Below are 57,671 nucleotides of genomic sequence, written 5' to 3'. Positions count from 1 at the left end.
GGATTTGACCGGCCAGACCTCGATCTCGGCGCAGGCGGCTGCGAGCTTCGACAAGGCGGCCTCGCGGTTCGGCCCATGCGCAATGATTTTGGCGATCATCGGATCGTAGAAGGCGGTGATCTCATCACCCTGTTCGACGCCGCTATCGACCCGGACGGACGTCGGGAGTTTGAGATGGTCGAGCCGGCCGGTCGAGGGCAGGTAGCCGGCGGCGGGATTTTCGGCATAGAGTCGGGCTTCGAAGGCCCAGCCGTTCATGGTGATCTCGCCCTGGCCTTTCGGCAGAGGTTCGCCGCTGGCGACCTTCAGCTGCCAAAGCACCAGATCCTCGCCTGATATGGCCTCGGTGACGGGATGCTCCACCTGCAGGCGCGTGTTCATCTCCATGAACCAGATGCGGTCGGGACTGAGGCCCGAGGAGGCGTCGGCGATGAATTCGATCGTACCGGCGCCGACATAGTTTACCGCTCTTGCGGCCTTGACCGCCGCATCGCAGATCGCCGCGCGGGTGGCGGCATCAAGACCGGGGGCGGGAGCCTCTTCGATGACCTTCTGGTGCCGGCGCTGCAGCGAGCAATCGCGTTCGAAGAGATGGACGCAATTTCCGAGCTTGTCGGCGAAGACCTGAACTTCGATATGGCGCGGATTGGCGATATAGCGCTCGATCAGAACGCGGTCGTCGCCGAAGGCGGCAGCCGCTTCGCGCTGGCAGGAGGCGAGACCCTCGGCAAAATCCTGCGGCCGGTCGATGCGACGCATGCCCTTGCCGCCGCCGCCGGCGACGGCCTTGATGAGCACGGGATAACCGATGGCATCGGCCTCGGTCGTCAGCCTTGCCTCGCTCTGGTCCGGCCCGAGATAGCCAGGGGTGACGGGCACGCCGGCCGCCTGCATCAATTGCTTGGCGGCGTCCTTCAGCCCCATGGCGCGGATTGCGGCCGGCGGCGCGCCGACCCAGATCATGCCGGCCTTTTCAACCGCTTCGGCAAAATCGGCGTTTTCCGACAGGAACCCGTAACCGGGATGGATCGCGGCAGCGCCGCTTTTTTGGGCGGCCTCCAGGATGCGTGCCTCGGAGAGATAGCTTTCGCGGGCCGGCGGGGGGCCGAGGGCAATCGCCTCGTCGGCTTCCCTGACGAAGGGCAGGCCGGCATCGGCCTCGGAATAGACGGCGATGGTGCGGATGCCGAGTATCTTCGCCGTGCAGATGATGCGGCGGGCGATTTCGCCTCTGTTGGCAATGAGAAGACTTTCCATCATGACCCGCCTCACATCCGGAACAGGCCGAAGCGCGGCCCTTCCGGGATTGGCGCATTCAGGCAGGCGGAAAAGGCAAGGCCCAGCACATCGCGCGTCTGGCGCGGGTCGATGATGCCGTCGTCCCAGAGGCGGGCGGTGGCATAATAGGGATTGCCCTCCGCCTCGTAGCCGGCGCGGATCGGCGCCTTGAAGGCCTCCTCCTCATCGGCCGGCCAATCCTCGCCGCGTGCCTCCATCGCGTCGCGGCGGATGGTGGCAAGCACCGAGGCCGCCTGTTCGCCGCCCATCACGCTGATGCGGCTGTTCGGCCAGGTAAACAGGAAGCGCGGGCGATAGGCGCGCCCGCACATGCCGTAATTGCCGGCGCCGAAGCTGCCGCCGATGATGACGGTGACTTTCGGCACGGTCGCGGTCGCAACTGCGGTCACCAGCTTCGCCCCATCCTTGGCGATGCCGCCGGCCTCGTAGCGGCCGCCGACCATGAAGCCGGAGATGTTCTGCAGGAAGAGCAGCGGCACGCGGCGCTGGCAGGCAAGCTCGATGAAATGTGTGCCCTTCAGCGCGCTTTCGGAAAAGAGCACGCCGTTATTGGCGATAACGGCGACAGGCATGCCCCAGATGCGGGCGAAGCCGCATATGAGCGTCGTGCCATAGAGCGGCTTGAACTCATGCAGTTGCGAGCCGTCGACAATCCGACCGATCACTTCACGCACGTCATAGGGCGAGCGCACGTCATCCGGAATGAGCCCGCAGAGATCTTCAGGATCAAGCTTCGGCGGCCGAGGAGGCTGAATGTCGATATCGACCGATTTGACGCTGTTGAGGCTGGCGACGATATCACGCACCAGAAGCAGCGCATGTTCGTCGTTTTCGGCGACATGGTCGACAACGCCGGAGCGGCGGCCATGGGTCTCGGCGCCGCCGAGCTCTTCGGCCGAAATGATTTCGCCGGTCGCGGCTTTGACGAGCGGCGGGCCGGCGAGGAAGATTGTGCCCTGATTGCGCACGATCACCGTTTCGTCGGACATGGCGGGAACATAGGCGCCGCCTGCGGTGCAGCTTCCCATGACGCAGGCGATCTGGGCAATGCCTTCGGCCGACATCTGCGCCTGGTTGTAGAAGATCGCGCCGAAATGATCGCGGTCGGGGAAGACCTCGGCCTGATGCGGCAGATTGGCGCCGCCGCTGTCGACCAGATAGAGGCAGGGCAGCCGGTTCTGCATGGCGATTTCCTGCGCCCTGAGATGTTTCTTGACGGTCATCGGGAAATAGGCGCCGCCCTTTACCGTCGCGTCATTCGCCACGATCATCACCTCGCGGCCGCAAACGCGGCCGACGCCCGCGATGATGCCGGCACCCGGCGCCTCGCCACCATACATGCCGTTGGCCGCCAGCGTGCCGATCTCCAGGAAGGGACTGCCGGCATCGATGAGCAGCTGGATACGGTCGCGCGGCAGGAGCTTGCCCTTGGCCGTGTGACGCTCACGTGCCGATTGCGACCCGCCCTCGCGCGCCTTTGCCGAACGCTCGATGAGCTCGTCGATCAGCGCCTTGTTCTTGACGGCATTGGCTTTGAAGTCCTCGCTGTCGCGATCGATCGCAGTCGAAATCATCGTCATGATGCGATGAGCTCCCGGCCGATCAGGTAGCGGCGGATTTCGTTGGTGCCGGCGCCGATATCATAGAGCTTGGCGTCGCGCAGGAAACGCTCGACGGGCCATTCCGTGGTGTAACCGGCGCCGCCGAGCGCCTGGATCGCCTCCAGCGACACCTTCACGGCGTTCTCGCTGGCAAAGAGGATCGCGGCGGCCGCGTCGGTGCGGGTCGTGCGGCCGGCGTCGCAGGCGCGAGCGACGGAATAGACATAGGCGCGCGCCGAATTCAGCGCGACATACATGTCGGCAATCTTGGCCTGCATCAGCTGGAAATCGCCGATCGGTTTGCCGAACTGCTTGCGATCGCGCACATAGGGCAGCACGACATCAAGGCAGGCCTGCATGATGCCGAGCGGGCCGCCGGCAAGCACGGTGCGCTCGTAATCAAGGCCGGACATCAGGATCTTCACGCCTTCGCCTTCCCTGCCCATCAGTGCCTCGGCCGGCACCTCGCAATCTTCAAAGACCAGCTCGGCGGTATCGCTGCCGCGCATGCCAAGCTTGGAGAGCTTCTTGGAGACGCTGAAGCCGGGCATGTCCTTCTCGATGATGAGCGCAGAAATGCCTTTCGGGCCGGCGGCGGGATCGGTCTTGGCATAGACAACCAGCACCTCGGCATGCGGCGCATTGGTGATCCAGAACTTGGTGCCGTTGAGGATGTAGCGGTCGCCCTTTTTCTCGGCCCGCAACCGCATCGAGACGACATCGGAACCGGCGCCCGCCTCCGACATGGCGAGCGAGCCGACATGCTCGCCGGAGATCAGCTTCGGCAGATGGCGACGCTTCTGTTCCGGTGAGGCCCAACGGCGGATCTGGTTGACGCAGAGATTGGAATGGGCGCCGTAGCTCAAGCCTACCGAAGCCGAGGCGCGCGAAACCTCCTCCATCGCGACGACATGCTCGAGATAGCCGAGACCGGCGCCGCCGAATTCCTCCTCGACGGTGATCCCATGCAGGCCGAGCGCGCCCATCTGAGGCCAGAGCTGGCGCGGAAACGTATTGCTTTCGTCGATCTCCGCTGCCAGCGGAGCAATATGATCGGCGGCAAACCGCGCCGTCGTATCGCGGATCGCATCCGCGGTTTCGCCGAGCGAAAAATCAAACATGGCACTCCTCCCGCTAAAATATGTAGCGCGGGTTGCGAAAGGTTCAAAGTGCTCTTGATTTTGATGCGCGTAAGGCCTTTCCCTTCGAAAGCCAGAAGGTTTACCATGCGACGGTTCACGACAGGCGACCTCAAGCGGCAGGTCGGTGATGTCACCGATGCTGCGAGCCGGGAGCCGGTCGTTCTCACCCGCCATCACAAGCCATGTTTCGTGCTGATGAGCTATGAGCATTACCAGCGCATGCGTAGCGGCCTGGACCCACGTCGTGCCCATCACATCGCGGAGATGCCGGACGAACACGGCGAGTTCTTAGGTAAGGCGATCGAGCAGCTGGCGAAGGGCGAAGGGTACGACGACGAGCCATGAGTTTCGCTCTGCCGATCCTTGCAATGCGTGCCGGCCGAGAATCACGGGACGGGTAATCGGCAGTCGCCCCTATTCGTCCGCAAACAGCAATCGTTCATAGTCTACCGCGCCGTGGCGGACACGCAGCTTTTCGACGGCGTCGGCGATCGGTAGTCGCCGTAGGCGCGCGCGGGGATGCCGGGTTCTTCCCGGCCGGGCAGCAGGGGAAAGGGGCGGGGCATATGCCCCAGTGATTCGCACCGTTCGTAAAGCTCCCTCACGACCGTTTCGGCGCGAGCCGGACTGCGGTCCTTAGCGGCCAGCATGTTTTCCCATGCTGCATCGGTAATCCTGACCTTCATTTCCCGGCGCTTTGGTCCAAGAGGGTGCGCCCGGCTTCGGCGTCGGCGATGCCGCGTGCTGACAACATGAGCTGCCAAGGTTTGGGAGCGTTCATCAGCCGTTCGAAGCCTTCGCCGCTTGGCGGCTGGTCGAGCTCGGCCAGATAGTGTTTATAGCTGTCGGGTTCGGCCTGCACCAATGTCTGATCCAGAAGCGCGTCTTCGGCGGCACGCCGCGCCGCATCGATCATGAAATCCGACCGGGTTTTGCCGAGGGCCTTGGCGGCACGGTCGATCAGGACGCGAACGTCCTCACGAACCTTCAGCTCGACAGGGCGGTTATGGGTATTGGTTGCGTTTTTGCCGGCCATGGTATTTTCCTTCCAGGCGAACATACCGCATTTGCATACACAATCACCGATACTTCTCAGAGCACTTTGGCGGTCGCATTTGTGATGAAGATTGTCGTCATGTTCGCGAAAGCGCGTAGCCGGTCGGGTCGGGTCAAGCGGCTTGAGAGGCTTAGCTTCGATTTTCCACTTCCTCTCGCCGGAAAGCCTCTGGACTCTTGCCCATCCATTTCCGAAAGGCGCGGAAGAAGGCGCTCGGCTCGGAATAACCGAGCTGCACGGCGATTTCGCCGATTGTCTTTGTTGAGTTCAGCAGAAGCTCGACAGCCAGATCGCGGCGGATGTCGTCCTTGATGGCGGCATAGCTTTGCCCTTCGTCGTGCAGGCGGTGGCGGAGTGTGGAGGAGGGCATGCGCATATCGGAGGCGAGCTCGGCGAAGCTTCGCCAGGTTGCGGGTGTGGCCAGGCTCAAGCGCCGTCGGACAGCAGCGGCGATGCCGGCGTCGTAGCGGTAGCGCACCAGAATATTGGCCGGCGCACCGCGCAGATACTGCTTCAGCGCCTGTTCGCTGCGGGAGATCGGAAGGTCCAGCATGGCGCTGTCGAAGCCGAGGCGGCTCATTGGTTGGGAGAAGCGTACGGGCGCGCCGAAGAACAGCCGGTAGTCGGCCCCTTGCTTGGGTTCGGCGCAGCGGAAATCGACGAGGCGGATCGGAATGCGCCGGCCGACCAGCCAGCAGATGATGCCGTGCAGGATGATCCAGTAGGTTCGATAGGCGAAGGCCGAACGTGGGCCGCCGGCATCCCTGAGCTCGACTTCGGCGAGACCATCGCGGATGACGAGCTGCCCCCTGGGGTCGTCGAGCACGACATCGAGGAAGCGCAAGGCCCGGCGCAGCGCGTGACCGAGCGTCGGCGCATGCAGCACGCAATGGCAGAGCAGTGTGAAGCTGCCGCTGCGCATCGGGCGCGCGCCCATGCCGAAGAATTCGTCGTCGAGCTCGGCAGCGATTGCCAGCCACAGCGCGCCGTAAGTCTCCGCCGAAACCGGCTGGTCGACAGTCGATGTTAGGCCGACGCGAGCCAGGATCGGTTCAGTCGGCTTGCCGAGCCGCCGCAGGCTGTCGAGCGCCTCCTCAACGAAGCCGGGCGCGATCATGCGTCGTTCGATCTCGGCCATGCCAATCCTCGCTATGGCAAAACTGGCCGAAATTATGGAGCAGTTTTGTCATCGCTTGCAATAGGTGGAGCGAATAGAATCGCTTCTGCCGGTTGCGCCTGGAGGAGGGCGCGTGCCGGCAGGGAGGACTGGATCCATGCTGATCGTAGGAGCAAGTTTCATCGTCACCGGCGGCGGCTCCGGTCTCGGCGCCGCAACAGCGCGCATGCTCGTCGAAGCCGGCGGGCGCGTGACGATCGCCGATCTCAATGCGGAAGCAGGTGAAGCGATTGCCCGGGAGTTCGGCAGCGAGGCTCGCTTCGTCAAAGCCGATGTCAGTGATGGCGAGGACGGGGCGGCGGTGGTGGCCGCGGCCGTCGAAGCTTTCGGCGGCTTGCGCGGATTGGTGAATTGCGCCGGCGTCGCGCCGGCCGAGAAGGTGATCGGCCGCGACGGACCGCACCGGCTGGAGAGTTTCGCCCGAACCATCGGCATCAATCTCGTCGGCACGTTCAACATGATCCGGCTCGCCGCCGCCGCAATCGCGAACATGGAGCCGGATGCGGAAGGCGAACGCGGCGTCATCGTCAACACGGCTTCGGTTGCCGCTTTCGACGGACAGATCGGTCAGGCGGCCTATGCTGCCTCCAAGGGCGGGGTGGCGGCGATGACCTTGCCGATCGCCCGCGAATTTGCGCGGCACGGCATACGTGTCGTGTCGATCGCGCCCGGCATATTCGAGACGCCGATGATGGCTGCTATGCCGGCGGAAGTGCAGAAAGCGCTCGGCAGGAGCGTGCCCTTTCCGCCGCGACTCGGCCGGCCGGCGGAATTTGCCGGACTGGTGCGCCATATCTTTGAAAACAACATGCTGAACGGCGAGGTCATCCGCCTCGACGGCGCATTGCGGATGGGCGCGCGTTAGCGTCGCCCTAGGAGGAAAAATGGCATTGCAGGATCCTATCGTCATCGTCGGTGCGGCACGCACCCCGATCGGCAGCTTTCAGGGAGAGCTGACGGGGGCGGCGGCACCCGAGCTTGGAGCAGCGGCGATCCGCGCCGCACTTGAACGCAGCGGCGTCGATGCCGAGGCGATCGAGGAAGTCGTCTTCGGCTGCGTGCTGCCGGCGGGGCAGGGGCAGGCGCCGGCACGCCAGGCGGCCATCCATGCCGGCCTGCCGTATTCGACCGGCGCAAGCACCGTCAACAAGATGTGCGGCTCCGGCATGAAGGCTGTCATGATGGCGCATGACCTGATCGCCGCCGGCAGCGCCTCGGTAGCGGTCGCCGGCGGCATGGAAAGCATGACCAACGCGCCCTATCTCCTGGACAGGGCTCGTGGCGGCTACAGGCTCGGCCATGGGCGTGTCGTGGATCATATGTTCCTCGACGGGCTGGAGGATGCTTATGACAAGGGGCGCTTGATGGGCAGCTTCGCGGAGGATTGCGCCGAGGCCTATCAGTTCACGCGCGAGGCGCAGGACAACTACGCCATCGCCTCCCTGACGCGGGCGCAGAAGGCGATCGCGGACGGCCGTTTCGAAAGCGAGATCGTGCCGGTCACGGTGAAGTCGGGCAAGGCCGAGCAGGTAGCGCGCCGCGACGAACAGCCGGGCAAGGCCAAGCTCGACAAGATCCCGACGCTGAAGCCCGCCTTCCGCGAGGGCGGCACGGTGACGGCGGCCAATTCCAGCTCGATCTCCGACGGCGCGGCAGCGCTTGTGCTGACGCGCCGCTCGCAGGCGGAGCATCGCGGCCTGACGCCGCTCGCCACAATCCTCGGCCACGCCACCCATTCACAGGCGCCCAATCTTTTCGCCACCGCGCCGATCGGCGCCCTGCAGAAAGTCTCCGACCGGACCGGGCTGGCGCTTTCGGACGTCGATCTTTTCGAGATCAACGAGGCTTTTGCCGTCGTCGCCATGGCGGCGATGCGCGATCTCGACCTGCCGCATGAAAAGGTGAACGTGCATGGTGGCGCCTGTGCGCTCGGTCATCCGATCGGCGCGTCCGGCGCCCGGATTCTGGTAACGCTGCTTGCGGCGCTGCAGCGATACGATCTGAAGCGCGGCATGGCGGCGCTCTGCATCGGCGGCGGCGAGGCGACGGCCGTCGCCATCGAGCGGCACTAACTGGAGGAGGAACAGATGATCCTTTCCGACCTCCAGCAGCAGATATCAGATGTCGCCCGCGACTTTGCCCGCGACCGGCTGGCGCCGGGAGCGGCTAAACGCGATCGCGAGCATCTCTTCCCCAGGGAAGAACTCAAGGAGATGGGAGAACTCGGCCTGCTCGGCATGCTGGTGCCGGAGGCCTATGGCGGCTCGGATACGGGCGTTCTCGCCTATGCCGCGGCACTCGAGGAGATCGCCGCCGGCGACGGGCCGTGCTCGACGATCATGAGCGTGCATAGCTCCGTCGGCTGCGTGCCGATCCTGAAATTCGGCACCGAGGAGCAGCGCCAGCGCTTCCTGCCGAAACTGGCAAGCGGCGAATGGATCGGCGGTTTTGCGCTGACAGAGCCGCAGGCGGGGTCCGACGCCTCGAACCTGAAGACTCGGGCGCGGCGCGACGGCGACGACTACGTGATCGACGGGGCCAAGCAGTTCATCACCTCGGGAAAGAACGGCAATATCATCATCGTCTTTGCGGTCACCGATCCGGATGCCGGCAAGAAGGGCATCACCGCCTTCATCGTGCCGACGGAGACGCCGGGCTATGAGGTGATCCGCGTCGAGGAAAAGCTCGGACTGCATTCCACCGACACCTGTCAGATCGCCTTCACCGCCATGCGCATCCCTGCCGAGTTGAGGCTTGGGGCGGAAGGCGAAGGTTACCGAATAGCGCTTGCCAATCTCGAGGGCGGACGGATCGGCATTGCCGCGCAGGCGGTCGGCATGGCACGGGCGGCTTTCGAGGCGGCGCGCGATTACGCCAAGGAACGTACCGCCTTCGGCAAGCCGATTTTTGAGCATCAGGCCGTCGCCTTCCGGCTGGCAGATATGGCGGTGCGGATCGAGGCGGCGCGCCAGCTGGTCTTCCATGCCGCTTCCCTCAGGGAAGCCGGGCTGCCCTGCCTGTCGGAAGCCTCGATGGCGAAGCTCTTTGCCTCCGAGATGGCCGAGCGCGTTTGCTCCGATGCGATCCAGATCCATGGCGGCTACGGCTATATGGCCGATTACCCGGTCGAGCGCATCTACCGCGATGTGCGCATCTGCCAGATCTATGAGGGAACGAGCGACGTGCAGCGCATGGTGATCGCCCGCAATCTATAGTACCGGCCCTGTTTCCGGGGAGGGACGCACGGCCTGCAAAGGGAGGAAAGAAGAGACATGGTGGATTCCGCTCATTTGAGCCTGCATGTCCCCGAACCCGCCGTCCGCCCGGGCGGCCAGCCCGACTTTTCCAATGTCAAGATCGCCAAGGCCGGTTCCGTGCCGCGGCCGGAGGTCGATGTCGCATCCGAGGATATCCGCGATCTCGCCTATTCGATCATCCGCGTCTTGAACCGTGACGGCGAGGCGGTCGGTCCCTGGGCCGGATCGCTCACCGATGAGGAACTGCTGACCGGGCTGCGCAACATGATGAAGCTGCGCGCCTTCGACGCCCGCATGCTGATGGCGCAGCGCCAAGGCAAGACCTCCTTCTATATGCAGCATCTCGGCGAAGAGGCTGTCAGCTGCGCCTTCCGCAAGGCGCTCATCAAGGGCGACATGAATTTCCCGACCTATCGCCAGGCGGGCCTGTTGATCGCCGATGACTATCCGATGGTCGAGATGATGAACCAGATCTACTCGAACGAGAGTGACCCCTTGCACGGCCGGCAGCTGCCGATCATGTATTCCTCCAAGGAACACGGCTTCTTCACCATCTCCGGCAATCTCGCCACCCAATATGTGCAGGCCGTCGGCTGGGCGATGGCCTCGGCGATCAAGAACGACAGCCGCATTTCCGCCGCCTGGATCGGTGACGGCTCGACGGCGGAATCGGATTTCCACTCGGCGCTCGTCTTTGCCTCGACCTACAAGGCGCCTGTGATCCTCAACATCGTCAATAATCAGTGGGCGATCTCCACTTTCCAGGGCATTGCCCGCGGCGGCTCCGGCACCTTTGCCGCCCGCGGCCTCGGCTTCGGCATTCCGGCGCTCAGGGTTGATGGAAACGATTATCTCGCCGTCCATGCCGTCGCCCGCTGGGCGGCCGAACGCGCCCGGCGCAATCTCGGGCCGACGCTGATCGAACATGTCACCTATCGGGTCGGCGCGCATTCGACCTCCGACGATCCGAGCGCCTATCGGCCGAAGACGGAATCGGAGGCCTGGCCGCTCGGCGATCCGGTGTTGCGGTTGAAGAAACATCTGATCATCAAGGGCGTATGGTCGGAGGAGCGCCACGTCCAGGCGGAAGCCGAAATCATGGACGAGGTGATCGAGGCGCAGCGCCAGGCAGAGGCGCACGGCACGCTGCATGCCGGCGGCAGACCTTCGGTGCGCGACATTTTCGAGGGCGTCTATGCCGAGATGCCGACGCATATCCGCCGCCAGCGGCAGAAGGCGGGGTACTGACATGGCCAGGATGACGATGATCGAGGCCGTGCGCAGCGCCATGGACGTCTCGATGGCGAAGGACGACAATGTCGTGGTCTTCGGCGAGGATGTCGGCTATTTCGGCGGCGTCTTCCGCTGCACCCAGGGCCTGCAGGCAAAATACGGCAGGACGCGCTGCTTCGATACGCCGATCAGCGAATCTGGCATTGTCGGCACGGCAATCGGCATGGCGGCCTACGGGCTGAAGCCCTGCGTCGAGATCCAGTTCGCCGATTACATGTATCCCGCCTATGACCAGCTGACGCAGGAGGCAGCGCGCATCCGCTACCGCTCCAACGGCGATTTTACCTGCCCGATCGTCGTGCGTATGCCGACCGGCGGCGGCATTTTCGGCGGTCAGACTCATAGCCAGAGCCCGGAAGCGCTGTTCACCCATGTCTGCGGCCTGAAGGTGATCGTTCCCTCCAATCCCTATGACGCCAAAGGCCTGTTGATCGCGGCGATCGAGGATCCCGATCCTGTCATGTTCCTGGAGCCGAAGCGGCTCTATAACGGCCCCTTCGACGGCCATCACGAGCGGCCGGTCACACCCTGGTCGAAACACGATCTGGGGGAGGTGCCCGACGGCCACTACACCATCCCGATCGGCAAGGCCGAGATCCGGCGCGCCGGCTCTGCGGTGACCGTGGTTGCCTATGGCACCATGGTGCATGTGGCGCTTGCCGCGGCCGAAGATGCCGGTATCGATGCCGAGGTGATCGATCTGAGAAGCCTGCTACCGCTCGATCTCGATACGATCGTCAAATCGGTCACCAAGACCGGGCGCTGCGTGGTCGTCCATGAGGCGACCCTGACGTCGGGCTTCGGCGCCGAGGTCGTGTCGCTGGTGCAGGAACATTGCTTCTATCACCTCGAAGCGCCTGTCGTGCGCGTCGCCGGCTGGGACACGCCCTATCCGCATGCGCAGGAGTGGGATTATTTCCCCGGTCCCGGCCGTGTCGGGCGGGCGCTTGCTGAAGTCATGGAGGCCTGAGCCATGGGCGAATTCATCATCAAGATGCCCGATGTCGGGGAAGGGGTCGCCGAGGCCGAGCTTGTCGAATGGCACGTGAAGACCGGAGATCCGGTTCGCGAAGACATGGTGATCGCCGCCGTCATGACCGACAAGGCAACGGTCGAAATTCCCTCTCCCGTCAACGGCACCGTCATCTGGCTCGCCGGCGAGATCGGAGACCGTATTGCGGTGAAGGCGCCGCTGGTGCGAATCGAAACGGCAGGGGAAACCGGCGAGGCTCAGCCCACACGGGTCTCGCAAGCGTCGGTCGCCGAAACGCCCAAGGCCGAGATTGCCAAGCCCGTCCCCACAGCGCCGGTTTCTGCACCTGCACCTGCACCCGCACCGGCACCCGCACCGGCACCTGCGCCGGTCGAAAAGCCGCTGGCAGCCCCCTCTGTGCGGCTTTTCGCCATGGAATGCGGCGTCGATCTAAGACAGGTGCAGGGAAGCGGACCGGCCGGTCGTATCCTGCGCGAGGACGTCGAGCAGTTTCTGTCTCAGGGAGCAGCGCCCGCAACGGTAAAGAATGGTCTCGCCAGAAAGACGGCGACCGAGGAGATCAAGCTCACCGGCCTGCGCCGCCGTATCGCCGAAAAGATGGTGCTGTCTACCTCGCGCATTCCCCACATCACCTATGTGGAGGAAGTCGATATGACGGCGCTCGAGGAACTGCGCGCCACCATGAACGGCGACCGGAGGCCGGGTCATCCGAAGCTGACGGTTCTGCCCTTCCTGATGCGGGCGCTGGTCAAGGCGATATCCGAACAGCCCCAGGTCAACGCCACCTTCGACGACGATGCCGGCATCATCACACGCCACAGTGCCGTGCATATCGGCATCGCCACGCAGACGCCGGCTGGTCTGACCGTGCCTGTGGTGCGGCATGCGGAGGCACGCGGCATCTGGGATTGCGCCGCCGAAATGAACCGGCTGGCGGAGGCGGCGCGGTCGGGGACGGCGACGCGCGACGAACTTTCCGGCTCGACCATCACCGTCAGCTCGCTGGGCGCGCTTGGCGGCATCGTCTCGACGCCTGTTATCAATCATCCCGAAGTGGCGATCATCGGCGTCAACAAGATCGCCACGCGGCCGGTCTGGGATGGAACCCAGTTCGTGCCGCGCAAGATGATGAACCTCTCCTCAAGCTTCGATCATCGCATCATTGACGGCTGGGATGCGGCGACCTTCGTGCAGCGCATCCGCACGCTCCTCGAAACGCCCGCGCTCATTTTCATCGAAAGCTGATCCATGAAAGAGATTGTCTGCAAGCTCCTCGTCATTGGCGCCGGCCCGGGGGGTTATATTTGCGCCATCCGTGCCGGGCAGCTCGGCATTGATACCGTCATCGTCGAGGCCGGCAAGCCGGGCGGCACCTGCCTGACGGTCGGCTGCATTCCTTCCAAGGCGCTGATCCATGCGGCCGAGGAGTTCCACGCCACGCAAAAGATGCTCGTTGGCAAGAACCCGATGGGCATCCGTGTCGAAGGCGCCTCGATCGATCTTGCAAGGACGATCGCCTGGAAGGACGGCATCGTCGGCCGGTTGACAGGCGGCGTCTCGGGGCTGTTGCAGAAAGCCCGGGTCAAGATCGTTCATGGTCGCGCCCACTTTCGTGACGGCAAGACGGTGGAGGTCGAGACGGAAACCGGCCAGCAGATCATCCGCGCCGAAACCGTGGTGATCGCCACCGGCTCCGACCCGGTGGAGCTTTCCAACCTGCCATTCGGCGGCCGCGTCATTTCCTCGACCGAGGCGCTGTCGCTGACGGAGCTGCCGAAGAAGCTGGTCGTGGTCGGCGGCGGTTATATCGGGCTGGAACTCGGAATGGCTTTCGCCAAGATGGGATCTGAAGTGTCGGTGGTCGAGGCGACGTCGCAGGTGCTGCCGCTCTATGATGCCGAACTCGTGCGGCCCGTCATGCGCAAGCTCACCGAAAGCGGCATCCGTGTGCTGACGGCTGCGAAGGCTATGGGCCTTGCCGACAATGGTGAGGCATTGATGGTCGAAACCTCCGATGGCCGGCGAGAGAGCCTGCCGGCCGACCGCATCCTCATCACCGTCGGTCGCCGGCCGCGGACGGCGGGATCCGGTCTCGAAGAGCTCGATCTCGATCGCGCCGGTCCTTATCTCAGGATCGATGATCGCTGCCGCACCTCGATGCGCGGCATCTATGCGATCGGCGACGTGACCGGGGAGCCGATGCTGGCCCATCGGGCCATGGCGCAAGGGGAGATGGTGGCGGAGATCATCGCCGGCAAGAAACGCGCCTGGGACAAGCGCTGCATCCCCGCCATCTGCTTCACCGATCCGGAGATCGTCTCCGCCGGCCTCTCGCCGGCGGAGGCGCGAGCGCAGGGCTACGAAATCCGCACCGGTCAGTTTCCGTTCAGCGCCAATGGGCGGGCAATGACCATGGTCTCGGAGGAAGGTTTCGTGCGCGTCATCGCCCGCGCCGACACCAACCTCGTTATCGGCTTGCAGGCGGTCGGAGCAGGGGTTTCCGAACTGTCGGCGGCGTTTGCACTGGCGATCGAGATGGGCGCGCGCCTGGAGGATATCGCCGGGACCATCCACGCTCATCCGACCCGCAGCGAGGCGATCATGGAAGCTGCGGCGAAAGCTTTAGGGAGCGCCCTGCATATCTGAAAGGGAGGCGGCTCCTGGCATGGTTGTTGGCTGGACCATTTCTAGGCCACAGGCTCTTTAGCCTAACATCGATATGGTCTAATTTGACGCTTCGGAATCCTGCAGTCATGGCGAAATCTGCAGCTTAGTGTATGCTCACCGAAAAGACCAAGCCACTCGCTAACCCGCTGAAAAAACGGCAAACGCGAAGCCAACACGAAGTTAAGAGGCAATTCGTTTCCGTTACACCGGCTGGAGCTTCCGGGCTACTGCGATTCGCTGGATCATGGAGGACAAGCATTACGACGTCGTGGGCCGAGATTTCTGCCTTCGGAGTCAAACCATACCAGAAGGCAATGATTAAACCGAACAACACGGGTGTCAAGAATCTCGCCGTTCTGGGGCCGTGCGGGCAGTTCGGTCCACTCTAATCGCTGCACCCCATGGCAGGCGCTGTTCGGCCATTCCGTATGGTGCGTTTCTATTGAAAGGCGCGCTCTCCCGTCATCGAAGCAGCCAATAAAGTCGACATGGCGTGCATCTCGGCGTCGCCGCAGATCGTAGGAGACCCCATCATATCTCAGAGGAAAGTCCAATGGGAGTGCGGCCCACTGCAGCAATTCATGAATGCATTCGTTTTACGATGGCTATCTAACTGCCGCAATAACGAACTGGCCCCGGCCCGAGCGGCGCCGACCGATTAACGAGTGCAATTGCGGCCCTAGTCTGCCGGATACGGCCGAAAGGCAGGCTTTCGATGGGGCAGACGCCGGCATGGTCGCCATCATCCATCGCATTCCGACCTGATGCGCGTCATCGCCAACCGGATTGCTCGTCAGTAGCTCACCTATGAAGGACCCGTTGCTACGCTGCTTGCCACGCGCTGCCGCTAGCGGCGGCCGACGCGAAACGAGCTGCTACTTTTCTGCTGCTGAGGGTCTGCGACGTCTATTGTCGACGGTTGATCGATGCCTGCCAAGATAGTGCTCCCGCTCGCATACGTTTGCGATCGCGCTGCTGAACTCGATGGCCCTCGGGTCTGGTCGTCGAGAGACGAGGATCTCCAGCCCGGCCCTTCCTACTGATCACCCTTGGATCACTGACCTTTCAACGACGACGGAAGCAGCGTGGGCAATTGGATGGAAGGTGATGCGGTCCTGCTGAAGCGGACAAGCTTCGAGGTTGCCCCGCGCAGATCGATCGCTGGCGCAATGTTGGGACCCGCCCGCACGGTTCCGCAATCTATTCCGGCATGGCCGCGGAAGGTCGGGCCCAATAGAGCTTCCCGCACGGGATCAGACCTGCAGGAACCGCTCCTAACCCGGGTCTTCATCCGCAACCTGATCGAAAGTCAGCAGTCATCACGGCGCGCTATCGCCGGCCGAAAGATATCAGAGAAATCCCGAATAGGAGAATGTGCCGCCGCACGACCCTTGTCAAAGCGCACTGATGGTAGCGCACCGCGGGTTAGCTTAGGGGAGATCTCTATCATACTGGCGAAGGCCGCGAGATTCGTTAAATCGTTGCAAGTGTTTCGAAAACTCCCGTTTTGACGGCAGTCAATACAACACATCTCAACTGGCCGCCTCTCCGCTTCCCTCGAGAGCGGGAATCCGTTCGTCCTATTGTTCCACCGTTTTTAACCTGTCGTTGTCTCCTTATCCTTGTCTGAAATCAAGAATCACAGATAATGACGACGTTTCGCTGATTTTGGCGATTCTATCGACATAATGGCCAGAGGCACCATGAACGCGTTCACTTCGCTGCCGTCATTCGAATTCGATGACAAGATCCTGATGCAGGGCGCGGAGATATCGCGCAAGCTCGATCAATTGCGTCTCGAGAATTTTCCGCCGGATGCGAGGAAGACGCTTCGTCAATTCTCTGTGGCCGAAGTTGCTCACTATCTGGGCGTCACCCCCAGCAATCTGAAGCGTCTCTATCTCGACGGCAAGGGCCCAACCCCAACGACGATGTCGGGAAACCGCAAGTATTATACTGCTCAGCAGATGATGGAGCTGCGCTTCTTTCTCGACCGAACGGGAAAGACGGAAGCGAAGCGATATGTTCCGCACCGCAAGCAAGGCGACAAACTTCAGGTCGTTGCGGTGGTCAATTTCAAAGGCGGTTCGGGCAAGACGACGACCGCAGCGCACCTTGGGCAGCATCTGGCTTTGACGGGGCACCGGGTTCTGGTGGTCGATCTCGACCCGCAGGCGTCACTTTCGGCTCTGCATGGTTTTCAGCCCGAACTAGACAGGAACCCGTCGCTTTACGATGCGCTCCGCTACGATGATGAGCGCAAGCCCATTTCGGACATCATACTGCCTACCAATTTTCCAGGCCTCGATATCGTACCTGCAAACCTCGAACTGCAGGAATACGAGTACGACACGCCACTGGCGATGCAGCAGGCTGGTTCCGAAGGAAAGCGGTTCTTTACCCGCTTCGGGAAGGCGCTCGAAGAGGTAGACAGCCGCTACGATGTCGTCGTGGTCGATTGCCCACCCCAGCTTGGATATCTAACGCTGACCGCGCTTACGGCCGCCACGTCCGTATTGATTACGGTCCATCCGCAGATGCTGGACCTGATGTCGATGTCGCAATTCCTGCTGATGCTGGGCAACATCACGAAAACGATCAAGACGGCTGGCGCCAATGTGCGCATGGATTGGCTGCGTTACCTGATCACCAGGTTCGAACCTTCAGATATTCCTCAAGTCCAGATGCTCGGCTTTATGCAATCGATGCTGGCCGAAGAAATTCTCAAGAGCCAGATGGTGAAGACGACGGCGATTTCGGATGCTGGCCTGACGAAACGCACCCTTTATGAGCTGGATCGCACCAATTTCACGCGCGAAACCTACGATCGCGCCATCGAATGCATGGATGCCGTCAACTTCGAGATTCAGGGCTTGATCCACAGGGCATGGGGAAGACTATAGCGATGTTGACGGCCGTCAAAATCGGCAAATTAACCAGTCCAAACAAGCTAATATCGGATTTTCGGGGATAACAGGATGGCTCGCAAGAACCCGTTCATGAATGTCATGAATAACGCAGGCCTCGATGAGAGCCGCGCGGTGCTCGACTATACGATCAAGGGAGCGTCCAAATCGATCCTGAGCTCTATCGACGAGATTGCGGCTCGCGCGGACCGATTGCTGGAAGGCGAAACCGTTGTTGAGTTGGAACCCGACCTGGTCGATCCGTCCTTTGTCCGGGATCGCATCGAAGATGACGAGCAGGAGTTTGCGGAGTTGCGTTCGGCAATCCGGGACCGAGGTCAGGACAGTCCCATTCTCGTGCGTCCACATCCGAAGGCGTCGGGACGCTACATGGTCGTATTTGGCCACCGGCGGCTGCGTGCGGCGATGGAGCTCGGAAGAAAAGTGCGCGCTGTCGTCAAGGAGCTTCAGGACAGCGATCATCTCGTTGCTCAAGGCCAGGAGAATTCGGCGCGTGCCAACCTGTCCTTTTTTGAGAAGGCAATGTTTGCAAGCGAGATCGCACGGCTTCATGTCGATGGCGACAACGCGATCATTCTTTCTGCGCTCTCCCTGGACAGGGCCACCCTATCGAAAATGCTGGCCGTGGCGAGTATGCCTGGTGAGGTGCTCGACGCTGTCGGCGCCGCGAAGGGCATTGGCCGGGATCGCTGGTACGAGCTGAAGGCGTTGTTGGAACGGCCGACAAATCTGGAGAAGGCGCTCGCTTTCTTAAAGTCTGAAGAATTCGGCGAAAAAAAAGGGGATGATCGTTTCAACGCCTTGCTCGCGCATGTCAAAACCTCGGGCCGGGTGGCGTCTCCAAAACGGGTTCGCGCTGCGAAATGGGTTTCAGAGGACAAGTCGGTCGCCGTTGATTTAAAGAGCGACGGGCGGACGTACACACTCGCTTTGAAGGCCAAAGACGCCGTGGGTTTCGGAGATTTCCTCGCTGAGAACCTGTCCGATTTGTATCAGACGTACCGGAGCCGCAAGGTTCAACAGTAGAGCAGAAGGCAGCAAGGGAAGGTCGTGCGCATCGGTCTGCAAGCCGCTCGGCTTTGTCTTGCAGCGCTGGCTTGCCAGCTTGATTGTTCGCTAAGTAATCCGATCGGGAATGGGTGGGCTCTGGTGCATCGCCGCGATAGTGCATGCCGCCCTTGGCGCCAGCTTCTCGGCCTATGAGCAGACCTGCGTCTGAGGCAGGAAAACTGCGCGAACACGTTCAGTTCTGAGGTGTGTTCGTTGTTGAGCCGATCAGCCGACTTTCTGTTTAGCGCTGGCGTGACTGGCGCCGTCGATAGCGGCAGGCGCTAGTTCTTCACGGTTTCTAAAAAGGGGTCGGCCGTCGGCCAATTCTAAGCACCCTTGCGCTTCAGGCCGTCTAAATGGCGAGAGCACACTGCCTTGACCAACTCCAGTAGGATAGCAGTCCGCTCCCCTAGCCAGGCGAGGGCCTCCTCACTGATCTCGAAATGCTTCGAATACCGCGCTTTCACATATGCTTCGTTTAGGGTGTTGAACCACGCACGCTCGCGATGCTGGTCGCGGGGGAAAGCTTCGGTCAGGCGCCGGTCCTGTTCCTCCGCAAGCGAACGCAGGAATTTGATGTTGTGGGAAGGTGGGCCGTAGTTCGTCAGCGTCAGGAGTACGCAGGAATAAGCCTGTTCTAGAGACTGATGAAACGCGAATGCGGCGCGTTTTCGCTGTTGCCTCGTGCGAGCGTAGTCCGCCCACTCAGAGAATTCTTTTGCGGCGACGAATCGGTCTTCAAAGTGCTCCTCCGCAACACGCAGGCGATCCGCCGGTGAGAGCGGCCGCGGCTCCGCAAGAGGTTCATCGTCGAGTTCGTAGAGAACAATCCCTTCCTTGCGGATGTCGGAGAAGAAGTATTGCCCCTCCTTGAGGTAGGAGTTCACCTCGCGCCTGGAATGGACGATGAAGCTCACCGGCGTCTCGATCGACTTGTCGTGGATCAATCGGCCTGCTGCCTTGTACCAATATTCGGCGAACTCGCAGAGTTTGCGGTTGTTGACGATGATCAGGAGATCGAAATCCGACCGGTATCCTTTGATGGTGAAGGGCTCATCCACCCAGCCCCCCTTGGCGTATGATCCGAAAAGGATGATCTTCAGAATCCGCCCACGTTTCTTGAACTCTGCCGTGCCGTCCCTCAGCACGTCTTCGAATTCCTCATGTAGAATTTGCAGAGCGCGTTCGAGCTCACGTTGTTTGCGAAGCGGAATATGATCGAGAGACGATTTCATTGCACTATCGATAGGCGAAACATTAGATATCGTCCACGGCAGATTCGCGACACCGCTGGCGTATGCTCCTGACGTTTGACGATTTGGATGTCGTAGCGGATACCTCTGTAACGCGAGAGACACGTAGGCTAAGAGAATGTATGCGCCACCGATGGATGGGTCGCTTCCGATAAGAGGTACTTATCGATGGTTATAATGACAAAGGAAATCCACAGCCATGACGGAAGTAAGCGGCGATATCGCTTCTGGTTAATGCCGCATTAAACACAGTTTCAATGGGTTGTGTTGCCGGTCAATTGTCTATTCTGCACGCGCCCCGAGGACGGCCGCCCAATGGGAGATAAGTAAAACCGCCGGGCGGCCGCACCTCTATGCGGCTTCCCAGACCTGGTTCAAAATGCGAGCTGCCAGTGCCGCCTTATCTTGAGGCAGGAAGTGGCCATAATGCTGCTGGATCATATCTGGGGTATCCTGGATCGCGTAGCTCGCCTGCTCATAGGAGCCTGTGAGTTTCAGGATATGCGTGGCCAGCACGTCGCGTACGTTGTGCGGTCCATGGGGAAGCAAGCCAGGCAATGCGCCCCGGCCAGTGTAGGGATTATAGATGCCGTAGCGCTGGATTGTCAGCCGCCATGCCTCATAGAAGGTGGTCTGGTCATATGCGGCGTCCGTGCTCGTCTGCTTCACCGTTTTGACGAACAATGTGCCGGGATCCTTGCCATCACCCAGAAGCACCCCCCGATGACGATCGATGTAGCCACCAATATGGTAATACAGGTCGAGGAGGTCGGGGAGCACCAGGCGGAATGGTTTCGATCCGAAGAACGACGAGTGCGCATTCTTGAAGGCATTTGCCGGAATCAGGACTTCCCAGCCTTGATCGCGCTCGCTCTAACGAAGCTCGCCACGCCGCATCTCCTCAAGACGTCGTTCCGAGGTCGGAAAATGGCCGCGCGGGCACAGCAACAGTTGTCGAAGGTTCTTCTGTCGCAGTCCCAGATGCAGGCCGAGACGCAGCATCAGAAATGACCGCACCGACTCCGCCGCTGCCCTAGGGTAACGATCCTTGTCTGGCATTCTCATGAGGATCTCATCGGTGATCTTGCGGTATTCTGCGAGCGGGCTGGGCGCTTCCAGGACGCACATGATCGGCTCGAACGGATCGCGATGCACGCGCATCACACGTTGGATTTCCTTGATGCGATTACGGGCATGCTTGTGGAAGGCGTCACAGCATGCGTGCCAGTCACGTTTGGCAAATGCGATTTCCTCCGCCGTCACCAACCCTTCGATTGGCACAACTCGCTCTATCAACTCCGGGTGCTGGCGCAGCCATCCTGTTTCTTCTCGCGTCAGTGACAGCGATATGCTCAGCATATCGGCTTCCCAGGCAGTGAAGAAGCCACGGCGGCGTTCCCGCCATTGCAAATACCAGTCCCAGATGCCGGGGAACACGAGCATTCCGAAGGTCAATGCGCCAAGCGGTACACCGCGACCAGCAATCTCGCCGTTGGGCGAGGCCACCAATGCGCCGAACATTAATCCAAGGTGCTCCAGCTTTTGCGAGGCAGTCTCCTCGCCCCAGACGCCATTGCGCTGAAAACCGATTGTCGTCAGCGTGGCGGTCTTGAACACGAGCAAATCCGCCATTTCCATGGCGAGACGGGGAGGGGCCTCGATGACTCCCGAGAGAATATCTGGATCTTCGATATCGCCCGCAGTCGCAAAAGATTGCGCGAGCGTCTGCTTAAGTGACCTGATGTCAGCTCGCCCGCCATAGGCCATGGCTGGAAAGCGGATTGCATAGCGCTGCTTCGATGCGGCGGCCTGGAAGCGCCGATAGTCGGTCGAACCGCTGATGATGACGCGCCGAACCCACTCGAGGACCTCCTCGCGCTTGGTGAAGGGCAGGGAGTTGAAATTGTCGGGGAGGTGCCAGGCGAGCCGCCGACGCTCGGCCGGTGAGATGTCGTCGCCGAGATCATGACCCGAGGCGGAGCGCGATTGATAAGGAAGCTTGGCCCTGAAGTAACCGGATGGCAGCCGGTAACGCCGCTCGATGCGCCCGAGAACCTCAAGGCTGTCGATCGTCCGCGGCACTTTCGTGCCCTTCAACCATGAGAGGATGGTCTTGTTGTCGAATGTTTCGTCAGGGCGAATGATGGCACGATGCAAGTAATAATAGGATTCTCCAAACCGGCGCATATGCAATTCCAACGCTGCCTGGAAGGAGACCGGGTCCTCCCACCGATCGAATAGCGGGTTTGGAAAGTCCTCGATCGGCGCCGGCTTGGGGCCGGTTTTCGCCGAATGCTTCATCACGGGGGCGGCCAGTTTCGCTGCGGCTTGCCGGTTTCGCGGGAGGCGCTGCGCGGGTTTCTGCTTTTCCGCCGATCGATGTCCTGCCGCGTCATTGGGCTTGCTCGCTGCGAGCCATCGGCAATCGCATCGAATCCATGTTGTGCTGTTCTTTTGACCTCCGCAGTGAGTTCGGCCGAGAGGTCACAGGCCAGGGCGATTTCCTGCCAATCGAGCTTACCGGATTTCATCGGCGGGTAAGCACGGTGGCCGATCAGCGCAAGCATGTAGCTTGATAGGTTCTCGATCGAGCGAGGCTGAAGCAGAGGCGAAAGACGCATTTCGCAGAACCTGGAATTCTTACGTTGGAAAGTTTCTGGCGAGGTTGGAGTTGAGTTGGCCATCGGTATTCCTTGCAGTCTATCTTTATAGAAGGCGTGGGCTGCTAAGGCAGATCGGTAAAGGCTGGGTTAACGCGCTGAAGCGCTAAAATGGATCGCAATAATGTAGCCGGCTAAGTGACTAGCTGATCGCCAGCATGCCTTATGCCTCTGCATAAATGTCTGATAATGCAACATTATCGGACGTTTTGAGTCGTCGACAGGCCATGCGGTTTTGAACCTTATCACTGGTAACAACCGCGCGTCTGGCTTAAGCTCCCGCGCATGGATTCGCTCGCGCCCGCCGCTCCAACGACATCGATATGGCCTCACCGTCTTCCGGCTTGGGCGGTGTCGCACGGCCGCGACATCAGTGAATCCCACGCCGCCTTTGCCGCCGGTATCGCCCTGAAATCACTTGACGATCTGATCCGTGTGGACCCGCCCTGGCTTGGTTGCTGGCGCGATTGACTTGCCTTGAAATCCGCCGCTGTCGCTGCCCGAACGCTCGGTCGCAGCGAGGACGAACACGGGTTGCGTGACGCCACCCTGCTGACGGCAACGGGCGACGATCCTGGACCAGCCGGCAAGCTTTTTTGGGCCACACGAATGCTGGGGCGCCGAACCGGGACGGTCACTACACCCTTCGTTAAGGAGCTGGCCGCGTTGCTGGGGATGAAGTGGGACGACAGCCTTGCCTCAATCCCCGATATGATCGATTCTGGCGTCCAGTCCGGGCGAGCAGCACCCTTCGCGGTGGCGGACCTGATAACGGCGATCTCTGCCGTTCGCCCGGACGCCGAGGTGCTGGCTCTTGGCCTCGCCGAGCTTGTGCTGGCGCAAAAGCTAAACTGGCCGGAGCCCGTGCCGCTACTGTTGCTGAGCGTTTCGGCCCGGCGTTCTGCACCATAGGCGGTCGCGGTCGCGTGCGGCCAAACGAGGCGGCTTATCCGAAAGCGATCTGCCTGGCGCTGGTCGACGGCGTTGAGACCGCATTCCGTTCCGCCGACGAGATCGATCGTCGGGCCGCACGGCTGCTGGAAGTATTGCCAAAAGTCCGGACCAAGGGCGCCGAGCCGGTGATCCGCAAGTTGCTGAACGAGGATGCGATCGCAGCTTCGGCGCCGGGCAGCACCCTGTCCCGCTCGGCGGCCAACCGACTGTTCGAGCGGCTGCAAAGTTTCGAGGCGGTGCGGGAGCTCTCCGGCCGTTCCTCCTTCCGGATATTCGGGTTGTGAGGTGGCTGGCATGAGCGCAACCACAACCAGTCGGCGACAGGCCAAGGAGCGACAGCAGGAAGTCCTGTACGACCGCGAGCTCGAGGACCTCCCGCCGGAACTGCGTTGGCGGGAATGGATGCTTCGGGTCGAGGCGGTGATCTTTGCTTCGGCCGAGCCGGTCGGCCGCGAGACGCTGGCGCGGGTAGTGGGAAAAGACTGCAGCATCGATCTGCTGATCGACGACCTCGTTGAGGAATTGCGGGACCGACCGTATGAGTTGGTATCGGTCGCCGGCGGCTGGCAGCATCGCACCCGACCGCGGTTCGCCGAAACGATCCGGGCCTTGTCGACGCCGACGCGGGGAGGGGCGGCGGCGCTCTCCGAGTTCGAGGCGATGGTGCTGATGGCGGTGGGATATTTCCAGCCGGTGACCCGTGGCGAACTGTCGAAGATCTTTGGCAAGGAGGTCAGCCGCGACACCATCGGCAATTTGCGTGGCGCGGGTTTTATCGGCTCCGGGCCGCGCAGCCCGACGCCCGGTGCGCCATACACCTACGTGACGGCGCCGCACTTTCTTTCCGCCTTCGGCATGGAGACGTTGCGCGACCTGCCGAACATCGAAGCGCTCGAGGACGCCGGCCTGCTCAGCCGACATGCCGTTCAAAACGAAGTCGCCGCCTCGGATGGCGGCGAAAACGAAACAGACGACGACGCGTCCTTTATTGCGTGATGCCGGTTGTCTCGGCCGTTCGGCCACCAGCACTGGTCGGACCAGCATCGCCGTCGACGCCAGCACCATCGACAGGCCGAGCTTCACCGGGAATAGCAGCGACTGATAGAATAACGGGCTTGTCGGAGTAGGAAACCGTGGCGCTGTGGACGGCCTCTTGGAAAGGCCGAACTATGGTTTCGGCGGCGATCGACGGGTCATATAGAATCTATTGAAGGTGGGCTACGAGTAGCGAGCCGCGGTTTGAGCGATATTTGCAGATTGCCCAACTCCGCGATCACCTCTGATCCGAAGGCGGAAAAAAGGTTGATTAGTTCATCTTGACGGGGCTGTCCGAAGGCAAGTCGGTAGGTCGCGAGAGATTTCTTCAGATTCTCGTAGCGATCAACCTCTCTGCTAAACGGGGGTATGAGAACAACCCGCTCAATTTGTGTGTCGCCGGGGTAGAGCCAGTAGGGCACGATATCCCCAGGGCGACCTTGCGCGATTTCATGCTGCCGAGCGGCTTCGAACATGCTTTCCCATGGTGCGAGACGCGCATCGCCGCAGGTCGCAAATTCAGCAAGCTTGGCAGCGATATTGCGGCGGACCGCGTGATTCTTGAAGCGGTGAACCCTGCCTTCGCGCTGCTCAATATCGACTGGATTACGGGGCAGATTCCAATGGACGATGCGGGCACAATAAGGGTGGAAATCCAAACCCTCCTGGCCGATCGAGGTTGACGCTAGAACAAACGGACGGAAAGGCGACTTGAACGCAGCCTGCACGAGCGTCGTACGGCGAACACCTTTTTCATCCTCGGCTTTTGTCGCAAACCGCATCGCAAAGCGCGCCCGCACTTCAAAGGTCTTATCGTGCAAGCGAGAGCGTCCCGCTGTCCAGTGATCCAGCGTTATCTGGGCTGGCCTCAATGCGACTACTGCGACAACCTTTTTGGCGATGAGAGCTGCGCGTTGTCCGGCGTCCAATTCGATGGCGTGCTCAGCGTCGATCACGAGTTGGAGGTATTCATCCAAGACAGCTGCCAAGTCGTATCTCGCTGCATGCGCATTGACCTGGCTCCAGTAATTCAGGGGCGATGTTTCTCCTAACAACGCCCTGCTCTCTGGTTGATTGTACAAGCTCCGAAATCCGAGAGCGATCGCCATCGCTGCCCCGACGAGGACAGGGTCGTTCAGAGGTAGCTCCGGGCAAAGGCGGCCCAACGCGCGAAGTGCGCAGGTCGCTGGGGACCCAAGGGCAAACTCTGCGAGCTTGTCGCAGGTTTCGTTGACGTCTCCGTCGTCAAGATGATCTTCGGCCTCGAGTGCGTTTCCAATTACCTCGATGGCGCGCGCCATCGCCCCGTGTTCATCATGGCCTTCATACTCGATCGCACCGACCCTTCCCCAGTCAACGCCGGTCCCTAATTCTTCCTCGAGTGTGAGCGGCAGGAGGCGATTGGATCTCTCGGCCAGGCGTAATAGTCGCTTTTTACCGATTCGCTCGGTGAGCACTTCGACGACCTGGAGGTGCAGGTCATCATAGCTTGACGCATGTCCAAACCGGCGCTCCAAGGCCAGCGGGTCAACCCACGCCGCCAGGGTAGGGGAGGGGCAGAGAATTGGCATCATCTCCTCGATGCCGATCGGACGGCTGGTGCGGCTGACCAGGTCGGTCGTCATACCCATGCGGCGACTTGCTTCATGCGAAAGAAGGGCGGCGATCGCGTCAGGCACCATCGACCAATCAGAAAATATGAGCGACTTCGTTGCCGGGACCTGCGCGCCATATGATGGCCGAGATGGAGGTACCCACAATGCGCGATCAAGCCCATGCTGAAAGGCCGTGTCCGCCGTAACGCGCATTCGGGCGTTGCGTAGCGGTATCTCCTCGTAGCTCTCGACCTGCTCCTTGCTGATGAGGAACGGAGTGGCAGCTTTGATTGCGTGGCGGAGTTCATTCGTTGGCCGGAGCTTCACCATTTGTAACTTCTGCCGGAGCTTGTAGTCACGCATGAAATTGAGGAGGTACGGCGCCGACTTCCAATACTCAACTATACCCGGCGCACCGACGAGCGCTGCTACCTGGGCAATCACCTTCGCCTCCTTAAGATCATCCGTCTCGATCCTCAGCTCAGGCTTGCTCTCCTTGACCAGCGCATTGCGGTCATCGCTGGAATCGACGCGCTCGGTGCGGGCAATGACCTCCCCCAGAATGCGTTGAACGCGATCACGCCTGACGCGGGCTTGAACACTTGTCTCTGGCATTGCCTGTAACGCGCGGCGGAAGTTCATAAGCTCCGTTTCCAGCTCTTTAATCCGCGCATCACCACCTTCTGCGCCAAAGAGAAAGCGCATGGTGCGCAGGAAATCGCTGTAGTGATCGCCGTCTTCGGGATCGTCGCTATTTAAGGTCAGCATACGGTATGGCGTTGCCGACAGTAGCAGCAGTCGAGCTTTCGAGCCGTCGCCGCCAGAGTAGGAAAAGAGCGCACGCGCCAGCTCCGCCGCCGCTGCTTTTTCGGGAGCTAACTGCTCATCGTGCTCGTGCAACAAATCCGCGAATCGCTGAAATTCATCGAGGATGATCAAATCGGGGGTCAGGGCATCGACACAGATTCGTGCCAGGATACGGCGCAATTCCCCAATCATGGCAGCCGGCCGCTGATCGGGTGGATAGTTTGGATTTTTCTTGCTCCTCGCCAGCTCTGCGGCTGCGCGAATCCGTTCTATGAATTCGTCTCCGACGGCTGCGTTGAAATTCTTCGAAATCTGCTCGGAGGTTTTCTGATAGCGTATCCAATTGGTCCAGCCAGGCCAGTTTTCTTTGACGACGCCTCCGCGGAAGACACGCTGTACGCCGCTGTGCCGGATACCGAGCCTCTTTCTCAGCATCTCGTAAATGAGGACCCGTTCTTTTGCGGTACCCAATGATGACTTCAGATCGAGTGCTGTTCCTGGGGTGAGGCTGATAAGATTCACGGGCTGTGACGCAATTCCGCCCTCTTGCTCAATTTCGAGCGGCAGCAACGTGAGGCGGGTATTGAGAGGTTTTGTCGCCGAGCCAATGACGTTGAGCGACTTGATGTTCTGCTCGGCAATCGCCTGATTAGAGCATATGTAGACGACGTCGATACGATCGACGTTGCCGGTCAACTCTTCGATTGCTTTGGCAATGACACCTCGGGCCACCATGGTCTTTCCGAGGCCCACCTCATCGGCGACGAGAAACTGCCCCGTGGGCAGCGCATCAGTAAACAGACGCCGAAACACATAATTGACTGTGGCCCGCTGAAAAGGTTTGAGGAGCTTCAAATGCTCTTCCGCTTGATAGGTCATTTTCGGGTTCTCTTGCTGGCTACAATCGGCGCGAAGCTGGCCCACAACTGAAGAAAATCCTCGGGGACAATGCTCTTGCCACCATCGTCAAGGCGCTTGATGAGCTGATCGATCTCGGCGAGTTCACCGCCATCGAGTGTAAGGGCCCGCACCATCGGCTCCAGCAAGGCGTTTCCACCTTGACCGAGCCGTCGAAGCCATTGGCCCTCACCCGCAGTTTCGCTTTCGAGGAAGCTGCCTTCACCCAAACTTCCGAGAAGCAAGCTCAGATAGCGAAAGAAGTTCTCAACATTGGCAATATGCGCTCGCAGGACGGCAGCATCCCGGCCCTCAGGCAGGCCGATGAGCCTGGCGCCCAACGTGAACGCAATCTCGACGCCTGTGCCCTCATCGAGGAGTCGCATTCCAAGCCAACGTGTGACGTCGCTCAAAGGGACGGTGCTTACAGCCATTCTCGGCGCCATGCCGGAGAGCAAAGACGCGGCGTCATATCCCTGTTCATTCGCTACCGTAATGGGGCGAACGAAACATCTCACTCCCGCGGGTGTCTGGATCGGCGACGCGTTGCCGGATACCGCCAATTCGAGCCCGATGCTGTCAGGAAGTTGTGTGCAGTGGAGATCCAGAGGCAGTGCTGCGATCTTGGTGCGCAAATTTTCGAGGAGCTTTTCAGCAGCTGCAGCAGCATCCTGCTCGGGCGGGTCAGACGGCACATAGGGTGCGAGAAGTCGCTGAAACTCATCCGAAAACAGTGTATCGGCAATAGAACCCATGCGGCTTTTGGGGCCATCAAGGGTTGCCAAGATTTCGATGTTTTGCGTACGACCATTGCGGCCAGGGACCAGTGCTGCGCTCGTTGCATTGGCGGAGCCAACGTGAATGTGCAGACGCGACCCACGCTCCACCACGTAGGCCTTGGCATGAAGGCCCTCAAGATCGGCAGAACCTATGTCGTCCCGATCTTCTTCCTCATAACGTGTCGCTCGGTCATCGAGGGTCCGTATACTAAAAAGCTCGCGAATGTCAGGCTTGATACAATCCAGTTCCTCGGCTCGTGCCACGAGTTGACAGGTTGACGGCTCGTCGTAGCCTTTGGCCAGGTGCGCAAGCGCGGCACTGCTGACGAAAGGTGAGAGAACGGCGAGGCGTTCACCCTTTTGCGGAGACCAGGCGCCGGGTTTCAAACCATTCACTGCGAAGCTGACTTTGCTCGCGCCAGCAGGGAGATCGTCCCAGATACACCGCTCGAGATCCCGCACGAGCGAAGGAAGAAATTTTGGCGCCGGCGGGCGATTGGCCGAATTCGACAAACCTGGAAGTGCACGAACAAGCTGCACGACAGGCTCGTTCGCATCGTTGATATCGTCGCCGACCTTCCCATCCAGGCAAAGAGCCAGGTCCCAGCATCGATCATTGGTCAGGTTGCGTGAGAGAATGGCGAGCCGCATTCGCGTGGGCTGTCCCTCTTGCTCCGGCTGGAAACGGATGCACCATAGCTTCGGATGGAATGCACCGCCCTCTGGAGCCGAAACCTCGATTATCGTCTTCTCGTAAAGCGCCATCAGCCGCGCTGCATTCGGGCGCGCTTCCTTGATGCGGCCCCGGTCACAGTATATGGCCATCCTGCCGGCCATTCGCTCGACGCTTTGCAGCAGGGCCAGCGGGCTCCGCAACATTTCTTCACGGTTCTCGGCGTCTCGGAAAACGATGGCGATTGGAATGGTAAGTGCTGTTTCGAAGTCAAGCGAGTAGGTGGTCGCTACGGCGTTATCGAACCGATAGTGATCGGGCGCACGCATAAGAGATGTGTAGAGTTCGCGATTCTCAGGGTTGAAGACGGGTTCAGCCGGCATCGGCGAGCTCCCCAAGATAGCTTCTCGAAATACCCCATCTGAAATCGAGACGGGCGTCGCCAGAGGCGCCTGACCATCTCTCAAGTGGCGCATCGTGCAGCAGACGCGCCTTCAACCGCTTCAGGCCATGTTCCCGGTGCTTTAGAAGCTCGATCGCGGTACTGTCTGCCTCCAACCGACCTGCGCCGTCCCGCGCGATAGATGCCCAGCTGCGGATAAAGTCACGGGACGACTTCGTTAGACTGTGGCTGGTTTTGCCAATGAGACTGAAAAGATCGTCAAGATCCCACTCGTCCAAATTCAGATGATCGAGCTCCGCCACCCAGTCTTCAAGGCGCGACCGATAGTGCTCCACGAGGGCTGGAGCATCTGCATGTTTTTTGGCATTTGGCCGTGCAACGGCGCGCAGCGCCAGTAAAAGATTGTAGAACAGACTGGCGCCATACATCACGCCGGAGAACCTTTCTGCGTGTCGCAATATCGCACGATTTGATTTCGAGATGCTGCCTTCGCTCACCTGCCATGGCCAATCCTGAGTGTAAGACTCACCCGTGCGCGCAAGCTCGTTCAGAAGCGTTGGCTTTGCATTGCCGGCGATGCGATCTCGCAGGAAATCCGCTTCTTCCACCGTCAGCGCAAATGTTGCCTCATCAAACAAATCTCCGGGCGCTTTGGGCAGGCTTGATGCCCACAATTTCAGATCGTGGTCCTTGAGGCTTTCCGGACCATAGGACAGGAAGGTAGCTTGGGAGCCCGCCAGTGTGCGTATGCCGAGGGTGTTGAGACCTGCCCAGTAGACGCTTGAGGCAAGCCGCTTGAGGTTTCGGCCTGCGTCACGGCCGATCACGCCGATCGTCTCGTCGCCCCGAAGCAGAGCTTCGCTCAACCGGAATTCCAGGTCCCGCGCAACATTCGTCCGCTCCGCTTGCGTCGCCTTTCGACTTTGCGCTTCGCGGTAGATCCATGGAATAAAAAGCATATAGCGGAGCCGCGTCTGGATCGTACTGGTGCCCGGAAAAAGCAGATCGGCAAGGCCATCTCGCACTGTTCCCAGACCTAGTTCATCGCGGGCTTCAGGTTGTTTGAAGAGATCGATGAGGGTCTGAGCCCGTCGCCGTTCCTCGGGGTCGAAATCAATCCAGGCAAGATAGGACATGTAAATTCTGTCTGAAGCACTGAGGGGAACAGATGGCTCGTTCCTGCCGCGGCAGTGGTAACGGTTTTTAGAACTGGCCTGATGAAAGGTCGGCAGGCTATGGAAGGCCCCCGCGGTTAGGATGGAGGGGAGGGGACATTTGGCGTGACCGCGATCACCGTCGCGCTCGTCATCAGGACGATCAGCCCCTGTTCTGCTCCCGTCATTTCGAGATACGCACGGACCTGCGCCCGATAATGATCGAGTGTTCTGGGATCGGGAGTTACATCGCTTTTCCAATCGATGACCACCGCTGGCCGGCCCCCAGGACCAACAGTCAGCGCATCGGCGATGCCCGCCGTTGCGACAAGTTCAGCGTCTTCCTCGCGAAGCGCATAAACGGGAAACTCCGCAGACAGTGCTGGCCGTAGGGCTGCGATTTCGGGCAACCCTAAGGTCCGTTCGATGCAACCAGCCAACTCCTCGGGGGAAAGCCCGGCGGTCGGGTCGGGGACCGGAACCTTGCCAAGCGCACGGACGAGTTCCTCGGCTCGCGCAGAGAGTGCCGCGGGCGAGTCGCCCGTTTCGCCGGTCACTACTTCTTCCATAAGCTTGTGAAGGACGAGCCCGCGCTCGCGGCCACCCTGCACGGTGGACGAAGCGACGAGCTCCGGCGGCGCATCATCATCCGAGCCGGTCCAGATATCGGCTTCCTCCTCCTGCAAGAGCGCTCCAGCCGAATTCTCGTCACGGCTCGGAGCAAGCCATTTCAATCGCATCTGCCGATCGGCGATTGCGCCGGCCTCAGCGGCGAAAGTCTCCCGGGTCTGACTGTTGCCGTGGCCGCCGGCCACCACGACCGGATCAGGCGATAAATGCGATGCGTCCAGCGCGGCAAGTCCTGTGAGTGACAGATCGACAAGACCGATCCAGGCAGACTTCGAAGGCGTTACGTCGAGGCGCGGCAAAATCAGCAGCTCACGGGCTCGAGTCGCAGCGACATACCAGAGACGGACACGTTCGCGGTCCAACTCGGCCTTCTCGGCTTGCCGCGCCGTGTCATAGCCAGAGGGCGGGACACCGAGAACAGGGCAGTAGAAAGTGTCGTTCTGCCGATCAATCACCGCGCTGTCAGGTGCCATCACGCCGGTCATGGTGTTGATGGGGATTACGACCGGCCATTCGAGACCTTTAGCGGCATGCATGGTGAAGAGCGCGACGGCTTCCTCCTGCGCGTCGGGTCGGCCCTCAACCGCCCGGGCCTCGTCGGTCCAGGCCGCTGTCATCGCCTCGGAGAAGGCGCGGAGGCCGCGCACCGCATAGCTGTTAGAGAGGCTGAGATAGAGGTCGACATTGGAGAGTGCCCGCTCGGCCTGACCCCGATGGCGGTCGAGTAGAATGGGACGCAAGCGCAGGACATCCACGGCCTGCGAAAGCAGCTCGTGCGGCGTAGTGCTGTTGCCGCGTCGTTGAAGCGCCTGCAGCTTTTCAATGACATCGCGCGCCAGCGGATGACTGATTGCCGCCGGGTCGACACTGAGGTCGAGGCGGGGGATTCGCTGAGGTTCCTCCTCGGATCGGGGGAGCGCCCAGACGACGTCCAGCAATTGTTCTTCGCTGAGTCCGACCAGTGGGCCGCGCAGCAGCGCCCCCAGTGCCAGAGTGTCACGGCGATCGGCCAGCACCCGGGTCAGTGCGAGGAGATCCTGAACCTCCTGCCGGCGAAACAGACCTTTGCCGGCTTGCGTTGCCACCGGTATGCCATGCCGTTCAAGGGCTTCCTCATAACGCCACAAATCTGCGCCGGTCGGTGCGAGAAGAGCGATGTCGCCCGGCTGGCAGGCGCGTTCCGCGCCGGCTTTGCGATCCAGGACGGGATGGCTACCGATCAACCGGGCACACAGCTCAGCCACCGCATCGGCTTCGGCATCGCGTTGCTGTTCGGCGCTGGCTTTGCCGTTCTCGTCGGCGACGGCGATGTCGATCGCGGCGACGCAGACGCCGCCGCGATCGTCATGGAAGGGATCGAGTGCGGTGAAGCCGGGCTGTCCGTCCGCTGACAGGATCGCCTCGAAGCGCTCATTGACGAATGTGAGGATCGAGGCGCAGGATCGGAAATTGGTCGAGATCGACACAAGGCCGTCCGCATCCTGACCTGAAAAGGCTGTCCGCGCCCGGACGTAGGCGCCGACATCCGCGCCGCGGAAACGGTAGATCGCCTGTTTGGGATCTCCAACGAGGAAGAGCGCGCCGGGCCGGATCCGGAAGCTGACCCAATCTCGCGGATCCTCCACGGGGTCACCGCACAGCCGCCAGAAGATTTCCGCCTGAAGCGGATCGGTATCCTGGAACTCATCGACGAGGACCTTCGCGTACCTTTGCCCGAGCGCCTGTCGCACCGCCTCATGATCGCGCAGCAGATCACGTGCGGCGTAGATCAGGTCGTCGAAATCGAGCTGGGCGCTGGCGCGCTTGTGCTCGCGATACCGCTCCAACATCGGCCGTGCTTCATCGATCAGCGCCGCGAGCACCTGGCCCGACGCAGCCTGAAGGAGGGCGGTCCACGTAGCGCAGCAGGCGTCAAAGAAGCCTTCTGCGGCATCATTCAACCGGTCGGCGTCGGCTTTGGAAAGCCCGGCCTGTTTTGCCGCCGCCGCCCATTTGCCCTTCTTACGATAGGAGGAGAAGTCACCAGCCTTGGTGCACAGGTCGGGATGTGGACGCGAGACCAGCAGCCCGACCAATCCGGCAGGCGTTTCCGCGTTCGACGCAGCGGGCAAGCGCGCAGCCATTTCGGAAAAGCGTGCCGTATAGACCTCCGTCTCCGCCTCGCGGGCGCTGGCGGCCTGCATGAAGGTGGAGAAATTATCAGCCGCCTGCCGAAACGCTTCCAAATGCATGGCAAGCGGTGTCACCGCCGGAGCGATGAGGCTCCTGCGCCGGCGGAGTGCTTCGGCAACCCTGTGCATCAGGGCGACGGTCTCGCCAGGGCTGTGCAGAACCATTTCGGCGAGGATGCCATCTTGGTCGCCGGACAGGCTCTCCCGAAGCCAGCCGTCCACTATTTCGAGAAAAGTGAGGTCGGCCTGGTTCCGGTCCATGACCGTGGCGCCCGGATCGATGTCTGCCTCTGCCGGATAGGGTTTGATCAAACGCTGGCAGAACCCATGGATTGTCGAACATGTGATCTCGTCGATCGCGGCGCTCGCTGCGATGAGATTGTCACGCTGCATCTGCGACAGACCGTTTGGCAGCCCCACCCGAAGTTCTGGTACGATATTGCCCGCCGCAAGATCGCTGACGAACTCCCGAACCCGGGAAAGGAGCTCGCTTGCCGCGAGTTCCGTGAAGGTGACCGCCGCAATCGCGCGAGGTGCAACACCCTGTGCCAACATGACAGCGATGCGCCCGGCCATAACCGCTGTCTTGCCCGAACCCGCACCTGCCTCAACCAGGATGGAACGCTCGTGACCGCTAATGGCATCGCGCCGGGCACTGTCATCATTGAGGGTTCTTTGCATGATGGTCATCATTCGGCCTCCCACACCAGAGCGACTTCGCCAAGCCGCTCTGTCGCGGCGGGTTGCTTGCGTTTGCAGTATGTTGCGTTGGCATTGGCCGGCAGGGCGAATGCGAGGTCGTCGTAGTCACCGCCCGTATCCGGTCCGGGTAGTGCGGCGCCACTTGCAAACGCGTTCCGGGCAGCCTGCAGATACTGCGTCATTTCAGCCAGCATGGCTTCCGGGTCATCCAGCCGAACTTCGAGCGGTTCGCGCGGATAAAGCAACGACGCACTGATCGCGACCTGGTCGCCCAATAATGCCTTCACGGCGAAGGCGTAGAGGCAGCGTTGGAGCTCGCGTCCGCCATTCAGTCGGATTTCACCTTTGGGAGGCTTGCCAGTCTTGTAATCGCGAACGAGCGCCCGGCTTCCGTCGCCGGCAATGTCGAGCCGATCGATATAGCCCGCAATCTCAAAGCCCGTGCTCGGGATCACGACGGGCAAGCTTGCATCCCAGGGAAGCTCCGCCGTCGACTTGGGCTCGGATCCGCCGAAGGGAACTTCGCTATAGGAGCGGCTTGCCGGCAGATGCTCATCGCCATAAGCGAGGGCCTGCGCCGACAGAAGGCGTACGTCACCGAGTGTTCGGCCCCAGATAACTTTAGGAGGGATCGGGCGTTCACTTTCCCAGTCGATTGCGACCGCATCCACAGCCGCGGCGACAGCTTTCTCAATCGCAGACGCATCTGCGGAGGCCAGACCGCCAGCCGCTTCGAGGGTTCGCAAAGCGCAATCCAACACCAGATGGATCAGATCGCCCGCTGCGAGCGCGTCAAGCACGAGAGGCTCGGCGCTGCTCTGCGGTGCGCGCCAGCCGAAGGCGTAGTGCCAAAGGAAACCAAGCGGGCTGCGCAGCAGCGCCTTCAGCGAACTGGCCGACTGGGTCCGCGCAAGGACAGCGAGAATGAGCGGATGATCGGGCCGCACGAGGCCGTCATGGGACGTGATGTCCGGCGCGCGCCAGTCGCGCCAGCAACCGCGGGCAGTGATCGCTTGGGTGTTGGCGGCGAATTCCTGCGGTCGTGCCATCAATCGATCGGTTTCGCTAAAGGCGTGCTCGGGGATGGCGTTGCGACGCAGGTACGTTTCGTCGCCATGAGCAGCGAACAATGGACTGCGCCCGAGGAGACGACCGTCGCTGTCGCGACGGGCGCGAGAGAGGACGACTTCGCCGGACGTAGTCGCGATAATTGTTTCGAAGTCCCTGCGATCTGCGAGGCTGACTGGAAGCGGGTCGAGTTCGGCGGTCGGGATGATGTGGTCCGGGATCAGCCGGTCCTCGGCAATCCCGCGCGGCCAACGAGAAGAGTTGAGACCGATCAGCCGAACGAAGCGCCGGGGTGAGGCCGCGAGAGCACTTGCTGGCATCCAGGCAACCGACACGCAAGCCTCGAGCCCGTCATCCTGCTTCAACGCCTCGAGCGTGACATCGACAGATGCGGCAGGCCCCGCCAGCAGCGCTTTGCGCCAGATGGCCAACGACCGACCTTTAAGGAAGGCATTGCCTATCTCCTGAGCGGCGTCGGGTCCCTTTGCCAATAGCTCAATCGCTTTGCGCAGCGTTGGTGCGTGATCTTTGCCATCGGGCCAGTCTTCTGGCTTGAGGCGCGAGAGCAGCCGGTTCCAGGCGGCAGATGTCGACAAGGGTGCATCGCTCGGCAGAACGCGTAGCCAGCCGTCGGGAAGCGTCTCCAATGGCGCTGATTCTCGGCACAGCGCGGCAAGGCGGCGCAGACGTGATTGTGAGAGCCCGCGCACAACGATGTCGGCAAGGGCCGCAGCCGCCTGTCCCTCGCGTGTAGCGACCGCCCGGATACCATGGACGAAATGCAGATCGATGTTGGCGTCGGCGCGCAGCGCTAGGAAATGGTCGTCATAATCCGCTGGCGAAGCCGTCGCGATTGCGATTTCAGACGGTGAGATGCCCGACGCGAGCAAGGTGCGAGCCCAGCGCATGGCCTCTATGGCTTCGTGATACGCGGTCGCACCGCTGATAGACCGAACCGAAGGCGCTTCCGCCTTGCTCTGCACAACAGTGACGCCGCTATCGGCCAGCCAGGCCGGGGCTGAGCGTGGACCGGCCGTCCACTGAACCGGAAGGCGTTCGGCCAGCTGCTTGATCAGCGGACGCCAACACGGAGAAAGCTCTGTCAATCCGACGATCTCGATTTTACCGAAGATCGCGGGTGCATGGGCGATGCGGCTAAGAGCTGCGTTGACGATGTCGACCGGGCGCATCATTCCGGCAGGAAGTTGATCCAGGACAGCGGTCTCCAGCCGGGCGATTGCTGCGAGTCGCGGATGCTCACCCGCCCGAGCAGGCAGATCGATGCCGGCGCGCCAAGCCTTGTGCAGTGTGTCCGCTGCTGCCCCCGTCATGCCGGGCAGCGTCTTGATGCTTTCCAGCTCGCCCATGGGCGTATTGGGGAGGACCGCTTGGATCGCCGCGCGTAGGCTCTCTTCGTCGATCGGCCGTGCAAATCCCCCGGCAAGCCGCACCGCAGCTTGCTCAAAGGACATGATCTGGAGACCGTGACAACTGCCGCGGGCCGCAGCAAGGCGGGCTTCCCGCATAGCGAGGCGACCATGAATGACGAGTGTTGACCGACTTGAGTTGGTCATACTGCTTTCCTTTCTGGGCTGATCCTCGCGGAGGCGCCTTGCACGACCTAAGTGAAGACGCATGATTCTCTCGGAGTGCAGAGTGAGCTGCATCTTTCTATGAGGTATCGGTGATGTTTCGAAGTACACTTCCGCGCGATATGCTCGCGCGGAAGTGTAACTCACAAGTTTATTTTGCGGTGCGTCCCGAGATCCACGCCCAGAGGCGCTGCCAGAGACTCTGCTGTACTTTCGCTGGCGTGGGCTGAACGGCAGGCGCGACCTTTGGCGGCTGGCCATAATAACAGGCCTTAACCGCGCGATCGCGACGACGCTCGGCCTCGACCTGCTCCTCACTCCAGGGACCGGCTACGATCACCTTGCCCCGGTCGATCACATAGTGCGACCGGCACTTCAGCGTCCAGTTGCCGATCGACGGGCGAAGCGAGACTGTCTCGCCGTCGAACGTCATCTTCCAGTCCGTCGGTGTGAAAGGCGTGATGATCTCTTCTCCGCAGCCGCAGCAGCAACTATGGGCCGATGTCGCATATTCCATCGAAACATAAAGTACGCCTGGCTGGAGGCGCTCAGGGATGTGTTTTACGAAACGATGTTCGAGCAGGTGGTGCCGCATCACGCGAGGTCTCCGTTGATCAGCATGTTGCCGTCGGTGGTGTAGGTGCAGTGATGCTCGCGCTCGAGGTCGCGATAGAACCCGCGGATCTTCTTCCACTTCACCACCGCGAGAACGGCATTCAGGGCGTTAAGATCCGCGACCTGGATGTTGGACGCGTAGATGTCCTTGGCGCCGCCGCCAACAAAAGAGATGCGTTGCTGCGCATGGTCTCGCTTCTCCGGCGTGCTGGCGGTGACCCGCAGGATGCCGCCGAGAGATCCATCGTCGAGCTCAAGACCCATGCCGACATCGATGAATGCGGCGCCGATCGATTCGAGCTTCTCCACGATCAACCGCTTCGACTCCCCCGCGTCCAGGGAGAGGAATGCGAAGGTAACGCCGTCGAGAAGGTGGAGATTGTCGGCGCCGAGAGCGGTGTCGTGGGCCACGACGTTGCGGTGCATGCGGCTGTAGATGCGCTTCAAGTATTCAACCTTCTTGGGTGCTTCCCGCAGTTCCTCGAGGCTCGGAGCACCCGGTGCGCGGAACGCGTTATGGGTGAGGAACTCGTCGCTGTCGAACAGGCGGATTTCCCGAACCGGCGTCTTGGCGACGAGATCGAGAACGTAGCCGCCGGTTCCGCCGAGCCCGATGATGGCAATCTTCTCGTTGACGAGCCGCTCCGTCAGCACGCCGATACCCACGCGGTCGGACGCCGTTTCGACGTAGTTGAACACGCTCTCTTCCTCCTGCTCGGGCTCACGAAAAGTATGAGCTGTCACGCCGGGCTTCAGCACTGCCGCCGGGCCCGCAATGATGTTCGCGTAGCTCGTCATCTTATGGTGGTAGTCGGTATATCCACCTTCCGGCTTGCTCGAGAAACTGTGCGTCGCCTTCAGGCCGTGACCAAGGTCGAAGGCGCCGTTGCTGTGCGAAATCCCCTGGATTCGAACGCCATTGGCATGGCACGGGAAATCACCGTCCCAGTGGACTACATGCGTGTCAGGCGTGCGCGTCTGATCCCCGGCAAGCGTAAGACTCGAGATCAAGGTGCCGATGCGCAGTTGTTGACGCTCATCAACATAAGGAATCTCGCGCATAACGAGGTAGCCACCCCGTTGCTGGACGAAGTAGCCTTCGTCCAGCAACCGCTTGAGGTCCGGATTACGATTGAACAGTGCGCGTGACATTAAACACCGTGCCCTTCTTCTTGACATCGACAGAGCCGCCGGCCCCGAGTTCTCCGGCATGCGGCGCTGACGCCGCGTGCCGGTAGGTCATCGAGAAGACGACATTCGGGTCGTGCTGGCCCGGAAAGGCGAGCTGAACGATCTGTTCGAACGTGACCGTCCGAGCATTCACCGTGCGCGGCCTCGAATTGATGATGATTTCAAAGGTCATCGGCGCAGTGATAAAACGCTCAATCCCGGCGCCGGTCAGATCGATGAGCTCACTCCCTTCAATCAAACGGTCTTCTCCACCCGGGATCTCGAGGAAGATCGCCTCGCCGTCGTCCCGCTTGGCGAGGCCATAGAGGACCGCTCCGCTGATGACGGGCTTGCCCCAGCGCAATTCGTCGTCATTGAGGGTCAGTTTGAAATCGCGGTCCGATTGAAAAGCGATGAACCGCTCAGCGCCGCGCTCCCGCAGATCGAAGGGCTCGTTCAAGCGCACATCCTCGAAATCGCCCGAAGACAAAATCGCAAAAAGGCTGTAACCCTGCCGAGGATCGAGTCCGGCGGCTTCGAGCAACTGACGGCCGACCGGCACGGGATCGCTCACCTGACGGCGCTGAAAATTGAGATCGCCGTCAGCGAGGAGGAAGCGATAGCCGCTCGCCCGACGAAGCGCTCTGCCTTCGCGCAGAGCGTCGCCGACGTCGTCATATTCAAGAAGTTCTTCTGTACTCATAGATTGGTTTCCTTAGATTTCCGCCGTGGCGACGCCGCGGCTCTAAAGATCCAATCGGAGCGAGATTGGCCGACCGGTAAGGTCAGGCAAACTTTTTTTTGAGCCGGCCTTCGGGGGTTGGACCGCAGATAAAGAAAGCCGGACAGTTCGGGCAGGTGAATGGTGAAACGTCAGCCGGAAAGCGCCCGGCGCGAATATCGCCCAGAAACTTTGCGAGCTTGTCCCTGCGGCCCGTCAATTCGCGATCCGATAACGACAGCGCACGCGCTTCGCCGTCGGAGAGATGCACCAGTTCCGCAACGGCGTCGGGAAAAGCCTGCTTAACCGCGAGGATCAGCGCCGCCGCACCGACATCCTTGCTCTCGGTAGACCGCAGGTGCCCTGTTGCGACGCGACGCACGGCGCGGACACCATCGGGTCGCATCAGCACCTCATCCGGCTGGACGAAAATCTCCTCCCCATCGATTATGATACTGACAGCCGCGGGGACGGCCGCGACCGCTCCTGCGCGGCTGGACAGGAAGAAGCGCAGCATCGCCATGGCCAAGTCGAGGAATTCGGTGCGATATCCGTGATCGGAGAGCCCCTGGCTGGCCAACGCTGCTTCGGCACGGTTTTGCATGTCCTGCTCGGAAATCGACAGGTCGGACGCGATCACCGTCCCGACCACTATACGAACTGCCTCATGCAATTGCATAGAGGCGGTCGCGGTTCGACGTCCTCCGACCTGAAGGACGTGCGTGTAGAGGAATCGGCGAGGGCATGATTCATAAAGTGCGATTTGCGGGCCGCTGAAACGAAGCCGCCCATCGATGACCAAATCAACAGGCCGCGCTTCGCCTGCCACCGGAAGTGGCCGCGACGGCACGATCGAACTGCGCGTCAAGGTCCCAAGCCGATCGAGGAATGGCGAGAGCGGCCGATTGTTCCCGTTGCTCTTCTCAGTCGGTGCGTAGAGAAACAGGCGATCGCGAGCGCGCGAGAGCGCCACATAGAACAGGCACTCCTGTTCCTCAGCCTGGCCCGCTCGGAATGCCTCTAGAACGCTGCCTTCAGAGCCTGTGATCATGCCTGGGGGCGCCGGACAGGCGGGGGTAGGGGGCGTGCGTGGAATCGTATCGCTGTTGAGCCCAATGATATGCACGCCTTCGAACTCCAGGCCCTTGGCGCCGTGAATGGTCATCAGCCGCACCCCATCGAGATGTTGAGCGGCTGCTGGCAACTGACGCAGGTCGCGATCGTCGCCGAGGCGGACAAGCCTGCGCACGCGATCAAGAAGGCGCGTGATAGGTAGCCCGCGCCCCGTGGGCTGTACTCGCACGAAGTTGAGGAACTGCCAGATCGCAATGCCGCGTGTGCGATCACCGAGATCCGGTGATGTCCCGAGACGTGCTACAATCGGCGTGCGGTCGAGGAGCAGTTTCGCGAGGATTGTCCAGGGTGAGGAGGCGGCGTCGAAGCCTGCGAGAGCAGCTGAGAGCTTGCCAAGTACCTGGCGGCCAGCCGCGCTCACGTCCGGGATTGACTCGACGTGCTGAAGCCAACTTGCCGGAGCGGGATCTGTGGCTCGCAGGTGCTCGAAAACCGCGCTCACGTCTGCGAAAGACATCGCGAAATCCGGCCAGCAGGCGACCCGTACCAAACCCATGGCGCGCCGGTCGACCAGGATCGAGAGGATGGCCAGGAGATCCTTGACCTCACTCCGCTCAAACAGACTGCCCAGAAGTAGGACCGGCACACCGAGCCGTTCGAGGTCTTGACCGATCCTCGACAGCTTTTCGTTGCCGGTGCATAGAACCGCCTGATCGCGATAGGCGTGGCCCTGGCGCCGGAGTTCCTCGATCGCATCGGCTAAGGCGACCTGCTGCTCTTCGGCACGCTTGACCATGCGCAACTCTGGACCATGCCCATTGCCGTCCCGATCTGCCGCGAGACCACTGTCGGTGTCACCGGCTCGCATCGTGACAGCAAAGTTGGAAAAACTGGTCACGATCTCCTGCGTCGACCGATAGTTGCGTTTCAGTCGGCCGCGCTTGCCGCCGGCAAAATCTTGCCTGCCGAAGCGGGTTATGTTGAAAGACGAGGCGCCACGGAAGCGATAGATGGACTGCTTGGCGTCGCCTACCACCCAGAGATTCCGACCGTCAGGCCGCAGAGCGCTCAACAATCTCACACTGCTGCGGTTCACGTCCTGATATTCATCGACGAGGACATGGTCATATTGCGCCTGAAGTGTTGCGCGAATAGCCGCATCCTTTTCGAGCAGTTGCACCGGCATCGCGACAAGGTCACCAAAGTCGATGCAATGCGCGTTGCGCTTGAGCTGCTCATAGGTCGCGTAGACACGAGCCACCTCTACGGCACACTCTGCCGCTTCGCGGGTTTCGGCGTCAGTCGCCTTCGTTAGCATGGCGCCAGCGAGTGCAGCGTAAGCGTCGGCGTCGACCACCTCATCCTTGGCTCTCGATATGGCAACCAGCATGTCGGAGATGATCTGGGTGGGATCATACAGGTTACGATAGTGCGCGAGCCTCAGACGCGGAAACTCCTCCTCAAGCAGTTCGACTGCCTCCGTCCGATCCATCATCCGTGGGTCTTTCTGTAGGCCGAGCTCCGCATAGAACCGACGGATGATATCGAGGCCAAAGGCGTGAAACGTGCCGATCCACATTGCAGCAGCCGCCTCGGGCCTCTTGCGCGCGATCCTTTCGGCCATTTCGCCCGCCGCCTTGTTGGAGAAGGTCAGAAGCAGGATGCGCCTCGGATCGACGCCGTCGGTGAGCAGGCCTTCGACGCGCGCGACCAAGGTCTGGGTCTTGCCCGTGCCTGGACCTGCTTCGAGCAGGTAGGCCTCTCCGCGATGCGCTGAGGCTGTCGCTTGCAAAGGGTTTAACGGGCGTTCCACATGTGCAGCTGCGGTTGCTGGAGGCACCGACGGCAAAAGCAAGGCATCAAACAACTGTTGCGCCACGACCTCGAACGGCGCTCCGAGCTTCGCGGCAATTTGAGAAGCAGAAAGCCCTCCAACGACGTGGAGCTCGCGCGCGACGCCACGCGGCAGCAGCAGCTCTCTCGCGAACAAATCCATCTGGACTTCGCGCCGTTGCTTTCGCCCATAGTCGACGACGCGATCGATGCCGACCGGCGATGGTTCGGCGGCCCGGGCTGGATCGATCGTCGGCGTGGGCCCATCATCGGGATCGTCGCCAAGTTCGACGTGTCCAATTTCGTGCGCAACGAGAAAGGCTTTCTCGAATACAGAGCTTACATCTTCATGAAGGATCAGACCGTCGGCGGCTATGAAGGTTGCGCGGCCGCCGTTGAGCAAAGCCGCACCCGCCGCAGTCGGCTCAACGTCGATCCCCCTGCGCTTGGCCTCCGCGACAACAAAATCATAGGGTGACCAAGGATTAGAGCCGGACTCAACCAGATGAGCGTGAAGCTCGGCGGCGACTTGCCTGGCAAGCTCCACGCTGTCCATATCAGTCCGCCTCCACCAGAAGCCGGGCCCGCTTCTCTACGGGAACGCCAGCGTCGATCAGAACTTTTTCCAGGGTTACCTGCTCGCCCGCGTTGGGCTTTCCATCTGCCTTGTAGCTGCGGCCCGCAACCAGCGGGGCGCTCCCCCAAGACAATTCCAACTGCGTGACGGAGCAGCGCATCGCCACCGCCAGATTTTGAAGAAACCGCCGTGGAACACTCAGCAGCGACACGCGCCGTTCGCGCAGCGCAGTGATGACCTGGCGCGGGACGTCAAGGTGGTGGGCGACCGTACGCCAATCATCGGCTGTCAGAGCCGCAAAAGGATCTGACGCCGTCGCTGGCAAAGCCTTGGCATGTTGCGACCACGCGGCATCGATCAGCGCCTGATCCGCAACGGAGAGGGGCGCCTCATCCTCTGGAATTTCACGGCTTAGCTCGCGCGAGAGGTCAACGAGTTCGGTAGCGTATTCTGGATAAAGTCGCAGGTAGCGCTCGAGGGTCGAGCGATCTGGCTCGCTTTCGACGGCGAACGCGTCAAGCACGGATTCGCGGGAGGGACGTTCGCCGGCCGGGCTCATTGGTGTTCACCGTTAGCCAGCGCCAACCGCAATGCTGCTATCGCTTTATCGCGATAAGTTCGGATGGTTTTTTCGGAGCGGCCCAATGCCTTTGCGATGGTCATGACGTCTGGCTCCTTTGAATCTATGGGAAAGCCCTCTTTCAGCATGTGTATGATCCTGATTTGTTCTGGCGGTAAAGCTTCAATCGCTGCATCCAGACGCGACCGGTAAGTCGGATCGTCGAAATCCGAAGCGGCAAAGGGATCATGGACGCCGGCTGCTGCCTCGACCTCCGCCGCCAGTTCACCGCTCTCCTCGTCATATTCAAGAGGCTTGGATCTGTTCTCGTCTCGCCAAACCTGTTCCTGAGCATCGCGTCTGAAGCTCGCAACAGCGCCATCGAACCGCACCTCGAAAAAATCGAGTTTGTCGACATATGATGCTCGATCTGCGGATAGAATTTCTACGAACCGGCTGAAGACCTTGTCACGGACCACGCTGCGCGTCAGCGATTCCGTCCTGCCGTCCGAGCTTTCTGATTTCGGCACGCTGCGCAGCACCCGCTCCATGAGGATACGATAGAGGCGCTCGAACCATGCCTCGTTGTTGTCGTGGCGACTGGCTCGAATGAAATACACGAGGCACTCGCTTGGCACGTAGCCTGGGTCGGAGCGCTTCGTAATTGCCGCTCTGCCGATCAACTCATCGCGCGGCAGGGCTGCAAGTTCTGCGATGAGTATTTCCACTTTCCCGTCGCGCTCGTAAAGCTCACCAGTCAGTCGTCGCTTGCGCAGCGGAGCTATATCCGCGTTGCCCTCGCGATACCCGTCCGGCTCCGGTTTTGCGCCTACGGCTCCCTCCAAATGTTTCATTACCGCCCCGCCTCATTCGGCCATCTTGTTTAAGCTTGCCTCTAGCGAAGCGATGCTGTCGATCACGGCTTCAAACGCCGGCGGGTCGCCGAAGATCATGCCCTGCATAGCCCGGTAATCAGCGCGCAGCTGTTCAACCATCTCGTCATGCGGCGCAAGCGCGAAAGAGCCAGGGACGGCGCTTCCGAGATCGAAGTCGGGTCGGTTGAAGAACATGCGGGCGTGCGCGACGCAATCTTCGCCGAGCGCCCGCTCTTTGATAGCCGCGGCTCCAACGGCTGTCGCGACGAGCCGGTGCAGATCGTAGTAGTGTCGCGACACCCGTTGGCCGCCGCCTTTCAGTTCACCGCGCTTATCGAACCAGCGCCGCAGCCCGTGGAGAATAACGACCTTGTCCCAGAAGGTCCGCTCAGGATCAACGGTCCGCACGCCTGGCACCGTCAGGTCGAGCGCCGGAAGATCATCGTCAACATAGGGCTTGATCTGCACTTCGCTGTTCGGATCAAGCGCCGATTTCGCGCCCGACTCGATCTTGATCGCTGCCCTCACATAATCCGAACGTGGCGTCGCCGCCGGATACCAGATCAACAAAGTTTGCCCATCAGGGTCGGTATCATCGGGTTCGATCCGCGCTTTTGAGGCCTCGACGCCAGCGGTCTTGAGGCGGTCCGCTAGGATCACCGTTAACTCGTCGAGAAGTGGTCCGTTGATGTAGGCATTGCAGGCGTCCTTGATCGCTTCGAGGCGCGCCTTGCGTTTTTTGCCACTGAGCTCCTCAAGTTCTTCGATAGTGGCCGGCTCACCGATATCGTCTCTAAATACCGTGACATCGATGTCTTCGGAGAAGCGGCTGATCAGACCAAACCCTTTGGACAACGAGGTTCCGCCTTTGAAGAGGAGGCGCGGTCCACCCTCTTTCAACCCGTTGAATAAGACGTCCAGCGTCCAGCAGACCCAGAAGTCTTTTTCTATGTTCTGGGCTGCAGTGCCGAGGCGTTGCGCCGTCGTATCAAAGGCGCTCAACATCGCATCCTCTCCGGCTGCGAGAACATCGTCAAAAGCAGGATTCATGTCTTTTTCACCCGGTTTGCGCGGCTCGCGGGTTGTGCTTTCTGCTGAGAGGACGGCTTCCGCGCTGGTGTGATGGCGGAGACGCTCTGATCCTCGTCGTCACGCGCAACGCCATCATCATTTTCGATAAGTGGCTTGAGAAACATCCACATCCAGGTTGGGAGAGCTGTCATGCCCGCGATGAGGTCTGCTTTCAGCGATGGTCCCACGGCCGGATCCTCGAACAGCTTGGAGAGCTTGCGCCTAACCTGATCGCTCTCGCCTTCGCGGACCAGGAGGTCGCGCAGCCAATGAAGCGCCTGGACGACACGCATACCTGGCCGGCCAGCCCAGAACAGCTTGCTCGCTGCGGTCGGGCGAAAAGCGATCGTGACGTTGCCTAGCGTAATCGCGCGACGGCGGGCATCAGTGTGAACGACGATCTTTGCTGGAACGGCGTCGGTCAGGCCGAGATCGTTCGCGGCAGTCATGCCGTCGACGAGCATTCGGGTTTGGTCGCGTCGCCCAACGGCGTCAATTACCGAGCGCGGATCAGGTGGATTGGGCTTCTGGGTAAGTTTGTTGAACCCGGGTTTATCATAGAGTCCGCGATCGATCCGCCTCAAAGTCCCAGCCTTTGTCAGCCGTTGCAATGCCTTGTCAACGGCATCGCGCGAGGCAAGATCGATGAAATCGCTCGGCGTCCATACTTTTCGCAACGCGTCAGCGTTTATACGCGCGAGCATGCCGTGCTTGAGATCCGATGAGTCGTCTTTCATGTCCGAAATTTGTAGATCTTTTTCGGACGACTTGCAAGAAGGAGGTCCGAAAAATGTAGGCAAATTTCGGACACTCGCGATGTCATCGAATATGAGCGGCGATGGCGTCAACCCCAGCCACGTTGCCACCGTCCAAGACTCCGCACCAAGTGCGAAAGCTCGAATGGGACTTTGACTCTTACGCGGCAGCACTTTCGGAGTCGGGCGACATACGCAGACAATCCGTAGTAACCAATCCTGCTTTCTTGACTGCTGGGGGAAGACCCGGGCCAACAACTTTTTCGCCATTCGCCTCGGCAGTGCTGAGGGCGGCATTGAGATCGAGCAAATGCGTGAGAACATCTGACTTTTTCCACTTGCCGTAGGCGGCCCTGACAGCCTTCTCGAGGACATCGTGGGCATCCTTGAGTGGGTTCGTCCCTGGCAAATCTAGCGTCCTATACAACTCACGGAACGACAGATTATTCTCTTGCTTGAGCTTCCTCCTCAAAGCGCGCAATGCAACGGCGGCCTCCGCCACCTTTTTAACTGCCGCTTGGCCGGGTTTCTGCGGCCATGGAAAAGTGTCGAAGATGCTCTCTGACGTGTAGCGCGGACGACCATTTTGGGTCGAGCACCTATGGGTGAACCACATCCAGTGGATGTTCGATTGAAGAATCCCAAAAGAATAGTCGTCCTCGAGTGCGAACACACTTATCAGGTCGTTCGGTCGAATCGCCGGATCGATAAACTCGAATATCGGTCGAAGTGTCACGCGGCTACAGCCAATGTAACGCGATAGTTCCGCAACCGCGTCCTTCATGTCACCTCTGGGCCAAGAAAGTTGCCACCATCTATTTAGAAAGCCTTGGTGATGTCGGGCAACACTTGCCTTAGGGTTTTCGGCCAATGCTTCGTCGTTCCGCTTCTTTTCTTCTCTCGCGGCTCGGTTTTAGCCTGGTACTTACCCTTGAACCGCTGTTACTGAGCGCGTATTTTGAAGGCTCCCCGACTGAACACTGCGGACGGCCGTGTTATCTTGCCTCTGGTGCTAAATGGCGTGGACGGGGTGTTCGCACGCGGACTCGCGATCGGAGAAAGTAGCGCCCAGAGGACCGTCCAATAACTTCCCAATACGTGATTTGCACAATATGCGCATGTCGTAGCTACTGCGGCCTACGCCGAATGCTTACGGGAGAGGTCCGCTTTTGGGGTGAGGTTGACGCCTCTGATACGCCCGCCAGCCCGGCGCGTGGCAAGCGCCTTGACCGAAAAGAGCGCGTAGATGATCAGCGGAAGGCAGACCAGATAGGCTGTCCTGATGCCTGCATGTTCGGCAATTAAACCGAGCAGTGGCGGCGCCAGGAAGAAGACGACGAAGGTCATCTGGCCGAGAGCGGCGACGTTGAGATATGCCGCGCGATCAGTGCGCTGGGCCGCCGCCGAGACGGCGAGGGGATAGACCGCGCTGCAGCCGGCGCCCATCAAGGCGAAGCCCACCAGTGCGACATAGGCATGCGGTGCGCCCCAGACGGCACAGATGCCGATCGCCGAAAGAACAAGCAGCGTCGTGGCGACGGTCCGCGCCCCAAAACGATCGACCAGCGGATCGACGAACAGGCGCGCCAATGCCATGCAAAAGGTAAAGAGTGTCAATCCTAGTCCGCCGATGAAGGGCTCGACTGAAAACGCATCGCGCATATAGATCGCCGACCAATCGATCCCGGCACCTTCGACGAGAAAGGCGGCGATACCGATTACGCAGAGCGGCATTAGCCCCCAGGTAGGAAGTGCTAGCGGCGGCGCCTTGCCCTCGTCCAAGGTGATCCGCGCCGGCGCATTGCGCATGCCCGCGATCGTCCAGATGCCGATGACGAGGACCGCGGCAAAGGTCACGGCGAGATGTAGCTGCATAGAAATACCGGCTTGGCGGACGACCGAAGAGACAAGCGCCGTGACGAAGAAGCCGAGGCTCCAGAAACCATGGGCTCTGTTCATCACGCCGCGTCCCAGCTGCGCTTCGATGCGGTCGATCTCGACGTTGAGATTGATCTCCAGCGCGCCGGCGAGCAGCCCCTCGACGAAAAGCACACAGAACACGGCTGGCGCAGCACCGATCCATGGCACCAGCGAAAGCAGCGCAGATGTGCCGAGAACTGTAATAAACGCCGTAATCCGCGCGCCGACCGCGGCGATCAAGGGCGAAGACAAAGTCAACGAAATCAAGGCCCCGCTCGCCGCTCCAATCAAGGTCAACCCAAGTTCTGACTTGTCGACGCCAAGCGCAACCTGCAAATCCGGCATCCTCGACAGCAGCGCCCCCAGCGACACGGCGAAGAGAAAGAAGCAGACATAGATCCGCTGCTGCGACGCAATTTTCATGATGCAACTCCGGGGGTTGACGCGCGTCGAAGCAAAACACGCGCTTTTGGATCTGTGATGAATACCTCACAGGGCAGGAGATCAAAACTTGTTTCTGTCGGGATACGACGACGAAGAGGTCTTCGATCCCTGCGCGTCCGACGGGTTTGACCTCTCCGATCGTTTCGCCAGATTACTCGCAGAACGGGAAAAACAGCAATGAAAATGCCCGCCTTTTGCTTACCGCTCAGCTCGCCATGGTTGGGTCCTCGAAGCCAGGACGAAGCAGAAAAAGCGTGTCGTGATTGCTCATGCTATTTTTCATTCTAGTCTGGCAATTTATGAGGGTGGGCGGTCGATCGCGGCTCAAGCAGAGGTGTTCTGGGCTCAGCCGTCCACCCGGCTCATGCGACATCGATGATTTCAGTGATTTTTTCCCCCGCCACAGTGAAGATCGACACGCCGGACACGTCAATCTCCTGACCCGCTACCCAGCCGTTTGACAAATCGGAAGCGATAACACCGTTAAACTGGACGTGAAGCACGGTCCTGCCATCTCTTGTCGACGATGATACGACCTCCTGGCGGCGTGATATGAACATGGAGGCGCTCGACCGTGCGAGTTCCGCAAAGGCGTCGCGTCCTTTGAGCGCGTGCTTGGTCTCGCCGCTCATCACATGAAGGAACGATACGCCGTCATCCAACTGTTCGACCATTTTGTCGATATCCTTGAGGTTATAGGCGGCCACATAGTCGGCGACAGGGCGCGGCAATGCACCTTGAGACGTCTCACGCTGTTCAGACATAGGTAAAGCCTTGATCATGTGTCGGAATCAGTCGGAAGATAGCCTGCGTGAGTGTTTCTCGCTATTTCAAAGGAAGCAACACTCTGTATAACGGCGGTCGACACCCTTCACGAATGGTTCACGCCACCGCGTTTGCGAAAGTGTCTTTGAGGCAATTGTAATCAAAACAGCTCTTTGGCGGTGAAGAACATGGCAGATCGAGACGACTTTGTCGGGTTGGACGAACGGGCGATTTTTTATTTTCTCTGCGTATATGAGCATGGATCATTGCGTTCCGCTGCCGAGGCCCTGGGGCTGACGCCATCGGCAATCGGCAGAAAGATTCAAATTCTCGAGCACCAGATTGGATACCCCCTTTTGAATCGAGACCTGCGAGGGTCGAAGCCCACACCGGCAGCTGATCTGCTGGCAAAATACCTGAAGGACCGAAACAAGCGTGACCGCCAGGTTCTTCACCAGATTAACGAGCATGAGGGGCTGGAGAGCGGGGAAATTGCCATCAGTACGGGTGAAGGCTTCGCTCAGGACATGATGGAAACCGTTTTGGCTGACTTCATGATCGCTCGTCCTGGCATACGGGTCAAGGTCACGATTGGAACAACCGAAGAAATCATCAAGGACCTCCTTGATAACCGTGCCGATGTCGCGTTCGCCTATAATGCCAATCGGACCGACGAAATCGAAATCGTTGCTGAGTGCTCAGACCCCTTATGCGCCTATGTGCATGAAAGCCATCCGCTGGCGGGTAAAGGTGAGGCTTATCTAAGCCAGCTCACCGACTATCCGTCAGCGCTGCATTCGAAATCGTCAGGTATTCGAGCAGCAATGACGCGGTTTCAAAACGATGAAGGGATAACGCCGAGGATTCAGTTCGAGACGAGCTCCCTCCAGCTGTTGAAGTCCTATGTCGAGAAAAACATCGGCATTACGTTTCTGCCGGCTTCGGCCGGGACATTCCTGTTTGCTGCGGAGATAAAGAGGATCTCCCTAATAGACGCCGCTTTTGATAATGCAAAAAACCAGTTGATGCTGCACCGAGGGCGGGCTCACTCTGGGATCACAATGCAATTAATAGGGATCGCGCGGGAAAAAATGATAACACTGCGAACAAACGAAGCCGCTTCGAAGAGCAGACGGACTCATTCGTGACGAAAACTGGGTGCAACCCGTAAGTCACGGAATAACGAGCGAGAATAAGCGAAGCCCTCACAAGTTCGGACACAGTTGATGTCAGTGATCTAAGCCTTGTCCGGAGCCGCCACATCGAACTGCCGGTCGAGCGTGTGGTCGATGACGACCGAAGGCCTGCCGCCGTAGATGCCGGGACGGCGTTTATAGCCAATCTGCGCTTTGATCCCGGCAAGGCGGGTCAGCCGGGAAACTCGGTTTGGGCAACATGTCTCTCCCTGATCGAGAAGGTCGTCGTGCAGTTTGCGATAACGTGGACCTTGCCGCTCTCTTCCCATGCCTTCAGGAGCAGATCGGTCTGTCGCTTGTCCTCGCTGGCTCGTCTGCTCAAAGGGTTCTTCAGCCAAGCATAAAATCCGCACGGATGAACCCGCAGAAGGCGACACATCGTCCGCACCGAAAGCTGCAAGTGATGCAAGGCAATGAACGCGTACTCACTTTGCATCCCTGGCGAAACACGCGGCCGCTTCTTTTAGGATGTCTCGCTCCTCGGTGACGCGAGCCAGTTCCTTCTTCAGCCGCCTGATCTCCTCGGCCTCGTCGTTGCCCTTGGCGTTCGACGCAGCAAACTTCTTTTTCCATTCGTAGAGCGAATGCAGGCTGACGCCGAGACGCTGCGAAACCTCCGCAACCGGATAGCCACGCTCCGTAATCTGGCGCACCGCGTCACGCTTAAAATCTTCGCTGAAATTCGATTTGCTCATGATGCTCTTCTTGCCTCAAAATTAGGAAAGAAGGCGTCTACGAATCTCGGGGCTATTCACTTTCGATCTCGGGGATGTTACGCAGTACCCGGACAAGATAGTCCGTCAGGCTGATATGTGATGAAGGGCTGTTGATTGGCGCCCTCTGTGCCGCTATCACCAACCGCAGTGGTTGCCATATGCAGCAAGTGCATCCGACCTCGCATTTGATCCAATGCGCCAGACAATTCAGTTCCAAAAGTCATCGCGTCTCCAAACGACCAGTCTTCAGGCGCGTTCTCAAACCGAAGTTCTACCAGAGCGAGAGTAATGGCGAATTTCGATAAACGGTAGCGTTGATTGCGGAGAAGTGAAGTCGCGCAAGGCACTTGTGGAGACGGATCAGTTCTGAAGAAAAGCGAGTCGCGCAAGAAGAAGCTGGTAGGCGGGGCAGAGCGTGCGCCGCTGACACGATTTCGGGTCGACCAACAACGGGCGGCATGGAAGGTTCACAGTTCGGAGCCCGCGGCTTTCAATGAGGACTCTAAGTGCCGTCCTTCGGGCTCTCGCTGGATGGCTCCACTTGGCGGGCAATCTGCGGAATTGCCGAATCCGTGGCGACTGAGGCGAGAACTTCGCCGTCGACATTGCAGACGACTATCGCAAGCGGAATATCAGGCCGGTTAGACAGAACAGCCTGAGCGACCAGTTCGCGAAGGCTTTCCTGGGCCTCCTGTTTGGCTGCCTCGAGGTCTTCGTGGCCACCGCCTTCAGGATCGATTATCACGCGAGCAGCATGTTTGATGTGAAAATAATAGGTGGGCAAGGGACCTTCCTTTCGATGGCCTACCGCGTGCGCCGTTAAGATTTAGGAGACTGCTCGATTCAAAATATCGGTGAGTAATGTAAAGGATTTTGCCTTCTGCGCATAGCCGCTGTCTATGGGGCTATCGTCCAGAGAAAAGTCCATCATACGGCTCGGCGCCCAAGCACCAGAGCCGCACGCTGGTTTCCGTTCAACGATTGTGCAAATTCATGAGCCCCGCGAGCGCCACAACTATTGCAATCATGACGCGCCGCTTAGCGATGCTACCGGCAGGTGGTGTTGAATGCCTTGTGCATCCCTCTAGATAAGTTGACAATGACGGCGCACTGCTTTGCGAACCATCGTCCAGGAGCGGCGTTAACGCTAGGCGAAGGAGGCGACGCCATGGCGGCGATCGACAGGTCCCAGCTTAGGAACAAACTGCTGCGGCGGTTCCCTGATGATGCCTTCAATCTTTTAGCACCAAACCTGAAGGCTGTCGAAATACCTGCGGGGCGACCGCTGGTGGAGGCGGGAACACCGATAGAGTACATCCATTTTATCGAAAGCGGCTTGGCTTCCACGGTGGCGCGGAGTGTTGACGGGAAGAGCGTCGAAGTTGGCCAGGTAGGCTACGAGGGCTTGACCGGGCATGTCGTGCTTCTCGGATCGGACCGATCGTTGAGCGACACCTCCATGTATATTCGGGGAGCGGGTCTTCAGATGGCTGTCTATCGCTTTCTCTCCCTCCTGAATCATCCGAAAGCACGCCTGATGCTCCTTCGCTATGTCCAAACGTGTGAGCTACAGTTCGCTCATTCCGCTTTGGCTGCTGCGAAGTATAGCCTGGATCAGCGACTGGCGCGCTGGTTGCTGATGTGCCATGATCGGCTCGGCGGTCATCGTTTGCCCGTTACGCACGAGTTTATAGCCTCAATGCTGGGTGTCAGGCGTTCAGGGGTGACCGATCACCTTCATGTGCTTGAAGGCCTCCAAGCCATTAAATCGACGCGGGGGGTCGTCCAAATCCTGGATCGCCGGATCCTGATCGAAACCGCCGGCGGATGCTATGGCGCGCCGGAAGCAGAGTACGAGCGGTTGATCGGCCAAGAACCCGCAGAAGAAGATATCGGCACAACGAGGCGAGCGGACGTCGGTCATACCAAGCGGGGTAGAGTGGTTGGCACGAATTAGTTCCACCGGTTGATCAGGACCGGCCGCGTTAATGCGTCTCATCCGCGATCGGATCTGAAAAAAGCCCCGCCGAAGCCGGGCAGTTCTGATCGGGAAGTAAGGATCGGCAGGAAGGAGGAGAGGAGGAGTCGGGGCCCGTGGCGATCCCACTAGCTAAAGGCGACCTGGCCTGGTTCCTGAACGGTACTGGACAGAGGCGGTGTGTGCCAGACAAATCCGTGCAGGGGCCCCATTACATGCATGCTCGATTAGCCCCGCAGACCCCCAGCAGGGCGTTTTATGCGGACGGCACACGTTCGAGTTAAAGCTGATGGATGACCTGGCGGGCGTCGGCTATTGCGAGGATAATGGCCAGTCCCGCGGTTGTTTTGCCACGGGGCAGGCTCTCCATTATGCACCGTCAACCGTCGAGCTCGCCAACCTTGCGACCGGATAGCGGATTGACGCTGCGGCAAGGGAGGCTATCGGGGCCAGGACAGGAAATGCCTGAGATCAAATTCTTCCAACGGCAGGAAATTTGCGAAATAACGAAATAACTGCGATCTTTAAGCAAAGCGTCCAGGCCCTTGAACTAATCCAGAGCGATGCGTCCCGACAACTGCGTGATCTCGAAGCGCCGAATGTGCGCCGCGCAGTTCCATAGATACCTCCTCACGCCACTGACACTGAAGCGGGGTCAATGGTTCTGCCACGGCGAGAGTTTTCCGGGCCAGCGTCCGGCTTGTTGCTAAGCGGTTCACGTTTTAGGCCAGGAAGATCGCATAATGGATCGAAGGGAACTGGCCCGTTAGGCGAGCAAGCCGGATCGCTTCCTGTACTCGCAAATCGGGATCAAACCCGAGCCGATAGCCGGGGTGCCAGATCAAGCCGCCTGAGTTGCGGTCTCCACCGGATGCTTACTTCGGTTCTTTCATCTCTTCGTCGACAATCGAGGTGACGAGGGCAACGACGCGACTGCGCACTCGCTGGGAAAGCAGCAAAACGTCGTCTGTCAGACGCCGTCCCTCCGCCGTGGAAATGTAGGCAATCTTCTCATCGATCTCCGTTGTGAATTGTTGGCCCTGATTCGGGATCTGGAAGGCCTTCGAAAAACCTCGAAACTAGGATTTTGAGGCAGTCGGCAAGCTCGTAGAGCATAGAAGCGCGGACCCGGTTCTTACCGCTTTCATATTTTGGGGTCAGAACAAGAGCAGTCCGAAATCGTACGCTAAGGCCGAACGGAACAGGAACGATGTCGTAGTTCGGATGTGCAACATCCGATCTCTGTGGATTGCCATCGACATGCGCCAGTTTTGATTTCTCTGTTCGGCCCGACTCGACAACGCTTCACGCAGATTGGTCATGAATGGAGTCGGGCGATGGCAAAGCGCAAGCTTCTCAAAGATCAAGATCGCCGGAAGCTTGTCGATATCCCAGTCGACGAGGACAGCTTAATTCGCCACTATTCGTTGTCATTAGCGGATCGCCTGGAGATCGAACTGCGGAGACGTAATCACAATCGGCTTGGCTTTGCCATCCAGCTATGTCTGATGCGATACCCGGGTCGAGTGCTTGGGGCAGAAGAAACTCCGCCTCGCGCCATGCTGAAGTATGTTGCTGATCAGATCGGCGCCACCCCAGACGAATTTGCCCTCTATGCACGCCGCGAAGAAACCCGTCGGGATCACACGGCGCGACTAATGGTCTATCTGGGTACGAGAAGCGCGACGGTGCAAGATCGCCGCGCCGCGCTATTGGCGGCAATTCAAGCGGCGACCATGTCCGACGACGGTGCTGCGATAGCCAGTTCGCTTGTCGCAACGTTTCGCGAACGCGGAGCTCTTTTGCCGGCGATCGACACGATCGAACGCATCGGCCTTGCCGGCCGTGCCATAGCCCGGCGCCGGGCAGAAAGAACTCTGATTGAAGACATCCCACTCGATAGGCTTCAATCACTGGATAGGCTGTTAGAGGTTGACCCGTCGATCGGCCAGACGCGATTTCATTGGCTGCGTTCGGAGCCAGAAGCGCCGGCTGCGGCGAACCTCGTCGGGCTGACCGAGCGGATAGCTTTTCTGCGGCGGCTGGAGATCGATCCGGAACTGCAGGCGCGCGTGTCATCCGGACGGTGGGACCAGATGATCCGGGAGGGCAACGCAACGCCGGCCTGGCTTGCCAACGACTTTAACGCCAGCCGCCGCCACGCTCTGATCGTGGCTCAAGTTATCAAGCTTTGCCAGAAGCTCACGGACGATGCGGTAACGATGTTCATCAAGCTGATGGGCAAGCTGTTCTCGCAAGCCAACAATCGAAAGAAGCAGCGACAGATGGACTGCCGAGCGAACACCGCCAAAGCGCTGCGCATGTTTCTAGATACGATCACCGCCCTGCAGACTGCCAACGACTATGGTCGGAACGCATTGGATGTCCTCAACCAAAGAGTCGGCTGGGACCGGCTGCTTCGGATGAAGCCTGAGCTTGAGTCGATGGTCGACGACAACGAGGCACCGCCGTTGTCCGTGGCAGCCGAACAATACGCGACCGTCCACAAATACATTGGTGCATTCCTTCAGGCCTTTACGTTTCGCTCGGCGTATCGCCACGATCCGCTTCTCGCGGCAATTGCGCTGCTGAAACGGCTTTATGCGGAGAAGCGGCGAACACTCCCGGATCGCGTGCCGCTCACCCACCTCAGCCAAACTGATCGACGGCTTATCTTCGAACAAGGGAAACCTGATCGCCGTCTCTACGAGATCGCCACGCTAGCGGTTTCGAGACCGGCTTAGATCTGCGGACATTTGGGTCGACGGCAGCCGATCTTTCCGTCCGATTGACGAGCATCTGATGCCGCGGTCGGCATTCATCACGATGAAGCAGGAGGATCGTCTCGGATTGGGGGTCCAAGCTGATGGCGCGCAGTGGCTTGCCGAAGCGCGTCAGATGCTCGAGTTCAACCTGCAGCGTCTGGCGCACAGAGCACGATCCGGAAAGCTCGAAGGAGTTCGTCTTGAGGCCGGAACGTTGATCGTCACACCAACCGTCGGTGAAGTCCCCGTGGCAGCCGAGGAACTGAATGCCGAGATCAGCGACATGTATCCGTTGGTCGAGGTTCCCGACTTGTTAAGGGAAGTGCATGAATGGACCGGTTTTGCGGATCACTTCACGCATGTTCGCACCGGCGACGTCCCGAAAAATGTCTCTGCCATGCTCGCTGGTGTACTGGCCGATGCGACTAACCTCGGCCCGAAACGAATGGCGGGCGCATCCAAGGGGATCAGCGCTCACCAGATTGGGTGGATGCGCACACCGATCGGAGACCTACCGCGCGGCGCAAGCGTGCATCACCGATGCCCACACCCAGCATCCGCATTCCCGCCTGTGGGGCAATGGCACAACGTCATCGTCCGATGGCCAATTCTTCCGTGCGCGCGACCGAGCTGCAAAGCGCGGCGAAATCAACTTGCATTACGGCAATGAACCCGGATCGAAATTCTATAGCCATCTGTCTGATCAGTACGGCTATTTCAGCATTTTGCCCATCAGTCCGACCGAGAGCGAGGCGGCCTATGTGCTCGATGGGCTCTTCGATCAGGACACGGTCCTCGACATCCATGAACACTTTACCGACACAGGCGGGGCCAGTGATCATATCTTCGGGCTGTTCGCATTGATCGGAAAGCGGTTCTCACCGCGACTGCGCAATCTCAAAGACCGGAAGTTCCACACGTTCGAGAAAAGCGACGCATATCCGACCCTGTCGAACCATATCGGGGCGCAGATCAACACCACTCTTATCCTCGATCATTGGGACGATCTACTCCATCTCGCCGCGTCAATCACGACGCGGTCCGTGGTGCCGTCTACAATCCTCAAGAAACTGTCCGCATCTCCGAAGCAAAGCCATCTCGCGAGGGCGCTCCGCGAACTCGGGCGTATCGAAAGGTCGCTCTTCATGATCGAATGGTACTCAAGCCCGGCACTACGGCGGAGATGCCAAGCCGGTCTCAACAAGGGCGAGGCCGCCCATAAGCTGAAACGCGCTGTCTTTTTCCACGAGCGAGGCGAGATCCGCGACCGGTCGTTCGAAAGCCAGGCGTTCCGCGCATCTGGTCTCAACCTCGTCGTCAGTGCGATCGTCCATTGGAATACCGTCTATCTCGACCGTGCAATCACACAGCTGAAACGAGCGGGTCGAGATATTCCTGATACTCTGTTGAAGCACATCTCGCCGCTCGGTTGGGAACACATCAACCTTACCGGCATCTACACCTGGGATGCCGAACATCAGATGCCGAACGGATTTCGATCGCTCCGTCTGCCAGCCGGGCTACGGCGGGTCGCATAAGTTCTCATTCCGTTCGCCCTTAGCGTACGATTTCGGACTGCTCTTGTTCTGACCCCAAAACCGGATCGATGAACTCCTGCCGTGGAATCATCCGGTTTAGTATGGTCAATCGCAAAAAAGACTGCAGCAGTCAGACGCGAAGAGACATAGGAACCTTATCGTTCCGTCGGCTACGATTAACGCTGTCTACGGGTTGATCTGATGTAAGCGGGAAGCCTAAATGCAAGTACGAATGCGGCTAGGTAAAATCCAAAGATGTGGA

General features: G+C 60.1%; 35 protein-coding genes and 6 pseudogenes (1 of these 41 running past the window's edge). 15 read left to right on the top strand and 26 right to left on the bottom strand.

Going from position 1 to position 57,671, the window contains the following annotated elements; translation table 11 throughout:
- The 3 genes in view from PYR71_RS05195 to PYR71_RS05185 are tightly spaced (at most 8 nt apart) and all read right to left on the bottom strand, a layout consistent with a single transcriptional unit that may run on beyond the window.
- Nucleotides 1-1,260, bottom strand: partial view of an acetyl/propionyl/methylcrotonyl-CoA carboxylase subunit alpha gene (locus PYR71_RS05195; RefSeq protein WP_275618498.1) — the 5' portion only. It extends 606 nt beyond the left edge of the window; only the first 1,260 of its 1,866 coding nucleotides appear in the window; its start codon is at nucleotides 1,258-1,260; the stop codon falls past the left edge of the window.
- A gap of 8 nt (nucleotides 1,261-1,268) precedes the next feature.
- Nucleotides 1,269-2,879, bottom strand: a complete 1,611-nt coding sequence (locus PYR71_RS05190; protein WP_275618497.1) for a carboxyl transferase domain-containing protein — start codon at nucleotides 2,877-2,879, stop codon at nucleotides 1,269-1,271.
- A complete protein-coding gene (locus PYR71_RS05185; protein WP_275618496.1) occupies nucleotides 2,876-4,021 on the bottom strand; it encodes an isovaleryl-CoA dehydrogenase in 1,146 nt (381 codons plus the stop codon). Before PYR71_RS05185 ends, PYR71_RS05190 begins: the two co-directional genes overlap by 4 nt.
- Before the next feature lie 105 nt (nucleotides 4,022-4,126).
- On the opposite strand from PYR71_RS05185, the gene PYR71_RS05180 reads away from it, so the two are divergent.
- Complete coding sequence (locus PYR71_RS05180; protein WP_275618495.1) at nucleotides 4,127-4,387, top strand: type II toxin-antitoxin system prevent-host-death family antitoxin; 261 nt, start codon at nucleotides 4,127-4,129, stop codon at nucleotides 4,385-4,387.
- Between the two features lie 412 nt (nucleotides 4,388-4,799).
- Here PYR71_RS05180 and PYR71_RS05175 read toward each other — a convergent pair.
- Both PYR71_RS05175 and PYR71_RS05170 read right to left on the bottom strand, forming a co-directional pair.
- A pseudogene (locus tag PYR71_RS05175) lies at nucleotides 4,800-5,078 on the bottom strand (type II toxin-antitoxin system TacA family antitoxin); the annotation flags it as partial.
- A gap of 151 nt (nucleotides 5,079-5,229) precedes the next feature.
- A complete protein-coding gene (locus PYR71_RS05170) occupies nucleotides 5,230-6,237 on the bottom strand; it encodes an AraC family transcriptional regulator (RefSeq protein ID WP_275618494.1) in 1,008 nt (335 codons plus the stop codon).
- A 136-nt stretch (nucleotides 6,238-6,373) separates the two neighbouring features.
- Between PYR71_RS05170 and PYR71_RS05165 the strand changes: the two genes are divergently transcribed.
- The 9 genes from PYR71_RS05165 to repB all read left to right on the top strand — a co-directional run bounded on the left by PYR71_RS05165 (nucleotide 6,374) and on the right by repB (nucleotide 18,440).
- Nucleotides 6,374-7,141, top strand: a complete 768-nt coding sequence (locus tag PYR71_RS05165) for a 3-hydroxyacyl-CoA dehydrogenase (RefSeq protein WP_275618493.1) — start codon at nucleotides 6,374-6,376, stop codon at nucleotides 7,139-7,141.
- Between the two features lie 19 nt (nucleotides 7,142-7,160).
- Nucleotides 7,161-8,348 (top strand): acetyl-CoA C-acyltransferase, encoded by a 1,188-nt coding sequence (locus tag PYR71_RS05160; protein ID WP_275618492.1) that lies wholly within the window; start codon nucleotides 7,161-7,163, stop codon nucleotides 8,346-8,348.
- A 15-nt stretch (nucleotides 8,349-8,363) separates the two neighbouring features.
- Nucleotides 8,364-9,491 (top strand): acyl-CoA dehydrogenase family protein, encoded by a 1,128-nt coding sequence (locus tag PYR71_RS05155; RefSeq protein ID WP_275618491.1) that lies wholly within the window; start codon nucleotides 8,364-8,366, stop codon nucleotides 9,489-9,491.
- A gap of 57 nt (nucleotides 9,492-9,548) precedes the next feature.
- Nucleotides 9,549-10,781 carry a 3-methyl-2-oxobutanoate dehydrogenase (2-methylpropanoyl-transferring) subunit alpha gene (locus PYR71_RS05150; protein ID WP_275618490.1) on the top strand — a complete coding sequence of 411 codons (1,233 nt, stop codon included), beginning with the start codon at nucleotides 9,549-9,551 and terminating at the stop codon, nucleotides 10,779-10,781.
- A gap of 1 nt (nucleotide 10,782) precedes the next feature.
- The gene (locus PYR71_RS05145) at nucleotides 10,783-11,796 is read left to right on the top strand and encodes an alpha-ketoacid dehydrogenase subunit beta (RefSeq protein WP_275618489.1); all 1,014 of its coding nucleotides are present in this window, start codon (nucleotides 10,783-10,785) and stop codon (nucleotides 11,794-11,796) included.
- 3 nt (nucleotides 11,797-11,799) lie between these two features.
- Nucleotides 11,800-13,065 (top strand): dihydrolipoamide acetyltransferase family protein, encoded by a 1,266-nt coding sequence (locus PYR71_RS05140; RefSeq protein WP_275618488.1) that lies wholly within the window; start codon nucleotides 11,800-11,802, stop codon nucleotides 13,063-13,065.
- 3 nt (nucleotides 13,066-13,068) lie between these two features.
- Nucleotides 13,069-14,466 carry a dihydrolipoyl dehydrogenase gene (gene lpdA / locus PYR71_RS05135; RefSeq protein WP_275618487.1) on the top strand — a complete coding sequence of 466 codons (1,398 nt, stop codon included), beginning with the start codon at nucleotides 13,069-13,071 and terminating at the stop codon, nucleotides 14,464-14,466.
- 1,724 nt (nucleotides 14,467-16,190) lie between these two features.
- Nucleotides 16,191-17,390, top strand: a complete 1,200-nt coding sequence (repA, locus tag PYR71_RS05130) for a plasmid partitioning protein RepA (protein WP_275618486.1) — start codon at nucleotides 16,191-16,193, stop codon at nucleotides 17,388-17,390.
- 75 nt (nucleotides 17,391-17,465) lie between these two features.
- Complete coding sequence (repB, locus tag PYR71_RS05125) at nucleotides 17,466-18,440, top strand: plasmid partitioning protein RepB (RefSeq protein WP_275618485.1); 975 nt, start codon at nucleotides 17,466-17,468, stop codon at nucleotides 18,438-18,440.
- 350 nt (nucleotides 18,441-18,790) lie between these two features.
- On the opposite strand, the gene PYR71_RS05120 is transcribed toward repB, so the two are convergent.
- Both PYR71_RS05120 and PYR71_RS05115 read right to left on the bottom strand, forming a co-directional pair.
- Nucleotides 18,791-19,699: a nucleotidyltransferase and HEPN domain-containing protein gene (locus PYR71_RS05120; RefSeq protein WP_275618484.1), complete on the bottom strand. Its 909-nt coding sequence runs from the start codon at nucleotides 19,697-19,699 to the stop codon at nucleotides 18,791-18,793.
- 369 nt (nucleotides 19,700-20,068) lie between these two features.
- Nucleotides 20,069-22,401, bottom strand: a pseudogene (locus PYR71_RS05115) (hypothetical protein).
- 261 nt (nucleotides 22,402-22,662) lie between these two features.
- Between PYR71_RS05115 and PYR71_RS05110 the strand changes: the two are divergent.
- Together PYR71_RS05110 and scpB are read left to right on the top strand one after the other, a co-directional pair.
- A pseudogene (locus tag PYR71_RS05110) lies at nucleotides 22,663-23,615 on the top strand (DUF1403 family protein).
- A gap of 10 nt (nucleotides 23,616-23,625) precedes the next feature.
- A complete protein-coding gene (gene scpB, locus PYR71_RS05105) occupies nucleotides 23,626-24,327 on the top strand; it encodes an SMC-Scp complex subunit ScpB (protein ID WP_275618483.1) in 702 nt (233 codons plus the stop codon).
- A gap of 197 nt (nucleotides 24,328-24,524) precedes the next feature.
- Here the strand turns inward: scpB and PYR71_RS05100 are convergent, their stop codons facing one another.
- The 16 genes from PYR71_RS05100 to PYR71_RS05025 form a co-directional block, all read right to left on the bottom strand.
- Nucleotides 24,525-27,647, bottom strand: coding sequence for a DEAD/DEAH box helicase (locus tag PYR71_RS05100; RefSeq protein WP_275618482.1), 3,123 nt, complete (start codon nucleotides 27,645-27,647; stop codon nucleotides 24,525-24,527).
- A complete protein-coding gene (locus tag PYR71_RS05095; protein ID WP_275618481.1) occupies nucleotides 27,644-29,500 on the bottom strand; it encodes a phospholipase D family protein in 1,857 nt (618 codons plus the stop codon). Before PYR71_RS05095 ends, PYR71_RS05100 begins: the two co-directional genes overlap by 4 nt.
- Nucleotides 29,490-30,656, bottom strand: a complete 1,167-nt coding sequence (locus PYR71_RS05090; protein WP_275618480.1) for a DUF6361 family protein — start codon at nucleotides 30,654-30,656, stop codon at nucleotides 29,490-29,492. The genes PYR71_RS05095 and PYR71_RS05090 overlap by 11 nt, the downstream gene beginning before the upstream one ends.
- Nucleotides 30,657-30,772: 116 nt before the next feature.
- Nucleotides 30,773-34,165 (bottom strand): UvrD-helicase domain-containing protein, encoded by a 3,393-nt coding sequence (locus PYR71_RS05085; protein ID WP_275619045.1) that lies wholly within the window; start codon nucleotides 34,163-34,165, stop codon nucleotides 30,773-30,775.
- Nucleotides 34,165-36,819, bottom strand: a complete 2,655-nt coding sequence (locus PYR71_RS05080; RefSeq protein ID WP_275618479.1) for a PD-(D/E)XK nuclease family protein — start codon at nucleotides 36,817-36,819, stop codon at nucleotides 34,165-34,167. Before PYR71_RS05080 ends, PYR71_RS05085 begins: the two co-directional genes overlap by 1 nt.
- Before the next feature lie 169 nt (nucleotides 36,820-36,988).
- A complete protein-coding gene (locus PYR71_RS05075) occupies nucleotides 36,989-37,432 on the bottom strand; it encodes a ubiquitination-like system serine protease family protein (protein ID WP_430523409.1) in 444 nt (147 codons plus the stop codon).
- Nucleotides 37,432-38,604 carry a ThiF family adenylyltransferase gene (locus tag PYR71_RS05070; RefSeq protein WP_275618477.1) on the bottom strand — a complete coding sequence of 391 codons (1,173 nt, stop codon included), beginning with the start codon at nucleotides 38,602-38,604 and terminating at the stop codon, nucleotides 37,432-37,434. Before PYR71_RS05070 ends, PYR71_RS05075 begins: the two co-directional genes overlap by 1 nt.
- Entirely contained in the window at nucleotides 38,579-39,196 is a 618-nt protein-coding gene (locus PYR71_RS05065) for a multiubiquitin domain-containing protein (RefSeq protein ID WP_275618476.1), read from the bottom strand. Before PYR71_RS05065 ends, PYR71_RS05070 begins: the two co-directional genes overlap by 26 nt.
- 211 nt (nucleotides 39,197-39,407) lie before the next feature.
- A complete protein-coding gene (locus PYR71_RS05060) occupies nucleotides 39,408-42,806 on the bottom strand; it encodes a UvrD-helicase domain-containing protein (RefSeq protein ID WP_275618475.1) in 3,399 nt (1,132 codons plus the stop codon).
- Nucleotide 42,807: 1 nt separating this feature from the next.
- Entirely contained in the window at nucleotides 42,808-43,386 is a 579-nt protein-coding gene (locus PYR71_RS05055) for a hypothetical protein (RefSeq protein WP_275618474.1), read from the bottom strand.
- Entirely contained in the window at nucleotides 43,383-44,240 is an 858-nt protein-coding gene (locus tag PYR71_RS05050; protein ID WP_275618473.1) for a helix-turn-helix domain-containing protein, read from the bottom strand. Before PYR71_RS05050 ends, PYR71_RS05055 begins: the two co-directional genes overlap by 4 nt.
- A gap of 12 nt (nucleotides 44,241-44,252) precedes the next feature.
- Nucleotides 44,253-45,311, bottom strand: coding sequence for a nucleotidyl transferase AbiEii/AbiGii toxin family protein (locus tag PYR71_RS05045; protein ID WP_275618472.1), 1,059 nt, complete (start codon nucleotides 45,309-45,311; stop codon nucleotides 44,253-44,255).
- Complete coding sequence (locus PYR71_RS05040; protein ID WP_430523408.1) at nucleotides 45,308-46,198, bottom strand: DUF6088 family protein; 891 nt, start codon at nucleotides 46,196-46,198, stop codon at nucleotides 45,308-45,310. The genes PYR71_RS05045 and PYR71_RS05040 overlap by 4 nt, the downstream gene beginning before the upstream one ends.
- Before the next feature lie 49 nt (nucleotides 46,199-46,247).
- The gene (locus tag PYR71_RS05035) at nucleotides 46,248-46,871 is read right to left on the bottom strand and encodes a type IIL restriction-modification enzyme MmeI (protein ID WP_275618471.1); all 624 of its coding nucleotides are present in this window, start codon (nucleotides 46,869-46,871) and stop codon (nucleotides 46,248-46,250) included.
- A 353-nt stretch (nucleotides 46,872-47,224) separates the two neighbouring features.
- A complete protein-coding gene (locus tag PYR71_RS05030; RefSeq protein ID WP_275618470.1) occupies nucleotides 47,225-48,430 on the bottom strand; it encodes an MFS transporter in 1,206 nt (401 codons plus the stop codon).
- A 383-nt stretch (nucleotides 48,431-48,813) separates the two neighbouring features.
- On the bottom strand, nucleotides 48,814-49,215 hold the full coding sequence (locus PYR71_RS05025; protein WP_275618469.1) for a nuclear transport factor 2 family protein: 402 nt from the start codon (nucleotides 49,213-49,215) through the stop codon (nucleotides 48,814-48,816).
- A gap of 189 nt (nucleotides 49,216-49,404) precedes the next feature.
- Here PYR71_RS05025 and PYR71_RS05020 point away from each other — a divergent pair, with 189 nt between their 5' ends.
- Nucleotides 49,405-50,364 (top strand): LysR family transcriptional regulator, encoded by a 960-nt coding sequence (locus tag PYR71_RS05020; RefSeq protein ID WP_275618468.1) that lies wholly within the window; start codon nucleotides 49,405-49,407, stop codon nucleotides 50,362-50,364.
- A 92-nt stretch (nucleotides 50,365-50,456) separates the two neighbouring features.
- On the opposite strand, the pseudogene PYR71_RS05015 reads toward PYR71_RS05020, so the two are convergent.
- Together PYR71_RS05015 and PYR71_RS05010 are read right to left on the bottom strand one after the other, a co-directional pair.
- Nucleotides 50,457-51,107, bottom strand: a pseudogene (locus PYR71_RS05015) (transposase); the annotation flags it as partial.
- Nucleotides 51,108-51,630: 523 nt separating this feature from the next.
- Nucleotides 51,631-51,912 (bottom strand): DUF6894 family protein, encoded by a 282-nt coding sequence (locus tag PYR71_RS05010; RefSeq protein ID WP_275618467.1) that lies wholly within the window; start codon nucleotides 51,910-51,912, stop codon nucleotides 51,631-51,633.
- A gap of 384 nt (nucleotides 51,913-52,296) precedes the next feature.
- On the opposite strand from PYR71_RS05010, the gene PYR71_RS05005 reads away from it, so the two are divergent.
- Nucleotides 52,297-53,085, top strand: coding sequence for a Crp/Fnr family transcriptional regulator (locus PYR71_RS05005; RefSeq protein ID WP_275618466.1), 789 nt, complete (start codon nucleotides 52,297-52,299; stop codon nucleotides 53,083-53,085).
- 896 nt (nucleotides 53,086-53,981) lie between these two features.
- Here the strand turns inward: PYR71_RS05005 and PYR71_RS05000 are convergent.
- Nucleotides 53,982-54,258, bottom strand: a pseudogene (locus tag PYR71_RS05000) (helix-turn-helix domain-containing protein); the annotation flags it as partial.
- 185 nt (nucleotides 54,259-54,443) lie between these two features.
- On the opposite strand from PYR71_RS05000, the pseudogene PYR71_RS04995 reads away from it, so the two are divergent.
- A pseudogene (locus PYR71_RS04995) lies at nucleotides 54,444-57,409 on the top strand (Tn3 family transposase).
- The last annotated feature ends 262 nt before the right edge of the window (nucleotides 57,410-57,671 follow it).

Origin of the sequence: Rhizobium mulingense (genome assembly GCF_029194105.1) — a bacterium.
GTDB lineage: Bacteria > Pseudomonadota > Alphaproteobacteria > Rhizobiales > Rhizobiaceae > Rhizobium > Rhizobium mulingense.
Note: the sequence above shows the minus strand (reverse complement) of the source record. Positions and strands in the feature narration are given on the sequence as shown.

Coding starts and splice junctions, on each gene's coding strand:
- PYR71_RS05190 (WP_275618497.1), bottom strand. CDS start 2,879: ATGACGATGATTTCGACTGCGATCGATCGCGACAGCGAGGACTTCAAA.
- PYR71_RS05185 (WP_275618496.1), bottom strand. CDS start 4,021: ATGTTTGATTTTTCGCTCGGCGAAACCGCGGATGCGATCCGCGATACG.
- PYR71_RS05180 (WP_275618495.1), top strand. CDS start 4,127: ATGCGACGGTTCACGACAGGCGACCTCAAGCGGCAGGTCGGTGATGTC.
- PYR71_RS05170 (WP_275618494.1), bottom strand. CDS start 6,237: ATGGCCGAGATCGAACGACGCATGATCGCGCCCGGCTTCGTTGAGGAG.
- PYR71_RS05165 (WP_275618493.1), top strand. CDS start 6,374: ATGCTGATCGTAGGAGCAAGTTTCATCGTCACCGGCGGCGGCTCCGGT.
- PYR71_RS05160 (WP_275618492.1), top strand. CDS start 7,161: ATGGCATTGCAGGATCCTATCGTCATCGTCGGTGCGGCACGCACCCCG.
- PYR71_RS05155 (WP_275618491.1), top strand. CDS start 8,364: ATGATCCTTTCCGACCTCCAGCAGCAGATATCAGATGTCGCCCGCGAC.
- PYR71_RS05150 (WP_275618490.1), top strand. CDS start 9,549: ATGGTGGATTCCGCTCATTTGAGCCTGCATGTCCCCGAACCCGCCGTC.
- PYR71_RS05145 (WP_275618489.1), top strand. CDS start 10,783: ATGGCCAGGATGACGATGATCGAGGCCGTGCGCAGCGCCATGGACGTC.
- PYR71_RS05140 (WP_275618488.1), top strand. CDS start 11,800: ATGGGCGAATTCATCATCAAGATGCCCGATGTCGGGGAAGGGGTCGCC.
- lpdA (WP_275618487.1), top strand. CDS start 13,069: ATGAAAGAGATTGTCTGCAAGCTCCTCGTCATTGGCGCCGGCCCGGGG.
- repA (WP_275618486.1), top strand. CDS start 16,191: ATGAACGCGTTCACTTCGCTGCCGTCATTCGAATTCGATGACAAGATC.
- repB (WP_275618485.1), top strand. CDS start 17,466: ATGGCTCGCAAGAACCCGTTCATGAATGTCATGAATAACGCAGGCCTC.
- PYR71_RS05120 (WP_275618484.1), bottom strand. CDS start 19,699: ATGAAATCGTCTCTCGATCATATTCCGCTTCGCAAACAACGTGAGCTC.
- scpB (WP_275618483.1), top strand. CDS start 23,626: ATGAGCGCAACCACAACCAGTCGGCGACAGGCCAAGGAGCGACAGCAG.
- PYR71_RS05100 (WP_275618482.1), bottom strand. CDS start 27,647: ATGACCTATCAAGCGGAAGAGCATTTGAAGCTCCTCAAACCTTTTCAG.
- PYR71_RS05095 (WP_275618481.1), bottom strand. CDS start 29,500: ATGCCGGCTGAACCCGTCTTCAACCCTGAGAATCGCGAACTCTACACA.
- PYR71_RS05090 (WP_275618480.1), bottom strand. CDS start 30,656: ATGTCCTATCTTGCCTGGATTGATTTCGACCCCGAGGAACGGCGACGG.
- PYR71_RS05085 (WP_275619045.1), bottom strand. CDS start 34,165: ATGACCATCATGCAAAGAACCCTCAATGATGACAGTGCCCGGCGCGAT.
- PYR71_RS05080 (WP_275618479.1), bottom strand. CDS start 36,819: ATGACCAACTCAAGTCGGTCAACACTCGTCATTCATGGTCGCCTCGCT.
- PYR71_RS05075 (WP_430523409.1), bottom strand. CDS start 37,432: ATGCGGCACCACCTGCTCGAACATCGTTTCGTAAAACACATCCCTGAG.
- PYR71_RS05070 (WP_275618477.1), bottom strand. CDS start 38,604: ATGTCACGCGCACTGTTCAATCGTAATCCGGACCTCAAGCGGTTGCTG.
- PYR71_RS05060 (WP_275618475.1), bottom strand. CDS start 42,806: ATGGACAGCGTGGAGCTTGCCAGGCAAGTCGCCGCCGAGCTTCACGCT.
- PYR71_RS05055 (WP_275618474.1), bottom strand. CDS start 43,386: ATGAGCCCGGCCGGCGAACGTCCCTCCCGCGAATCCGTGCTTGACGCG.
- PYR71_RS05050 (WP_275618473.1), bottom strand. CDS start 44,240: ATGAAACATTTGGAGGGAGCCGTAGGCGCAAAACCGGAGCCGGACGGG.
- PYR71_RS05045 (WP_275618472.1), bottom strand. CDS start 45,311: ATGAATCCTGCTTTTGACGATGTTCTCGCAGCCGGAGAGGATGCGATG.
- PYR71_RS05035 (WP_275618471.1), bottom strand. CDS start 46,871: ATGAAGGACGCGGTTGCGGAACTATCGCGTTACATTGGCTGTAGCCGC.
- PYR71_RS05030 (WP_275618470.1), bottom strand. CDS start 48,430: ATGAAAATTGCGTCGCAGCAGCGGATCTATGTCTGCTTCTTTCTCTTC.
- PYR71_RS05025 (WP_275618469.1), bottom strand. CDS start 49,215: ATGTCTGAACAGCGTGAGACGTCTCAAGGTGCATTGCCGCGCCCTGTC.
- PYR71_RS05020 (WP_275618468.1), top strand. CDS start 49,405: ATGGCAGATCGAGACGACTTTGTCGGGTTGGACGAACGGGCGATTTTT.
- PYR71_RS05005 (WP_275618466.1), top strand. CDS start 52,297: ATGGCGGCGATCGACAGGTCCCAGCTTAGGAACAAACTGCTGCGGCGG.